The 57671-nt window shown below is 46.0% G+C and carries 47 protein-coding genes (1 of these 47 running past the window's edge); 18 read left to right on the forward strand and 29 right to left on the reverse strand.

What is annotated here, in order from left to right:
• The 4 genes from FTU54_RS00005 to FTU54_RS00020 all read right to left on the reverse strand — a co-directional run.
• Nucleotides 1-226, reverse strand: a 226-nt coding sequence (locus FTU54_RS00005) for a transposase domain-containing protein (RefSeq protein ID WP_171260918.1), incomplete at its 3' end; no start/stop codon positions are given.
• Nucleotides 227-339: 113 nt separating this feature from the next.
• Nucleotides 340-1377 carry a class II fructose-bisphosphate aldolase gene (fba, locus tag FTU54_RS00010; RefSeq protein ID WP_005178575.1) on the reverse strand — a complete coding sequence of 346 codons (1038 nt, stop codon included), beginning with the start codon at nt 1375-1377 and terminating at the stop codon, nt 340-342.
• A 137-nt stretch (nt 1378-1514) separates the two neighbouring features.
• Nucleotides 1515-1790 carry a hypothetical protein gene (locus FTU54_RS00015; RefSeq protein WP_005178577.1) on the reverse strand — a complete coding sequence of 92 codons (276 nt, stop codon included), beginning with the start codon at nt 1788-1790 and terminating at the stop codon, nt 1515-1517.
• Nucleotides 1791-1922: 132 nt separating this feature from the next.
• Entirely contained in the window at nt 1923-3110 is a 1188-nt protein-coding gene (locus FTU54_RS00020) for a phosphoglycerate kinase (RefSeq protein WP_005178578.1), read from the reverse strand.
• 143 nt (nt 3111-3253) lie between these two features.
• Between FTU54_RS00020 and FTU54_RS00025 the strand changes: the two genes are divergently transcribed.
• The 3 genes from FTU54_RS00025 to FTU54_RS00035 all read left to right on the forward strand — a co-directional run bounded on the left by FTU54_RS00025 (nt 3254) and on the right by FTU54_RS00035 (nt 5578).
• Entirely contained in the window at nt 3254-3637 is a 384-nt protein-coding gene (locus tag FTU54_RS00025) for a DUF2237 family protein (protein ID WP_034597805.1), read from the forward strand.
• Entirely contained in the window at nt 3637-4227 is a 591-nt protein-coding gene (locus tag FTU54_RS00030; RefSeq protein ID WP_168383483.1) for a nucleoside triphosphate pyrophosphatase, read from the forward strand. Before FTU54_RS00025 ends, FTU54_RS00030 begins: the two co-directional genes overlap by 1 nt.
• Before the next feature lie 169 nt (nt 4228-4396).
• Nucleotides 4397-5578 carry a cupin domain-containing protein gene (locus FTU54_RS00035; protein WP_180047177.1) on the forward strand — a complete coding sequence of 394 codons (1182 nt, stop codon included), beginning with the start codon at nt 4397-4399 and terminating at the stop codon, nt 5576-5578.
• A 4-nt stretch (nt 5579-5582) separates the two neighbouring features.
• On the opposite strand, the gene FTU54_RS00040 is transcribed toward FTU54_RS00035, so the two are convergent.
• Nucleotides 5583-7472 carry an ATP-binding protein gene (locus tag FTU54_RS00040; RefSeq protein ID WP_373685788.1) on the reverse strand — a complete coding sequence of 630 codons (1890 nt, stop codon included), beginning with the start codon at nt 7470-7472 and terminating at the stop codon, nt 5583-5585.
• Nucleotides 7469-8155 (reverse strand): response regulator, encoded by a 687-nt coding sequence (locus tag FTU54_RS00045; protein ID WP_168383481.1) that lies wholly within the window; start codon nt 8153-8155, stop codon nt 7469-7471. Before FTU54_RS00045 ends, FTU54_RS00040 begins: the two co-directional genes overlap by 4 nt.
• A gap of 262 nt (nt 8156-8417) precedes the next feature.
• On the opposite strand from FTU54_RS00045, the gene FTU54_RS00050 reads away from it, so the two are divergent.
• The gene (locus tag FTU54_RS00050; RefSeq protein ID WP_180074216.1) at nt 8418-10088 is read left to right on the forward strand and encodes an FMN-binding glutamate synthase family protein; all 1671 of its coding nucleotides are present in this window, start codon (nt 8418-8420) and stop codon (nt 10086-10088) included.
• A 41-nt stretch (nt 10089-10129) separates the two neighbouring features.
• On the opposite strand, the gene FTU54_RS00055 is transcribed toward FTU54_RS00050, so the two are convergent.
• From FTU54_RS00055 to FTU54_RS00070, 4 genes are read right to left on the reverse strand one after another with little or no spacing between them, the layout of a single operon-like run.
• Nucleotides 10130-11173, reverse strand: coding sequence for an alpha/beta hydrolase (locus FTU54_RS00055; protein ID WP_005178596.1), 1044 nt, complete (start codon nt 11171-11173; stop codon nt 10130-10132).
• Nucleotides 11173-12300, reverse strand: coding sequence for a YdcF family protein (locus FTU54_RS00060; RefSeq protein ID WP_045795453.1), 1128 nt, complete (start codon nt 12298-12300; stop codon nt 11173-11175). The genes FTU54_RS00055 and FTU54_RS00060 overlap by 1 nt, the downstream gene beginning before the upstream one ends.
• Nucleotides 12301-12315: 15 nt before the next feature.
• Nucleotides 12316-13353 (reverse strand): UDP-N-acetylmuramate dehydrogenase, encoded by a 1038-nt coding sequence (gene murB / locus FTU54_RS00065; protein WP_104505371.1) that lies wholly within the window; start codon nt 13351-13353, stop codon nt 12316-12318.
• Nucleotides 13354-13368: 15 nt separating this feature from the next.
• On the reverse strand, nt 13369-13875 hold the full coding sequence (locus FTU54_RS00070) for a low molecular weight protein-tyrosine-phosphatase (protein WP_104470454.1): 507 nt from the start codon (nt 13873-13875) through the stop codon (nt 13369-13371).
• Nucleotides 13876-13993: 118 nt separating this feature from the next.
• Between FTU54_RS00070 and FTU54_RS00075 the strand changes: the two genes are divergently transcribed.
• Both FTU54_RS00075 and FTU54_RS00080 read left to right on the forward strand, forming a co-directional pair.
• Nucleotides 13994-15154, forward strand: coding sequence for an iron-containing alcohol dehydrogenase (locus tag FTU54_RS00075; protein ID WP_075166842.1), 1161 nt, complete (start codon nt 13994-13996; stop codon nt 15152-15154).
• Between the two features lie 72 nt (nt 15155-15226).
• Complete coding sequence (locus FTU54_RS00080) at nt 15227-15664, forward strand: thioesterase family protein (RefSeq protein ID WP_075166843.1); 438 nt, start codon at nt 15227-15229, stop codon at nt 15662-15664.
• Nucleotides 15665-15688: 24 nt separating this feature from the next.
• Here the strand turns inward: FTU54_RS00080 and dnaX are convergent, their stop codons facing one another.
• From dnaX to FTU54_RS00105, 5 genes are all read right to left on the reverse strand, one after another.
• Complete coding sequence (dnaX, locus tag FTU54_RS00085; protein ID WP_104470453.1) at nt 15689-17800, reverse strand: DNA polymerase III subunit gamma/tau; 2112 nt, start codon at nt 17798-17800, stop codon at nt 15689-15691.
• 146 nt (nt 17801-17946) lie between these two features.
• Nucleotides 17947-18390: a copper resistance protein NlpE N-terminal domain-containing protein gene (locus FTU54_RS00090; protein WP_180074217.1), complete on the reverse strand. Its 444-nt coding sequence runs from the start codon at nt 18388-18390 to the stop codon at nt 17947-17949.
• Nucleotides 18391-18461: 71 nt separating this feature from the next.
• Entirely contained in the window at nt 18462-19727 is a 1266-nt protein-coding gene (locus FTU54_RS00095) for a serine hydrolase (RefSeq protein ID WP_104494651.1), read from the reverse strand.
• 68 nt (nt 19728-19795) lie between these two features.
• Nucleotides 19796-20650 (reverse strand): MaoC/PaaZ C-terminal domain-containing protein, encoded by an 855-nt coding sequence (locus tag FTU54_RS00100; protein WP_104484063.1) that lies wholly within the window; start codon nt 20648-20650, stop codon nt 19796-19798.
• A gap of 165 nt (nt 20651-20815) precedes the next feature.
• Nucleotides 20816-22207, reverse strand: a complete 1392-nt coding sequence (locus tag FTU54_RS00105; protein ID WP_016659064.1) for a 3-oxoacyl-ACP reductase — start codon at nt 22205-22207, stop codon at nt 20816-20818.
• A 242-nt stretch (nt 22208-22449) separates the two neighbouring features.
• Between FTU54_RS00105 and FTU54_RS00110 the strand changes: the two genes are divergently transcribed.
• The gene (locus FTU54_RS00110; protein WP_045795462.1) at nt 22450-23961 is read left to right on the forward strand and encodes an acetyl-CoA C-acetyltransferase; all 1512 of its coding nucleotides are present in this window, start codon (nt 22450-22452) and stop codon (nt 23959-23961) included.
• A 101-nt stretch (nt 23962-24062) separates the two neighbouring features.
• Here the strand turns inward: FTU54_RS00110 and aceI are convergent, their stop codons facing one another.
• Nucleotides 24063-24497, reverse strand: coding sequence for a chlorhexidine efflux PACE transporter AceI (gene aceI / locus FTU54_RS00115; protein WP_075166850.1), 435 nt, complete (start codon nt 24495-24497; stop codon nt 24063-24065).
• A gap of 98 nt (nt 24498-24595) precedes the next feature.
• Here aceI and FTU54_RS00120 point away from each other — a divergent pair, with 98 nt between their 5' ends.
• The 4 genes from FTU54_RS00120 (at nt 24596) to FTU54_RS00135 (ending at nt 28597) form a co-directional block, all read left to right on the forward strand.
• On the forward strand, nt 24596-25486 hold the full coding sequence (locus FTU54_RS00120) for a LysR family transcriptional regulator (RefSeq protein WP_005178622.1): 891 nt from the start codon (nt 24596-24598) through the stop codon (nt 25484-25486).
• A 95-nt stretch (nt 25487-25581) separates the two neighbouring features.
• Nucleotides 25582-26565: a transaldolase gene (tal, locus tag FTU54_RS00125; RefSeq protein ID WP_180074218.1), complete on the forward strand. Its 984-nt coding sequence runs from the start codon at nt 25582-25584 to the stop codon at nt 26563-26565.
• A gap of 91 nt (nt 26566-26656) precedes the next feature.
• Nucleotides 26657-27310: a leucine efflux protein LeuE gene (leuE, locus tag FTU54_RS00130; RefSeq protein WP_127798832.1), complete on the forward strand. Its 654-nt coding sequence runs from the start codon at nt 26657-26659 to the stop codon at nt 27308-27310.
• A gap of 108 nt (nt 27311-27418) precedes the next feature.
• The gene (locus FTU54_RS00135) at nt 27419-28597 is read left to right on the forward strand and encodes a benzoate/H(+) symporter BenE family transporter (RefSeq protein ID WP_075166854.1); all 1179 of its coding nucleotides are present in this window, start codon (nt 27419-27421) and stop codon (nt 28595-28597) included.
• Between the two features lie 25 nt (nt 28598-28622).
• On the opposite strand, the gene FTU54_RS00140 is transcribed toward FTU54_RS00135, so the two are convergent.
• Entirely contained in the window at nt 28623-29642 is a 1020-nt protein-coding gene (locus FTU54_RS00140) for an alpha/beta hydrolase (RefSeq protein ID WP_005178627.1), read from the reverse strand.
• A gap of 284 nt (nt 29643-29926) precedes the next feature.
• On the opposite strand from FTU54_RS00140, the gene FTU54_RS00145 reads away from it, so the two are divergent.
• Together FTU54_RS00145 and FTU54_RS00150 are read left to right on the forward strand one after the other, a co-directional pair.
• Nucleotides 29927-30370 carry a universal stress protein gene (locus FTU54_RS00145; protein WP_005178628.1) on the forward strand — a complete coding sequence of 148 codons (444 nt, stop codon included), beginning with the start codon at nt 29927-29929 and terminating at the stop codon, nt 30368-30370.
• Between the two features lie 106 nt (nt 30371-30476).
• Nucleotides 30477-30923: a universal stress protein gene (locus FTU54_RS00150; protein ID WP_005178630.1), complete on the forward strand. Its 447-nt coding sequence runs from the start codon at nt 30477-30479 to the stop codon at nt 30921-30923.
• Between the two features lie 70 nt (nt 30924-30993).
• Here the strand turns inward: FTU54_RS00150 and FTU54_RS00155 are convergent, their stop codons facing one another.
• Together FTU54_RS00155 and pepN are read right to left on the reverse strand one after the other, a co-directional pair.
• Nucleotides 30994-31209 carry a hypothetical protein gene (locus FTU54_RS00155; protein ID WP_005178631.1) on the reverse strand — a complete coding sequence of 72 codons (216 nt, stop codon included), beginning with the start codon at nt 31207-31209 and terminating at the stop codon, nt 30994-30996.
• A 240-nt stretch (nt 31210-31449) separates the two neighbouring features.
• Entirely contained in the window at nt 31450-34056 is a 2607-nt protein-coding gene (gene pepN, locus FTU54_RS00160; protein ID WP_104505379.1) for an aminopeptidase N, read from the reverse strand.
• A 664-nt stretch (nt 34057-34720) separates the two neighbouring features.
• Here pepN and FTU54_RS00165 point away from each other — a divergent pair.
• From FTU54_RS00165 to thiM, 3 genes are all read left to right on the forward strand, one after another.
• Nucleotides 34721-34978 carry a hypothetical protein gene (locus tag FTU54_RS00165; RefSeq protein WP_005178638.1) on the forward strand — a complete coding sequence of 86 codons (258 nt, stop codon included), beginning with the start codon at nt 34721-34723 and terminating at the stop codon, nt 34976-34978.
• Between the two features lie 195 nt (nt 34979-35173).
• On the forward strand, nt 35174-36340 hold the full coding sequence (locus tag FTU54_RS00170; RefSeq protein ID WP_180074219.1) for a hypothetical protein: 1167 nt from the start codon (nt 35174-35176) through the stop codon (nt 36338-36340).
• Between the two features lie 11 nt (nt 36341-36351).
• Nucleotides 36352-37215, forward strand: a complete 864-nt coding sequence (gene thiM / locus FTU54_RS00175; protein WP_180074220.1) for a hydroxyethylthiazole kinase — start codon at nt 36352-36354, stop codon at nt 37213-37215.
• Here the strand turns inward: thiM and FTU54_RS00180 are convergent.
• From FTU54_RS00180 to FTU54_RS00225, 10 genes are all read right to left on the reverse strand, one after another.
• Nucleotides 37212-37949 carry a hypothetical protein gene (locus FTU54_RS00180; RefSeq protein WP_180074221.1) on the reverse strand — a complete coding sequence of 246 codons (738 nt, stop codon included), beginning with the start codon at nt 37947-37949 and terminating at the stop codon, nt 37212-37214. The genes thiM and FTU54_RS00180 overlap by 4 nt on opposite strands.
• Nucleotides 37950-38344: 395 nt before the next feature.
• Nucleotides 38345-40567 (reverse strand): DUF6351 family protein, encoded by a 2223-nt coding sequence (locus tag FTU54_RS00185; RefSeq protein WP_104489194.1) that lies wholly within the window; start codon nt 40565-40567, stop codon nt 38345-38347.
• Nucleotides 40568-41154: 587 nt separating this feature from the next.
• On the reverse strand, nt 41155-42378 hold the full coding sequence (gene gltS / locus FTU54_RS00190) for a sodium/glutamate symporter (RefSeq protein WP_005178651.1): 1224 nt from the start codon (nt 42376-42378) through the stop codon (nt 41155-41157).
• 124 nt (nt 42379-42502) lie between these two features.
• The gene (locus tag FTU54_RS00195; RefSeq protein WP_104484059.1) at nt 42503-42724 is read right to left on the reverse strand and encodes a hypothetical protein; all 222 of its coding nucleotides are present in this window, start codon (nt 42722-42724) and stop codon (nt 42503-42505) included.
• A 136-nt stretch (nt 42725-42860) separates the two neighbouring features.
• Nucleotides 42861-44552 (reverse strand): ATP-dependent endonuclease, encoded by a 1692-nt coding sequence (locus FTU54_RS00200; protein ID WP_180074222.1) that lies wholly within the window; start codon nt 44550-44552, stop codon nt 42861-42863.
• A gap of 59 nt (nt 44553-44611) precedes the next feature.
• Nucleotides 44612-47251, reverse strand: coding sequence for a bifunctional aconitate hydratase 2/2-methylisocitrate dehydratase (locus FTU54_RS00205; RefSeq protein ID WP_104498267.1), 2640 nt, complete (start codon nt 47249-47251; stop codon nt 44612-44614).
• A gap of 295 nt (nt 47252-47546) precedes the next feature.
• Entirely contained in the window at nt 47547-47816 is a 270-nt protein-coding gene (locus FTU54_RS00210) for a hypothetical protein (RefSeq protein ID WP_180074223.1), read from the reverse strand.
• Between the two features lie 271 nt (nt 47817-48087).
• Nucleotides 48088-48447, reverse strand: a complete 360-nt coding sequence (locus FTU54_RS00215) for a hypothetical protein (protein WP_180074225.1) — start codon at nt 48445-48447, stop codon at nt 48088-48090.
• A 107-nt stretch (nt 48448-48554) separates the two neighbouring features.
• The gene (locus FTU54_RS00220) at nt 48555-53066 is read right to left on the reverse strand and encodes a translocation/assembly module TamB domain-containing protein (RefSeq protein ID WP_180074227.1); all 4512 of its coding nucleotides are present in this window, start codon (nt 53064-53066) and stop codon (nt 48555-48557) included.
• A 21-nt stretch (nt 53067-53087) separates the two neighbouring features.
• Nucleotides 53088-55838 (reverse strand): autotransporter assembly complex family protein, encoded by a 2751-nt coding sequence (locus FTU54_RS00225; RefSeq protein ID WP_180074229.1) that lies wholly within the window; start codon nt 55836-55838, stop codon nt 53088-53090.
• A gap of 177 nt (nt 55839-56015) precedes the next feature.
• Between FTU54_RS00225 and FTU54_RS00230 the strand changes: the two genes are divergently transcribed.
• Nucleotides 56016-57335 carry an MFS transporter gene (locus FTU54_RS00230; protein ID WP_016659084.1) on the forward strand — a complete coding sequence of 440 codons (1320 nt, stop codon included), beginning with the start codon at nt 56016-56018 and terminating at the stop codon, nt 57333-57335.
• A gap of 4 nt (nt 57336-57339) precedes the next feature.
• Nucleotides 57340-57671, forward strand: partial view of a 2-polyprenyl-3-methyl-6-methoxy-1,4-benzoquinone monooxygenase gene (gene coq7, locus FTU54_RS00235; RefSeq protein WP_005178679.1) — the 5' portion only. 304 nt of this gene lie beyond the right edge of the window; 332 of the gene's 636 nt are visible here — the first part of the coding sequence; the start codon lies at nt 57340-57342; the stop codon falls past the right edge of the window.

The following is a 57671-nucleotide window of genomic DNA, read 5'->3' on the forward strand; positions in this document are numbered from 1 at the left end:
GTTTTAATTGTTCTACCACATAGCTGATGGGTTGATTGCGAAACAAGGCAAGCCCAAGAACAAGCCAAACCACGTGCTCAGCAGGTAATTTTCTCCTTCTGATCGATGCCTTACCTGTTTGATGCAGAGATGTTTCAATCCAATTTAAGTCAATAAGTTCACAAAAATGGCTAAGTGATGGGAGAGCATGTTCAAGAGTGGATTCTAAATGTTCAGATAAAGACATAAAAAAATGAGCGTATTTACATACACTCATTTTTACTACATTTTACTAAAATTTGCTTAACTGACTGGCATTACACGCAATGTGGGCTTTTTTTATAAATACTTCACCAGGAATTATTTATAACGATCCACCATTTTCTCTAAAGAAATTGGACGGATTTTGTCGGCATTGCCCGCAGTACCAAACGCTTCATAACGTGCAACACAAATATCTTTCATTGCATCGACAGTTTTAGCGAAGAATTTACGTGGGTCAAACTCGCTTGGTTTTTCAGCCATGAAGCGACGCATTGCACCGGTAGAGGCCAGACGCAAGTCGGTGTCGATGTTAATTTTACGCACACCGTGCTTGATCGCTTCAACCAGCTGCTCAACAGGTACACCATAAGTTTCCTTGATGTCACCGCCATACTGGTTGATCACTGCCAGCCATTCTTGTGGCACAGAACTTGAACCGTGCATCACCAGATGCGTATTTGGCAGTGCCGCATGAATTTCTTTAATACGGTCAATCGCCAGAATATCGCCTGTAGGTGGACGGGTGAATTTGTACGCACCGTGTGAAGTACCCACTGCAATTGCCAGTGCGTCTACATTGGTGTCTGCTACGAAAGAACGTGCTTCTTCAACTGAAGTCAGCAATTGAGAGTGATCCAGTACACCTTCTGCACCGACACCATCTTCTTCGCCGGCCATACCTGTTTCAAGGCTGCCTAGACAACCGATTTCACCTTCAACAGAAACGCCACATGCGTGCGCCATTTGTACCACACGACGGGTCACATCTACGTTGTATTCATATGAGGTTGGGGTTTTACCATCTTCACCCAGTGAACCATCCATCATGACTGATGAGAAGCCCAGCTGGATAGAACGTTGACAGACGTCAGGGCTGGTACCGTGATCCTGGTGCATCACCACCGGAATGTGTGGCCATTCTTCAATTGCAGCCAAAATAAGATGACGTAAGAATGGTGCGCCTGCGTACTTACGGGCACCTGCAGATGCCTGTACGATTACAGGTGAATTCGTCGCATCTGCGGCCAACATGATTGCGCGCATTTGTTCTAAGTTGTTTACGTTAAACGCTGGTACGCCGTATCCGTGTTCACCGGCGTGATCCAATAGCTGGCGCATTGAAATAAGAGCCATAATATCCTCCCAGGTAATGCTGCATATTCTACATGGGGATTTGTTTCAATTCAGCAACAAAACGTCGTATTTAAAAAAAATCCCTGCCAATGCAGGGACTTTTATACAAATTACTACAATTTGTGGAGCTTTTAGGATTATTGCGCTTCAGATGCTGGCGCTGCTGCGCTGTCTGGGGTTGCGGCATCTGCTGGTGCATTGGCCACTTCTTCAGGCACATCGGTATTGTTTTCATCAAGTACTGGCTGATCAATTGCATCAATCGCCGCTTGCTGTTCTGCAGAAATTTGCTCTGACGCTACAGCTGCTGATGCATCTGCAGTGGTCGCTGTTGCATTGTCGTCTTTTTTAGCACATGCAGTGAAAGCTAAAGATGCAGCAAGTAACGCGGCAAGAGTTAATTTTTGGTTCATCAGAATATCCTACAACCCGGTGATTTTTGATCATAATATTTCAGAAACATGACAGTTTTATGACTAAAAAATGAAGTGCATAAAAAAGGCTGACCGAGGTCAACCTTTTGTCATCTTGCAAGCGTGTGCGAATTAAGCACGTTCTAGCAATACGGCAACTGCTGGTAAGGTCTTGCCTTCTACAAACTCAAGGAAAGCACCGCCACCTGTAGAGATATAACCAATTTTGTCTGCAACTTCATATTTGTCGATGGCAGCCAAGGTGTCACCACCACCTGCAATTGAGAAGCCTTCTGATTCAGCAATCGCTAAAGACAGGGCTTTAGTCCCTTCACCGAACTGATCCACTTCGAATACGCCAACTGGGCCATTCCAGAGAATGGTTTTAGAAGTTTTCAAGATCTCAGCAAATGCTTTGGCTGTTTCTGGACCAACATCCAGAATCATGTCGTTGTCAGCCACATCTTCTACTTTTTTCACGGTTGCTTTGGCAGCCGCCAGTGAACCCAAGAAGTCATCAAAGTTGATTTCAGATGCATCTGCAACTACCACATCCGTTGGAAGTGGTACAGATACTTTGGCAGCAATGGCTTTGGCTGTGTCGATCAAATCATTTTCACACAGTGATTTACCCACGTTGTAACCCGCAGCAGCCAGGAAAGTATTGGCAATACCACCACCCACAATCAACTGGTCGCAAATGTCAGACAGTGATGTCAATACATCCAGCTTGGTGGATACTTTAGAGCCGGCAACAATGGCCACCATTGGTTTTTCTGGTGTTTGCAGTGCACGGCCAAGTGCATCCAGTTCAGCAGCCAGTAAAGGACCTGCTGCTGCCACTTTAGCAAGACGCGCCACACCTTCGGTTGATGCTTCTGCACGGTGCGCAGTACCAAAGGCATCCATTACGAATACATCACACAGCGCTGCATATTTTGCTGCCAGCTCAGGATTGTTTTTCTTTTCACCCACGTTAAAGCGGCAGTTTTCAAGTAGCACCACTTGACCTGCTTCTACCTCTACACCATCCAGGTAGTCAGTCAATAATTTGACTTCCTGACCTAATGCTTCGGTCAGGTAAGCTGCGACAGGCGCAAGTGATTGTTCAGCTTTAGGTTCACCTTCAACAGGACGACCCAGGTGAGAATACACCATTACAGCTGCGCCTTTTTCCAAAGCCGCTTTAATTGTCGGTAAGGCAGCACGTAAACGCGCATCGCTGGTAATCACACCATTTTTCACCGGCACGTTTAAGTCTTCGCGGATCAGAACACGCTTTTGTGCCAGGTCGAGGTCAGTCATACGCTGAAAATTCATGTATAGCTCACTTTTTAGATATTAAAATCGCCAAGATTCTAAATGATTATGCAGAAAAAGGTTAGCTTCTTTTGCAGAAAAGCTAACGATTGCCAAAGTTTTGTTATGATAGGAAAAAAACAGACCTGATAATTTTTATGCCTATGTCTATACATCCAGATCCAACCCTGAACCGTTTAAATGTTTTAGGCGAGCCTTTGGCCAGCTGCTGTTTTGACCCGATTACCGGCTATTTTCGTAATGGCTTTTGCCATACGGCGCCCACGGATCTGGGCCAGCACACTGTTTGTGCACAAATGACCTCGGAATTTCTGAACTTTTCCCAGAAAATTGGCAATGACCTGATCACACCGTTGCCTGAAGTCGAATTTCCGGGCTTAAAACCGGGTGATTTCTGGTGTATTTGTGTGACCCGCTGGGTTGAAGCCTATCAGGCCGGTAAAGCACCACCCGTAAAAATTCAGGCCTGCCATCAGGCGGTACTGTCTTACGTTCCCTTAGATATTTTGATGGAATATGCTGTCTAATGAAGCGTCCGATTATTCTGGCGTCCAGCAGCCAGACACGTAAAGAACTGATGGACCGTTTAAAGCTCGACTATCAGTGTATGACACCCGACATTGATGAATCACCGCAAGGTGAAAGCCATGCCGATGATCTGGCCAAACGGCTGGCTTTTGAAAAAGCCCAGAGTATTGCCAAGCAATATCCTGAAGCCATTGTGATTGGCTCCGATCAGGTGGCGTGGCGTGAAGGTGCGCCCGATATTTTTATTGGCAAGCCCTTAAGCCCGGAAAAAGCCATTCGCCAGCTGCAGGCCAACTCGGACAAAATTGTCTACTTTAGTACTGCGCTGAGCGTACAGCAAAAATCCAGCGGTTTTGAACAGACCCTTGTCGAACACTACAAAGTCAAATTCCGTAAACTGAGTCTGGATGAAATCGAGCGCTATGTGGCACTGGAACAGCCGCTGCATTGTGCCGGCAGTTTTAAATGCGAAAGTCTGGGGATTAGCCTGTTTGAACAGATGATTGGCCAGGACCAGACCACCTTGATGGGTATGCCAATGATTCAGCTGTGCCAGATTCTCCGCCAGCTTAATCTGCAGATTCCCTAAACACGGTAATGCAATACCCAAAATGATCAGGCGCCTGTCCTGATCATTTTTTGCGCCACCTTTTCCCTTCTGCCACTTTTCTAAATTTCCTTAAGATGAAGTTCATCACTTGCACCACCGCACAACTCAAGGGACAATAACAGCTAAATTTATGTTGTAGTTATTTGACATGTCTCAACCTTTAGACGTTTTAGGCGGAATCACCGCTGAACAATTCCTTGCCGAATATTGGCAAAAAAAACCGCTGCTGGTGCGTAATGCCCTGCCTGAAATCGCCAATATTCTTGAGCCGAGTGATGTCATGGAGCTGGCACTGGACGAAAATATCAGCGCCCGCTTAATTAAACAGAAAGATCGTGATCCGAACCAGTGGTCCGTGAAATCTTCACCGCTATTAAAAGCCGATTTCCAGAAAATGCCAAAGCTGTGGACGCTGCTGGTCCAAGCGGTAGATCACTACTCTTTTGATCTGGCGGAACTGTGGAAAAAATTCCCGTTTATTCCGCAGTGGCGCCGTGATGACATTATGGTGTCGTACGCACCAAAAGGCGGTTCGGTCGGCAAACACTTCGACTTCTATGATGTATTTCTGGTGCAGGGCTATGGTCATCGCCGCTGGCAACTGGGCCAGATGTGTGATGCCGAAACCGAATTTGTTCCAGGCCAGCCGCTGAAATTACTGCCAGAGATGGATGTCAATTTTGACGAAGTGCTGGCACCAGGTGACCTGCTTTACGTACCACCAGGTTTATCGCACTATGGCGTGGCCGAAGATGACTGTCTGACCTTCTCTTTCGGTTTCCGTATGCCAAATATCAGCGACATGATGGATCGCGTCAGTGACAAGTTTTCTGACAACCAGTTGCTAAAAAATCCGTTGCAAGATCTGATCCGCGACCAGATCAGCCCGATTGGACAAATTGCCCAGCCGGAACTGGAATATTTAAAAGCCGAATTGCTGGCACAACTGCACAACTCGACCGTGTTGGAAGATGCCATCATGAGCCTGATGTCAGAGCCAAAATATCCAGACAATATTCCAGAAGCAGAAGAAATTGGTACTGGCGATCTGGAAGATGCGCTAGATCAGGGCTATCAACTGATTTTAGAACCGGCTTCACGCCTGCTCTATACTGAAGAAGATGGTGAGTTGCTGTTCTGGGCCAATGGTGAAGGTTTATATATTTCGGATGAGTTTGCGCCGCTACTCAAGCAGATTGCTGATGGTGAACTCGTCGAGCTGAATGAAGACCTGTACCATGAAGACATTCTGGAAGATGTGGCTCAGTTACTCAATGATTCTGTACTGATGCTGCTGCCTGCCGAAGATGCAGAAGATGAAGCCGAATAAAGACTTAATCCTGAGGTGATACCACTAAAATCGCCTTGATTAAGGTATAACCAGGTGTAGAGTTCACCTTTAACTCTGCACCTATCCGCGCCAGACGCAGCTTCATACTGCGTACGCCAATACTCATCCCATGATCGAGCACCCCATGGGTATCAAAGCCAATTCCATCATCCTGAATACTTAAACATAAAGTCTGTTCATCGGGAAAATCCAGTGTTACTTGCACATGCTTGGCCTGACTGTGCTTCACCACATTGGTCAGACTTTCTTCCAGCACCCGCATCAGGTTCAGACATTGCAGCGGTGTCGGTTGCACCACCCAATCACTGGCAATATTCCAGGTGGCGCGCATCTCAACTTCATCCATGAGCTGGCTAAAACGATGTCGCACCGGCGCAATCCATAATACCGGCGTTTCCGGCACTTTGGCGCCAATTGAGGAGCCACTGTCAATAATTTGCCGCAAATCATCACGCAGTAATTTCAAAATCGACAGAAACTGGCGGTTACTCATGGGCTGCTCGCTCTGGTCGACCATAATCATCGAACGCACCAGTGAAGCGCCCAGGCCATCATGCAAATCATGCGAAAGATGAATCCGCTCCTGCAAACGCACATTTTCCAGTTCCAGATAATGCTTTTCCGACATGCTTTGTTTTAAGTCTTCACGAACCTCAAACACACGGTATTCCAGTTGCTGGTTAAACTGCTCAATTTTCTGCATGCTTTTGGTGGTGCGAATCCCGAGAATTAAGGCAATAAACAGCGTCACCACCGGTGAGGTATACGGCGATAAGGGCTGTAAATCGGTATCAAACGGTGCGGCCAACAGTGCAATATCTAAAGCGGCAAAAATAATAATCAGGCTTAAACAGATCACCAGCAGGATATTTTCTACACGTGGTACGCGGAAGGTTAAACGCAGCAGGTACAGGAAAACCCCGAAAAATAGCAGGCTATAGCCTAAAAACACCAGCCCGAAAACGGTTTGTGCATAATCGAGCGGCGTCACGAAAATCCCCAAAATCACCGCCACCGAACAGATAAAGGCGGTTTCTTCCAGTATCGGAAATTTTTTATCAACAAAACGCAGTAAATAGACAATAAACGACAGAATATACAGCACAAAAAAGGCGATATTGGCCTGTGCCGCCATCAGCGTATTCGGGAAGGGATAGGTTTCTGTACTAATAATATTGGAGACGAATAACAGCCACAGCAAACAGCTTAAGGCAAACCAGCCATAACTGACTTCTTTACGCCGAAACAGCCAGATCACCAGACACAGTACGCCCAGGGTTGCCGATAAAATTGCATTAATCACAAATAAGGTACGGCGATCCCAGATCTGTTGCTGATATTCCGTATAACTGTTATAGACATTCTGGAAGGAAACATCACCGAGACCGGCAGATTGAAAGGCATAGCCCCGGACATAGACTAAAATTTCATTCTGGTCGGGACGCAAGCCACTAATCGGTAAAATCCAGTAGCGTGGCATATTCCAACTTTTGGAGAGTGGTTCTTCCAGATGCCGGTTTGACCAGATTAAATCGCGGTTTAAAAACACCGCACCCGCGCTATTTAAATAATTAATAGAAAATACAATTGACTGGTCCAGCACGGCCGGTTCCTGACAGGACCAGTTCCAGACAATTTTGTACCACACCCCACCGTTATAATCCGGCCAGCGTTCATTCCAGCGATCAGGCAAGGTCACAGGTTGCCATCCTGTATGTGGATGGCTATGAATATCCGGTGTCTGTACGGTGCTGACCGACTGAATATTAACCTGACAATACGGGTCTATGGCATAGCTTTGCTCTGCATACGCACTCGATAGACAAAGATAAAGACAACAGCCGCACCAAAACTGGAGCAATCTGTAGATCATAAAATGCCTAATGAGCGCGCTGTACTGACTGCCTTGGTGCGTTTACTTACCGAGAGCTTGCGATAAATATGCTTGATATGACTTTCCACGGTATAGCGCGACACAAACAGCTGCTCGGCAATTTCCCGGTTACTCAGGCCCTGCGCGACCAGATTTAGAATTTCATGTTCACGGTTGGTCAGTTGTTCAATATCTTCATCGGGCTGTTTAAACGGCTTGGCAATTTCCTGCGGCTTCTGTACTGAAATCTGTGACAGTATTTCCCGGGCAATAAAGGGATCAATCGGTGCGCCGCCTCTTAAAATACTGCGAATGGCCATGATCACTTCAGTATCATCGCGTTCTTTTAATACATAACCGGTGGCGCCCGCCTGAATAGCCGAAAACAGACTGTTTTGTGTACTCCAGGCCGAAATCACCAGAATCAGTACACTGCTGTCTTTGGCCCGAAGCTGTTCAATCAGTTCAACCCCATTGCCATCTGGCAACCCCAAATCGACCAGCGCCAAAGACACCGGCTGTTCTTCAATTTTCTGTAATGCTGCTTTTAAATGGCTAACAAAAATCAGCATGTCATTGCTGTAGCCCATTTCAAGGAGGATATGTCTGAGGCGTGACTGAATCATGGGTTCATCTTCCACAATCAGCACAGGGGCCGGTAATATTGATTCTGTAATGTCCACTGTCTTCCCCGATCTTTTAACTTTCAATATAGCGATATTATTAAACGGTTCTCTATCCCTAGAATTAAGGAATTTCAGAGTGTTAGCACTGTTATTTTTATGATTTCAGCATAGCAGCTATTTTTTAATTTTTATAGATTTTATTGCTCATTTTTAAGCTGTGCTAAAGCCCTTGCCAAATTTCACAAATCATTACTTGTATGCCCTATTCAGAATCTGCACAGTAATACAAGATTGAATTCGCAATGGAAAAATCATAACAATGCCAAGTCCAGCCCAAGCCATTCGCCATAAACTTTTAAATACGTTCTTCTCCCGTCACTCGGTCTGGTTTGCCTGTATTTTAATTGCGCTGGGGATTACATGGCTTAGGCTATTTTATGAGCCACATTATATTTATTATTTTCTGTCCGATGGCGTAATTAACTCGCTCTGGCTGATCACCACGCTGCTGAGTCTGGTCGGTCTGTATGATGTCATTCAGACCAAGCATTCCATTCTGAAAAACTACCCGATTATGGGTCATTTCCGGTTTATTTTTGAAGATTTCCGCCCCGAAATTCGCCAGTATTTTATTGAAGCCGATCAGGATGCCCAGCCTTTTTCCCGCATGCAGCGCAGTTTGGTCTATCAACGTGCCAAAAATGAAAATGCCGATAAACCCTTTGGCTCGATTTTGGATGTGTACGAAGCCGACTACCGTTTTATTGTGCATTCCTTGCGCCCCTGCCCACCGGCTGATCCAAAAACCTTCCGGATTCATATTGGCAATGAACAATGCAGCCAGCCTTATAATGCGTCGATTTTAAATATTTCTGCCATGAGTTTTGGCAGCCTGAGTGCCAATGCCATCCGTGCCTTAAATAAAGGCGCCAAACTCGGTAGCTTTTATCATGACACTGGTGAAGGCAGCCTTAGCCCGTATCATCTGGAATATGGCGGTGATATTGTCTGGCAAATTGCCAGTGGCTACTTTGGTTGCCGCACCGCAGAAGGTTTATTTGATCCGGAAAAGTTTGCCCGTCAGGCCGGTAATCCGAATATCAAGATGATTGAACTCAAACTCTCTCAAGGTGCCAAGCCGGGCCATGGCGGTATTTTGCCGAAACATAAAATTTCAGAAGAAATCTCGCAGATTCGTGGTGTGCCACGTGACCGCGATTGTGTATCGCCCTCGCGCCATCCTAGTTTTAGCACCCCAATTGAAATGCTGCAGTTTTTACAGCAGTTACGCGATTTATCGGGTGGTAAACCGGTGGGCTTTAAACTGTGTATTGGCCAGCCCTGGCAATTTATGAGTATCGTCAAAGCCATGCTGGTGACCAAAATTGTGCCTGACTTTATTGTGGTGGATGGCTCGGAAGGCGGTACCGGCGCCTCCCCGATTGAGTTTAGTGACTATATTGGTACGCCGCTGCGTGAAGGCTTACTATTTGTGCATAACACTTTGGTTGGCGCCGGCCTGCGCAGTAAAATCAAGCTCGGGGCCAGCGGTAAAATTATCAGTGCCTTTGATATTGCCAGTACCTTTGCCTTAGGCGCAGACTGGGTCAATTCAGCCCGTGGTTTTATGTTTGCCGTTGGCTGTATTCAGGCGCAAAGCTGTCATACCAACCAATGTCCGGTCGGTGTCGCCACACAAGATAAAGACCGTCAAAAAGCGCTACATGTACCCTCCAAAGCAGAACGGGTCTATAACTTCCATAAAAATACCATGCATGCCCTGTCGGAAATGATTGCGGCAGCCGGTTTAAAACACCCCGCCGACATTCGTGCCCATCATCTGGCGCAGCGGATTAACGACCGGGAAATTAAAAACTATGCCCAGCTGCATTTCTGGCTGAAAGAAGGTGAATTACTGAGCTGTGAAAATAAAGATGAAGAAAACTTTTATTTTCGTATGTGGAATTTGGCCAAAGCGGAAGAATTTTAAAAAAGAGGCACAGGCCTCTTTTTTATGAAATGGAGGAAAGCTTAATAATAAGTCTTGGAATTCGAAGCATGTAAAAAGGCTGGAATCAAACCGGTTAAGGCCGCACGAATATCCGGGCGCTCATTAATCAGTTGATGTGACCCTTCTTCCAGCATCAGCAAGGTTTGCAGGCGGAATTTACGCCGGATAAACTCGATGTTATAACGCCAGTCCACAGTCTGATCCTGCGCGCCTTGGGCCAGCCACACTGGAATCCGGCACGCTGGTCGCTGTTCCATTTCCAGCATCCATTTGGACATGGCCAGAATCCAGTCCATGCCCATCATCCGTGGTTGTAACGGATCTTTTAAGCGCACAAAACGCAAAAATTCCGGGTTATGGTTATTGCGTCTGAAATGGCGCGGTACTTCGCGTTTAATCCTGCGGATAATCCCGAGGCCCACCGAATTATGCCACCAGGCACTTTTGGCCGGACGGATTAAAGGAGATAGCAATAGCACCCGCTCGACAAACGGATTTTCCCTGCGCTCGGCAAATTCCAGTAAATGATGCATCCAGATCGCACCACCGGTACTTTGCCCTACCCCTAGCCAAGGCTTAGGCAATTGATCGGCATTGCGCACATATTGGTAAATGGCGTGTAGCACCTGCTGGTAATGATCAAAATTCTGGATACTGGCGGGCGAGCCATTACTTAAACCATGGCCGGGCAAATCATAAGTCAAGACACTAAAGCCCTGCTCCAGAATTTCTTTGACAATCGGCTGATAAATGCCGCTGTGCTCCAGATAGCCATGCAGTAAAAACACCGTACCTTTGCTTTTTTCCAGCTTGCCCGCTTCAAGTTTAGGCTGAAACACCTGCACATGCAGTTTAAACAGCGGCATTTGCACATAACCCTGCCAATGCTCGCACTCTAAGCTGTCAAAACCGTAAAGCTGACGATAGGCCTGAATATCTACCGTGGGCGCATAAGGCCGGTTCAGGTTTAAAGGCTCCAGCACCTGCGGCGTGGTATCGCGGCTAGGAACCGGTAAATCCAGCTGTTTCAACACACTCGGATTTAAAAACGGGATATTCGGCATTATGGCACCTCCCGGCAGTCGCTCGAACCAAACAGCATATCGCGGATGGTGGCCAGCATTTCATAATTGGCGCGGCGACTATGATCATAGTTCTGCTCACTAGGCTGCCATTGGGTTAACTCGGTTGGAATTGGCGCGACCACCGGCACGGTTTCAATGCCGTTTAAGGCAAACAAACGGCGTGTGCGCGGCATGTGATATTGATCGGTGATTAAAATCACCGTTGGTGCGCCGCCTTTTTTCTGTAGCAGCAAGGAACTAAAACGCGAGTTTTCACAGGTATTCATGCTGCGATCTTCCAGCAAGTTGGCTTCAACCCCGCGTTCTGCCAGCCATTTCTGCATATAAGGTGCTTCAACACCGCTCAGCACAATGGGTAATTTATACTGTTTTTCAATTTCTAAGGTTTTTTCTAAACGTAGTCGTGTGTAGTTATTCACAATAATATCTTTTTGATTTTCATGTAAGGTCAGACCGCCACCCAGAACCACAATTGCATACGGCTGGGAAGTTATTTGCGGCTTCTGGCTATTTTGTTGTTGAATCAGCGCAATATCCTGAAAAATTTCTTCATCAACCGGTACGGTTTCAACCGCTGCCACTTCATGGGTTCTTAAAAATTTCAGATATTGTTCCATCAGGGCCTGATTTTCAGAGCTGTCTAAATCCAGTAAATCCTGTAACTGCTGTGAAGGCTGCGCAAGTTGCGCCTCCGATGCAGAAACATCGGCCAGTAATGGAATTTGCGGTGTACTGTCCTGCTCTTGTTCCTGCTGACTGCGCTGCTCATCCTGAATTAAAGCCTGCAAGGCTTTATAGCGCGCCTGAATGGTGGTGAGATTCTGTGAATTTTTAGCCTGAATCTCTTCTTCCATGACTTTTAAATAAGCTTGCCGGGCAATCCACAAATTCGAGCCAGGTTCCAGATTTTCCTGATCGGTCAGTGCCCCCATCTGCTGGCTTTGTGCAGCCACTTCATTGACCTCCACCGGCACAATGGTATTCAGCACTTTTATCACAAACTTGGAATAAAACGGCGAATAGATAAAAACCACCAGACAGCCCATCAGCACAAATAGCACAGCCGCCATTTGTACGATACGCACCATCCAGTGAGTTCTATTCATAAATGCCTAACCTGATTAAAAGGTATTGTGGGGAATAATCAGCCCGGCGTCATTAAACAGCACCGGTTCTGGTTCTAAGTGTATCCCAAATTTTTGGTACACGTCCTGCTGTACAGCCTGATATGTTGCCTGAACATCGGCCAGGGTCGCATTGGCATAATTGACAAGCACCAGCGCCTGCTTGTGAAACATACCAACCATGCCCAGCTGTTTCCCTTTCCAGCCAGCCTGATCAATAAGCCAGCCAGCTGCAATTTTGACCTGGCCTTCGGGTTGCGGATAATGCGGCATGTTCGGGAACTGAATCGCCAGCTGTTCATAGACCGCGGCAGTCACCACCGGATTTTTAAAGAAGCTGCCGACATTTGGAAATTGCTGCGGATCTGGCAGTTTACTTTGACGGATCTGGATCACCTGGCGTTGCAGGTTTTCAGCGGTTTGCTCATCACCCACAGCGGTTTTTAAATCGCCATAATTCAGTTTCAAGTCCGGCTGTTTCCGTAGCTTGAACGTGACATGGGTGATGATATAGCGGTTCGGATTTTCTTTGAAAATACTGTGGCGATAGGCAAAATGACAGTCACTGGCCAGAATTGAATTAAACTGACCGTTATAGCGGTCATAAACCTGTACCGATTCAATAAATTCACCGACCTCAACCCCATAGGCACCAATATTCTGCACCGGCGATGCACCGACCAGACCGGGAATTAAGGCCAGATTTTGCAGGCCAAATAACTGCTGCTCAGTGGTCCAGAGCACAAAATCATGCCAGACCTGACCCGCACCAACGCGAATGGTGCTGAAGTCATTATCTTCATTCAGGAATTTAATGCCCTGAATATCCATATGTAACACCAGCGCCTGAATCTGCTCTGGCAGCAGCATATTACTGCCGCCCGATAAAATCAGCACATTCAGCTGCTGTAACTTGGCATAGTTTAAGGCTGCGATTAAATCATCGGTAGAATGCACCTTAATATAATGAGACGCATTTGCAGCCAGATTTAAGGTATTAAAAGGCTTAAGCTGGACCTGATGTTGAATGTTCATATTCTTAAACCTGATTTAAGCCAATTCTGTTTTTAAAATATTGATCCAGGCCTGTGCGCTGGACTCACACTGATCCAGCACGCGCTCAAAGCCATCGGCTTCGCCATAATAAGGATCAGGCACTTCATGACGCGGATATTGCGGATCATGTTCGCTCATCAGCGCCACGTTGGCACGTAGCAGCTCTGCACCATATTCTTCGGCCGCATGACACTTTAAATGCTGAATATTTTGCAGGTTTTCCTGATCCATCGCCAGAATCAGATCAAAATCCAGAAAATCGCGCGTAGTTAACTGACGGGCACGCAAGGCAGATAAATCATAGCCACGCTGCAAGGCATGTTGCTGGCTGCGCGCATCGGGCGCTTTGCCCGGATGATAATTACTGGTGCCGGCAGAATCGACCCAGATATTCAGTTGCAGTGCATCACAATAATGTCTGAACACCACTTCCGCGGTAGGTGAACGGCAGATATTGCCCAAACAGACACATAACACCTTGTATGGCGTTCTGGATGACATAACAACCTCAAAACTGCTTTCTTTTAAAGTGTCTTATGTTAAGTTATTTGCAGGATGAATCCTATATTGTCACTATAGATAAATGTTGATTTAAGTATAAAAATTAAGGATAAAGCGTATGAGCCCATTTCAATTCCAGACTGTGCCCAACATTATTGCCGGACTGGGCAGCATCCAACAGCTCAAAGCCCTCCTGACTGAACAGAACAATCAACGTGTGCTGCTGGTGACCGATCCGGGAATGGTGCAATTACAATTGCATGCACCTGTTTTGGAAACTCTCGAAGCTGCCGAATGTGATTACCGCATTTATGCCAGCGTACAGGCCGATCCACCGGAACATATTGTGCTGGAAGCCGCCGAATTCGCCCGGCAAAACCAGATAGATACAGTCATTGGTTTTGGGGGTGGCAGCTCGCTGGATGTGGCCAAAATTATTGCCCTGCTGGCCCATCCTGAACAAAAACAGCAACTGCATGACATGTATGGCGTCAATCAGGCGCAAAAACCGCGTTTGCCTCTTATTCTGATTCCAACCACGGCCGGCACCGGCTCGGAAGTCACGCCCATTTCCATTGTCACCACCGGCGAAACCACCAAAACCGGCATTGTATCTGCTGCCCTATATGCCGATGTCACCATTTTAGATGCCAACTTTACCCAAAACCTGCCGGCGCACATTACGGCCGCCACCGGTATTGATGCAATGGTACATGCCATTGAAGCCTATACCTCCAAACACAAAAAGAACTTTTATGCCGATATGCTGGCGATTCAGGCACTTAAACTGCTGAACCAGAATCTGCATCTGGTGCTAAAAGATGGTAACAACATGGAAGCCCGTCAGAATATGCTGGTCGGTTCGATGCTGGCCGGACAGGCCTTTGCCAATGCACCGGTGGCAGCAGTCCATGCACTGGCCTATCCGCTGGGTGGACATTTTCATCTGTCGCATGGACACAGCAATGCGCTGGTCTTAACCGAAGTGCTGAAATTTAATGCACCAGCCGCCAAGCAGCAGTATGCCGAACTGATGACCCTGCTCGACCCATCCAGCAAAGGCTGTGTAGATGGCTTGTGTGATCTGTTTATTGACCACATGCAAAACTATCTGGACCGCAGTGGCCTGACCTTGAAACTGAATGCCCTGAATGTGCCTGACAACATGCTGGAACAGCTGGCCGAGGATGCCATGTTACAAACCCGCCTGCTGCAAAATAATCCACGCGACATGGAAAAACAGGATGCGCTGGCCATCTATCAGGCGATTTATCAATAAGGCTGAAGCTATTTAAAGTTGTGGTAAATCAAAAATATAAATTTTCGATCTATTCAGGGATGACGTCTTTTTATGAAACCGGTAGCCAAAACCCGCGATCAATATACCTTCTTTTTACCGATTCAAACCCGCTGGTCAGACAACGACATGTATGGTCATGTCAATAATGTCATGTATTACAGCTACTTCGATACCGCTGCCAATGCGCTGCTGATTGAGAAAGCCGGACTGAATATTCATCAGGCCGAGATTATGGGGCTGGTGGTAGACTCTGGCTGCAGCTTTTTAGCCGAGCTGAGTTATCCAGAAGTGATTGAGGTCGGTGTGGCGATTGCAGCGCTGGGCAACAGCTCGCTGAAATATGATCTGGCAATTTTCAAGCAGCATCAACAGCAGGCTTCAGCTCAAGGACATATGGTGCATGTTTTTGTCGATGCGCAGCAACGTAAAAGCACCCCGATTCCAAGCGAAATGCGGAATGCCCTGTTGCCTTATCTGCGTTCTCAATAAACGGTTGAAATGGTCTGACGGTGGTTATTTCAACTGGATATTCTGCAATTCGCCATCAAAACTTTCGAGCAGCGATTTAACCTGCGGCTCCTGATGCAGCAGCTCACTGGCGCGTTGATAAGCACGTACTTTACGTTCCTGCTGCAAGCTATACGGTGTCACCTCTGTGACCTGTCCATACTGCACTTTCAGGAAGCTGTTCGGCCACTGCTGTTTCAGCGCTGCTTCTAAATGCTGTAACTGCGAATTTAACAATTGCTGATACTGCTCCGGAATATGGAAAACCGACTCAGCTTCAATCTGGCCGGTCATCAGGCCGTGTTGGGCTAGTTCCTGAACCGCCGGTGATAAATCACTATTACGGAACCAGTATTCCCATTTTTCCACACTCCATTCGCCCTCTAAGGACTGCACCGGCAGTTGCAGAATATCTTGCGGCATCAGGCGCTGATCAGCACGTGGAATAGCGGTATTGTCTACAGCAGCAACGACAGGCTGATTGGTGGATGGCATCGGCGCTGGCTCCGCAAATAAACTGTCTTGCGGACTGGAGTCCTGCGGATGCGTCAGCTCAGGCTGTGCGACAGACGAAACCGGTGCTGCAAGTTCAGCAGGCTGTTGAGTTGGCTGCGCAACGGCCGTTTCCGGTAAAGGTGCAATTTCATCAAACAGGAAATCATCACTGCTGGCCTCCTCCTGCGTTGCCGGCTGATCAGCGCGATCATCTTCATCTAAATCAAACAGCACTTCATCTGCCGCCGGATCAAAAATCATCTGCGCAGATGCCGCTTCTGCCGGTGTAGTCACCGGATGGTCTGGTTCGGATGGAGATGCAACTTCAGCAACCTCTAACGCTTCATCCTGCAGAAAATCATCTGATGATGGTTCAGCAACGGGTGGGTTTATAGCAGCAGTTTCAGCTTCTAATTCATCCTCAACCGAAACAACGGGATGCACCGGTTCAGGCTGCGCGCTAGCTGACTCAACTGCCGGTGCTACAGCAACTGCGTTGCTTTGTGCGCTGACCTGCGTCAAGGGCACTTCATTTGGCTGTAAGGGACGGAAAGCCAGCAGACGCAGCACGCACATCTCAAAGCCCTGCTCCTGGGTAACCGCCAGCTGTAAATCTGCGCGGCCTTTGCTGGCAATCTGATAATATAGCTGTAAATCCTGAGCCGAAATGCGCTGCGACAGCTGGGTAATTTTCTGGTTAATTTCGGCGCTATATTTCAGGCTTAAATCCGGCAGATATTGCAATAAGGCCAGTTCATGCAAGGTCGAAATCAGCTGATCCAGCACCAGTGATACATCCAGCGCCTGCTGACGGAACTGCATTAACAGTGCGCTCACGCGCGCAGTCTGGTTCTGATGGATCGCCAGAATCAGGTCATAAATAATGGTGCGGTCAATCAGCCCCAGCATGTCTTTGACATCCTGATGATGAATTTCACCCTGACCATAGGCAATAGCCTGATCGGTTAAGGACAAGGCATCCCGTAATGAACCTTGCGCCGATTCAGCAATTTGCCAGATTGCATCCTGCTCGGCCTGAATCTGCTCTTTGCTGAGAATTGAAGATAAGTGCTCGGTAATTTCATCTACTGCCAAAGGACGCAAGGTAAATTGCAGGCAGCGTGAAATGACCGTAATCGGAAGCTTTTGCGGATCGGTGGTGGCAAACAGGAATTTAACATGCTCTGGCGGTTCTTCCAGCGTTTTGAGCAAGGCATTGAAAGAGTGCGTCGAGAGCATGTGCACTTCGTCAATCAGGTAGACTTTAAAGCGGCCTTGTGTCGGTGCATACGGTACGTTATCGAGCAGTTCGCGGGTATCTTCCACTTTTGTACGTGATGCCGCATCAATCTCGATTAAATCAATAAAACGGCCTTCATTCACCGCTTTACAGGTCGGACAAACTTCACACGGTGTGGAGGTCACCCCTGTTTCACAGTTCAGGCATTTGGCCAAAATACGCGCAATGGTGGTTTTCCCTACCCCACGAGTCCCGGTAAACAGATAGGCATGGTGTAAACGGCCACGCTCTAAGGCACTGGTCAGTGCACGAGAAACATGATTTTGCCCCACCAGCTCATTAAAATTACGTGGACGATATTTACGCGCAAGTACCTGATACATGTATGCTCCTTTTTACAGGTCTAAGCATACTGTTTTTTTAGTAAATAGTGAAATAAATGACGGGCGCTTCCAAAGAAAAATCCCTTGTTCGCGCCAGCAAAAAAGGGATTAAAAATCAGTATATTTAGCAAATGATTAGCCAGTATTTAAACAGACTTGGCCAGAATAAAATCACTTTGCATTTGATAGCGTTTGCCTGTTTGATCTACACAAATCTCGAGCAATTGTTTCTCAAGATCGACATATAACAAATTTCGGGTGTTGACTTGCAGCAGTTCAAGCTGCTGACGCGATGCATCTGCGAAGCGAATCCGCCCTTGAATCACTTCCGGTGTATTGTGCCGGCTCATACTTTCACGCACCAAGGTATAAGTTTCATCCTGATGAAGTTCTAAAGATACTGCCATTCCCGGACAATCATCACAGCGCGACAAACAGCCCATACAAGGCGTAGTGCCTTTGAACTCACCGACCCACGCAGGAATTGCGCTCTTAGATTCCACCACCGTCTGTGACTGGCTTGAGTTTTGATCCTGACATCCGAGTACAACTGAACTGGCGACCAGCGGAATCAAAATGACTTTTTTCATCTTTGCACAACATCAAATTGACTAGTGCCAGAACATAGCACAAGCTACAGCTAAAAATCATCTCAAACTGTTTAAAACCAGCCCTTTCGGCCTTTTAACACACCATCGGCACAGCGTAAGGTTTCCTGGGTTAATCCCCACAAGCGATAATCGCCGGTGATGGAACCGGTCGGAAAATTATGGGTATAAGCAAAACTTAAATTCCGCTCTGGATCACACCAGGCACCTGAGCCATTAAAACCAATATGACCAAAGCCCGACGATGCCGACTTGCCCAGGCTCAAAATGCGGTGATAGCCCAAACGCCAATGCATCGGCAGCGGCATCACCCGGTCACGGGCGGTATATTGCACCTGACTTAGGGCCTGAAACACCTGTGGTGAAATCAGTCGTTGCCCCTGCCATTGGCCACCCTGCGCCAGCATGGCATAGATTTTGGCCAGACTTTGTGCGGTAAATACCCCGGAGGCTGCCGGCACAATCGCCTGTAAACCGGCATCACTAAAGAATGAAAATTTCTTCATGCCTTTGGGAATCATGGCATCCTGAAAATCTTGCGGATGTTGTCCACTGAAGGCCAGCAGCTTTTCTAAAGGCGATGCGGTACGTGCAGGTTTAGCAGCAGCCTGTTTTTTGGGAGGCTGGGCAGATTGGGCGGGCTGAGATGTGGCAAACGGTCGCGCCACCCGCGCTAATTCCTCTACCGGCACGCCAAAATAAGCTCCGTTTAATTCCAATGGCTCGCTTAAATGACGCTGCATCAGCACAGCCAGGCTTTCATTACAGGCTTTTTCCAAGACACCTCCGACCTGCCAGCCAAAGGTCAGGGGCTGATAGGCTGCGTCACTGTTCGGAAGAAAACGTGGTTTGGCCGCGGCAATGACCTCCAGCATATGCGACCAGTCGGCCATTTCCGAGGCATCGGCAATCAGATTACGGATATCGTATAAACCACTGCGATGGCACAGCATCTCTCTTAAAGTCAGCTGCTGTTTGCCCTGCGCTGCAAATTCTGGCCAATATTCAGCCACCGGCACATCATAATCCAGCCGCCCCTGACTCACCAGAATATGCGCCAGCGTGGCCAGCACGCCTTTTCCGGTGGAATAACAGACCGACAGACTATCCGGCTGCCAGGCTTCATTGGCAGATTTTTGACCAGTATAAATATCAACGACTTTATGTCCCTGAAAATAAACCACCAGCGCGGCGCCGCCTTGCGTTGAGCGGGCATCCTGAAAACGGCTAAACAGATGGGCCAAATCTTTAAACGGTTCTTCCACTGAACCACGATAATTCTGAATATCTGCACGCAGATAATCTTTTATGCTGTTCATGCATCCTTTCCAGCAACAAGGTGAACAATTAAAAAGCCCAAATCCGGTTTGGACCTAGGCTCGATGACTTAAAGCGCGCGAATGCTACCGCTGACATGCGGTTTCTGGTTCTTCTTGCTACGAATCAGGAAGTCAGTATTTTGCGCCTGCTGCGCCGTCAAGAATTCCACCTGAGATGGCAGATACATTGGCAATTTAAACCAGACATCAGCTTCATACGCATCTGGCAACTGGATATTGGCCAGCGCTTTGGCTTTACTCCACATGCCGTGTGCAATGGCCTGTTTAAAACCAAAGGCTTTGGCGGTTAACGCATGAATATGGATCAGGTTAAAATCTCCCGATGTCAGCGCATAACGACGACCGGTATTTTCCGACACATCCCACTGTCCTGCCGGTACATAATCCGGTACGGCACTTTCTGCTGCTTTAGCCGCAGGCTTGCTGCCGCTTTTCTGACGCGACAAATAGGTGGTTAAACCTTCCATCACCACTTCATTACCAACTTTAGCAGTGGTGATAAAATCAAACTGTACGCCTTTGTCATGTGGCTGCAATTCACCAAACTTGCAGGATAAAGTCAGCTGCTCATTCACGCCAACTTTACGGTATTGCTTGAGCTGATTGCGGATATGCACCAGACCTAAAATCGGAAATGGGAAAGCTTCCGCAGTCATCATGTGCATTTGCAGGCTTTGCGATAACACCGCCAGATAAATGGCCGGAATATAGCCGTTATTTTTAAAACCACAGACTTCGTTATAGGCTTTCAGATGTTTCTGGTCGACCTTGAATGAATCCACCACATATTCAACTTGCGGCAGAACTTTTTCACCCTTCGGCTTTTTAAAAATTAAGCCCTGAATCACTTTTGGATAGGCTAAATACGGCTTGGGAAGTTGACTAAAATGGCGAGTATTCATACTGAACCTTTGGAATATTTATCTTTTAAATCACCCTTTCTTTAATAAGAATTGGGTTTTCTATTTTAATTCCCTCAAATCCCTCCCGACCTCCCTTCAAAAAGGGAGAAGAAGTCCCCCTTTATTAAAGAGGGATTTTAGGGGGGATTCCGAGTGAGGGATATATTAAGCCCCTAACAGACTCTGACCACAAACACGCACCACGTTACCATTTAAACCGGTAGATGCAGTTGAGGCAAAGAAGGCAATGGTTTCTGCGACATCAACCGGTAAACCGCCCTGACTCATCGAGTTCATACGGCGGCCCGCTTCACGAATGGCAAACGGAATGGCCGCAGTCATTTGGGTTTCAATAAAGCCCGGAGCCACAGCGTTAATAGTCACACCATTTTTCAGCACCGGTGCCGTATATTTCACCACTCCAATCACGCCTGCTTTTGATGCTGCATAGTTGGTTTGGCCCAGGTTACCGGCAATCCCTGAAATCGAGGATACGCAGATGATACGGCCATTGGCATTCAGACCGTCATTTTCCAGCAGATAGTCGTTCACGCGTTCAATAGCAGCCAGGTTAATGTTAATCACCAGATCCCACAGTTCAGGCTTCATATTGGCCAGTGTCTTGTCACGGGTAATACCGGCATTGTGCACGATAATATCCAGACCGCCCTGTGCAGCAGCTGCCGCTTTAATCTGCTCGCCCGCATCAGCGGCGGTAATATCAATTGCCAAGGTTGAGCCACCAATTTCAGAGGCAACACGGTCCAAGTCGGCCTGTTGCTGTGGTACATCCAGACAAATCACATGCGCACCATCACGTGCCAATACATGCGCAATCGCTTCACCAATACCACGGCTGGCACCAGTCACAACCGCGGTTTTACCTGCCAGTGGTTTAGCCCAATCCACATCGACTGTGTCTGCTTTAGAAACACGAATCACCTGACCCGATACATAAGCCGAACGCGGTGACAAGGCAAAACGTAAGCTCGATTCCAGGTTCGCTTCAGCGCCGTCATCAACATAAATCAGATTGGCGGCAATGCCTTTTTTAAACTCTTTCCCGACCGATTTAACAAAGCCTTCCAGCGCACGCTGTGCAATTGCATGTTTTACCGTTTTGGCGGTTTCTGGCGTGGTGCCAATGACCACTACACGGCCAGAGGCCTGAATCTGGCGCGCCACCGGATTAAAAAAGTTATAGAGCGCATTTAACTGCTCAGAATTCTGAATGCCTGAGGCATCAAAGACCACCGCTTTAAATTTAGATTCTTTATCGCCCGCGTTAAAAGCACACAGGTTTAAACCGGCTTGTGCGGCGGCCTGCTGTAATTCTGCATTATTGCCGGCATAGCTATTGGCATGGATATTGGCCAGAACCTGGGCAATTGCACCCGATAATGTGCTTTCCGGCGCTGCGCCCAGCAATACTGCACCCTTGACCACAGGCGTCGCGCTGTCAAAACGCTCAAGGAAAGTTGGGGATGGCAGGCCTAAATTTTTAATGACAAATTTACCAATTGGAGATTTTGCAAAAGCTTGGTATTGGTCAGTCATGATTATTATCTCTCAGACAAAATGAATTTGTGATTAATCTAAAGTTATCCTTTAGCTTCAATATGATGTCAGATACTTTGTATTTCAATAGATCGATCAGTTTGTTATGAATAATACTTGAGATCATATACAGATGACTTGACCTGAAAGCATTCTGCAATGTCATTGTAGTCAATTCAGGCTATTCTAGATTATGCTAATGTAACCCCTAAGAAGATCATCAACATGCTTGGAAAAGCCTTATGAGCAAAACAACTCAAGAAAATCCGGCGGTCGAAAATTCTGCTACAGAAACTGTGTCAAATACATCAAAAAGTACAACGCGTACAACCAAAAGTTCTGGCACGGCAAATTCGTCAGCAAACCCTGCGGCTAAACCTGCACGCACCCGTGCGGCATCTACCCGTAAAAAAAGTACAACCCCTCCTCCTTCTGAAACTACAACTGAAACATCTGGTCAACAGGATAATACCATGAGCCAAAACACTGTCCGTCGCGTTGCGATTATCGGTGGTAACCGCATTCCATTTGCACGTTCAAATGGCGCTTACTTCACTGCCTCAAACATCGATATGTTCACCGCCGCTTTAAATGGTCTGGTAGAACGTTATCGTTTAGAAGGCCAACGCCTCGGTGAAGTCGTTGCCGGTGCCGTACTCAAACACAGCCGTGATTTTAACATGACTCGTGAGTGTGTACTGAACACTGAATTGGCTCCTGAAACACCTGCTTACGATATTCAGCAAGCGTGTGGAACCGGTTTGCAGGCAGCTTTTTTAGTGGCCAATAAAATTGCTCTGGGCCAAATTGAAGTCGGTATTGCTGGTGGTGTCGATACCACTTCCGATGCCCCGATTGCTTTTGGTGACGGTTTACGTAAAGCCCTGCTGGAGCTGAATATTGCCAAAACCGGTAAAGACCGCTTAAAAGCGCTGACCAAAATCAATATCAAAGACCTGATGGATGCACCGAAAAATGGTGAACCACGTACCGGTCTGTCAATGGGTGACCATCAGGCGATTACTGCGCTGGAATGGGGCATCTCGCGTGAAGCGCAGGATGAACTTGCTGCATCTTCACACCAGAAAATGGCAGCCGCCTATGAAGCAGGTTTCTTTGATGACCTGATCACACCATTCTTAGGTTTAGAGCGTGACAACAACTTGCGCCCGGATTCTTCAGTAGAGAAACTGGCTAAACTGAAACCAGCCTTTGGTAAAGGTGATGCGCGTACCATGACCGCAGGCAACTCAACCCCACTGACCGATGGTGCATCTTGTGTTCTGCTTGCTTCTGAAGAATGGGCCAAAGCCAATGGTCATGACGTACTGGCTTACTTAACCTTCCAGGAAACGGCTGCAGTTGATTTTGTCGAGAAGAAAGAAGGCCTGCTTATGGCGCCAGCCTATGCCGTACCACGGATGCTGGAACGTGCCGGTCTGACTCTACAAGACTTTGACTACTATGAAATTCACGAAGCTTTTGCTTCACAAGTGCTGTCGACCTTAAAAGCCTGGGAAGATCCAAAGTTCTGTAAAGATCGCTTAGGTCTAGAAGCACCATTGGGTTCAATTGATCGTAACAAGCTGAACGTAAAAGGTTCTTCTCTGGCTGCTGGTCACCCATTTGCTGCAACCGGCGGACGTATTCTGGCGACTGCTGCCAAACTGCTGAATGAAAAAGGTTCAGGTCGTGTGCTGATTTCAATCTGTGCTGCAGGCGGTCAAGGTGTAACAGCGATTGTCGAGAAGTAATTTCCTCTGCCTTCACTGAAAAAGCCACTGCCTGGTGCAGTGGCTTTTTTTATGGCTGTTTTATTACCTTTTATTGTCCGCTCTTGAATTCATCAGACATTTTAAACAGACTCACGATAGGCCGGTGCATAGCCCAAACGTGCCTCAATCGCGTCATAACCCCACTGGAAGATAAAGGTATAGACCAGAATACATAAGGTCAGGCTTAAATCCAGCAAAAAGGCCTCGGGCAGACTCATCTGCATGGCATAGGCCACCATTGGAATGGTGGCTAACATTAAGCCTCCTTCGAAACCAATGGCATGTAAAATCCGTACTTTCACCGTACGCTTGAGCTGTCTGCGTGCTTCAAATTTTTCAAAAAAATGATTAAACAGCATATTCCACAAGACCGAGGTTACTGCCATGGCCACACCCAGGCTACCGGTCACTTCCAGCGGCATCTTGAAAATCAGGCTTAAAGCTAGGGCAATAATCACTAGTAAAATCAGTTCATAACTCAAGGCATGAATTAATCTTCTTTTCGACAGTAACATGTTAAACCGTATCTATTTCATCAATTGCTGCCATCTTATTTTTAAATTATCGACAAATCGAGTTAGAATCTTTCAATATTATTGACAGGTTGCTGCCCATGAATGTGAACCAGGAACAGCTGATCATCTTTAAAACCGTGATTGAATGCGGTTCTTTTTCCGCAGCGGCGCGGCAACTGGGAAAAGTGCCATCTGCAGTAAGTATGTCAATTGCCAATCTGGAAATTGACCTGAACCTGAATCTGTTTCAACGCATCGGGCGTGAACCGGTGCCGACCGCACAGGCATTAACCCTGTATGAAAAGACCGAGCAACTGCTGGTTGAAATGAACCAGTGGAAACAGCATGCCGCAGCGTTAAGTGAAGGGCTGGAATCAGAACTGAATATTGTGGTGGTTTCCGAGCTGATTCATAGCGACTGGACCCAGTACATTGCCCTGCTGCAGCAGGAATTTCCAACGCTACAGATCAATATATTTTCAGCGCCACAGGAAGATGCCATGCACATGCTGGTCGAACAGTCGGCGCAACTGGCAGTGATGTTTGAACGTGAACAGCTCGACAGTGGCGAGCAGTTTGTAGAACTGAAACGCGAAGCCTTGGTGCCGGTGGCGGCCCGAGATTTTGCCTTGGCTCAACAGGCACCGGTCAGCTTTGAAGCTATTTTGCACAGCCGGCAAATTGTGGTGGCCAGCCGTGACCGTCGTATTCAGCCGGAACTGTTATTTTCCAAACAGTACTGGCGCACTGATAATCATCATACTGCCTGCTCGTTAATTTTACAGGGTCTGGGCTGGGGTGTGTTGCCGCTGCAAATGCTGAATGAAAACCCGAACTTAAAGCAGCAACTACAGGTTTTGGACTTTCTGGATTTCTCGCCCAAGTTTGAATATTTTGTCGATCTGGTCTGGAGCCGTGAAAGCAAACTGGGGCTGGCTGCTCGTTTTTTGATTAATCACTTGCGCAATCAACGAAAAAGCACAAATTAGACACTGATCTGTAACGCTTTTCACTTGGGTTAAATCCAGTTTGTGTTATAAATAATTGCATAAGCAATAACCGAACAACTAGAGAAGCGGATTCAATGACACAGAACGCCTTAAACCAATTAAAACGCTTAACAACTATTGTGGCCGACAGCAGTGACTTAACTGCCATTGAAAAGTTTCGTCCTTTAGATGCAACAACCAACCCGTCTTTAATTACCACGGCGGCTGAACAGGCCGACAGTAAACCGCTTTTAACCGAAGCCTTTGATCAGGCCAAAGCAGAAGGTTATCAGCAAGACGAACTGATTGAACGCACCATTGATATTTTAACCGTCAAGTTCGGGGTAGAAATTCTTAAACTGATTGATGGCCGTGTATCGACTGAGGTAGATGCCTCGCTATCTTATGATACAGATGCCACTATTGCCAAAGCCAAAGAACTGCTGGCGCTATATAAAGAATATGGTATTGATCAGAAACGCATCCTGATTAAAATTGCTTCAACTTGGGAAGGCATTCAGGCCGCAAAACAGCTGGAAGTAGAAGGCATTCATACCAATTTAACCTTGCTATTCGGTCTGCATCAGGCACATGCCTGCGCTGATGCCAACGTCACGCTGATTTCCCCTTTTGTCGGGCGTATTCTGGACTGGTACAAAAAAGCCGAAAATGTCATGTACTACCCAATTGAAAAAGATCCGGGCGTGCTGTCAGTCAAAAAGATTTACCAGTTCTACAAACAGCATGCGGTGAAGACTGAAATCATGGGTGCCAGCTTCCGCAGTATTGATCAGGTCTTGGCGCTGGCCGGTTGTGACCTGTTAACCGTTTCACCCAACCTGCTGGCCGAACTGGAACAGGATGAGCGTGAAGTCACAGCACAACTCTCAAGTGACACGATTGAAGCTCAAGGCGAGCTGGAGCCGATCACAAAAGAGAAATTTAAACAGCAGCTGGAACTTGACTTAATGGCCTTCCAGTTACTGCAAAGCGGTATTGATGGCTTTATTAAAGCGCGTGAACAGTTAAGCCAGTTATTGCGCCAAGGCTTTGGTATTGATGCCGAAATTAAAGCTTAATTTTTCTGTTTAGCCGCGCCGCTGTGCGCGTATTCCAGGCCGATGTTGCTATATAATGCTGCATCGGCCTTTTTATTTCTCTGGATTTCCTGTGTTTGGTATCACTGACGTAATGACGTTCATTATTGGAACCATTTTAATTGTGATCCTGCCCGGCCCCAACTCTTTATATGTGATGTCAATTGCCTCACGCTTTGGCATTAAAGCCGGCTATCTGGGCGCTTTAGGCGTTTATACCGGTGACCTGATTTTAATCCTGTGTACCGCCTTTGGCGCAGCCTCCGTGCTACACAGTTTTCCATGGCTGTTTATAGCGCTGAAAATGATTGGTGCGCTGTATTTAAGTTATTTGGGCATACGTCTGATGATTGCCGCCTATCGCACCTGGCAGCCCCAGAAAAACCGCTCGGCTCAAACCAAGAATAGCAGCAGTACACCAGAACAGGTTCATCCTTTTCGCACTGCATTAACCATTAGTATTTTAAACCCGAAAGCGATTCTGTTTTATCTGTCTTTTTTTGTGCAATTTGTTGATCCGGCCTATCCTTATCCGGCGCTGACCTTTACCCTGCTGGCCATTATTCTGCAAATCATCAGCATGAGTTATCTGTCAATTCTGATTTTTTCCGGAATGAAACTGGCAACCTATTTCAACCGGAATTACCGCCTTACCGCGACCGGTGTGGCCGCAGTTGGCCTGCTGTTTTGTGGTTTTGGCTTAAAACTGGCCAGCTCGACCCTATAAAAATCAAGCAAAATTTTTAACTTCTGATAAAGATTTGAGCTTTTAGATGGCCATTGAAAGGCGTATGATTTATCGGCTTTCTCTCCCATTTTTATTGTGCAACGGATTATGCAAAAGCTTATACATGATTTTTCTATTCCGGCTGTTTTTGCTGGATTTATCACTTTTTTAATTGGTATTAGTGTTTCTGCCGTACTGGTGATTCAGGCGGCGCAAACTTTAGGGGCCACAGCCGAACAGATTACCTCCTGGTTCTGGGCTTTGGGTCTGGGCATTGGCCTGTCGGGCTTGCTGCTCTCATGGAAATTCAAATATCCAGTGTCGACGTCCTGGTCAACCGCCGGGCTGGCCCTGATTATTGCCACGGGCAGTGGTTATAGTCTGAATCAGGCTATTGGGGCTTTTCTGGTGTGTGGCGTGCTGACTGCACTGTTGGGCTTTTTCGGTATTTTTGAACGTCTGTTTCGTTATATTCCACAAAGCCTGACCAGCGCCATGCTGGCCGGCGTGCTGCTGAAATTTGGTATTGCCTTGTTCGCCAGTATTCAACATGAATGGGCATTTATCCTGTCTTTACTAGCAGCCTATGTACTGTCAAAACGCTTCTGGCCACGCTATAGCATTGTGCTGACCGTAATTGCCGCGATGCTGCTGTGCCCGCTGGTACTGGATTTCCATTTTCCTGTGGTGAGCTGGTCATTGGCGCAACCGGTGTGGATCAGTCCGGAATTTAGCCTGCCCGCTATTTTAGGTCTGGCTTTACCTTTGCTGGTGATTAATCTGGCCTCGCAATATTTACCCGGCATCGCCATTATTAAAAGCTATGGCTATCAGCCGCATGTTAATCAGTTGCTCGGCTGGACCGGTACCGCGCAGGCCGTGTTATCGCCTTTTGGCTGTTATAGCGTGAATATTGCAGCGATTAGTGCCGCCGTTAGTCTGGATCATCAGGTGCATCCGGACCCATCAAAACGCTATATTGCCGGCATGAGCTGTGGCCTGTTTTATATCCTGATGGGCTTGTTTGCCGCCACCTTAACCAGCCTGCTGATGTCTTTTCCGGCAGTGCTGATTACTGCATTGGCCGGTATCGCCCTGTTTGGCACCATTGGCCATAACGCCTTTATTGCCTTTAAAGAGGCCGATGACCGGGAAGCCGCATTAATGACCTTTTTACTAAGCGCTTCAGGCATCCAGTTCTGGGGCATTGGCTCGGCCTTCTGGGGACTGGTTTGCGGTGTGGTGGTGTTACTGGTGATGAAATTTCCCTGGAAAGCCAAATCCTAAAGACTAACATGATGACCAGCAGATTTTAGGGCGCGGATCTATCTGTCTGATCCGCTTTACTATAATCGGCCAGAAATGACAGGGTCTGCTCAAAAGTCTGCTGGCTTTCGGGCAGATGCATTAAGAACTGATATTCATGAATCAGCCAGCGTTTAGAGTCGGGATAAAATACTGCTTTTACTGGCACCTGCTGCTGCTTTAACACCTCTAACAGCGGTAAAGATTGAGTATCAGTCAGAAAATCCTTATTGCCGCCACTTAAAAATACCGGTGGAAACGCGGGAGTAATATGCTGAATCGGTGAAATCTGCTGTAGAAATTCCGCATCCTGTTTGCGGTCGCCGGTATAGGCCTGCACCATGTTATAAATGCCCCACTCGACAATTTTGATTTCATCCGGCGCGGTTTTAATAAAATACGGTAAATCATAAATCCCGCAGTGCAAAATCACCCCTTTCAGCTGTGTTAAGGCCAGAACCGGCACAAATTCCGAATGCGCGGCAAATTCCGGATTACTCAACAAGGCTGCATAATGGCTGGCCAGATTGGCACCGGCAGAATCTCCAGCCAGAAATAGTTGCTCGGCATCAACACCAAACAGCGCGCCATGTTCCTGAATATAGGCCAGTGCCTGATTAATCTGGTGTAACTGGGTGGGATAAGTCGCCGCTGGCGCCAGTTGATATTGCAGTGAAAACACCGGATAACCGGCATCTGCCAGCCGTTTAAAATAACCGCGCGCATGGGCTTTGGAACCGGAAATCCAGCCACCGCCATGAATCCAGACCACGGCCGGGCGTAATCCGGTATCATCAGGTGTCTGTGCTGGCAAATAGACATCCAGGCTTAAATCCGGATCTTGCTGATACTGGATATTTTCCAGCACCCGCACCTGCTGCGGTGCATCCCGATCCATCAGTTTCTGTTGCAATTGGGTGGTCAGATTAAATGCGCCGGCAATAATACGGCTATTACCGGCTGTGCTTTGGCAGCCACTCAGCACCAGCAGCAAGCTCATGCACAGACTTAACATCAGATACTTCATTTCACCCATCTTCCTGTTTATACAGCTGTTTTATTTTTCTTCACTATAAAGCAGCCGCCGCGCAGATGGAACCCGGTTTTTCACGACAATGCGATCTGACAATGTAGAGTATTCCAGTCAGAATTATTTGTTAAATCAAAGACCTACTTAAGTGGTATTGTGATTGAAAATCTGTATCTTTTTTGCAGACAGAACACCGGAATAAATTGAATGCCCCCCGGTGATGTGCTATCTATAGAGTATAGCTAAACATTAAGTTCATTATATCAATAAGGAGTTTCTCCATGGCGTATCAGCATATTCTCGTTCCGGTCGATGGTTCTCAAATTTCCTATTCTGCGGTGCAACATGCAGCTGAAATTGCCCGTGCCTTTAACAGTCAGCTGAGTCTGGTGAGTCTGGTGGCGGAAGACCCGTTCACTGATGCCGATTTCTATTATTCATCTGCCATCATGAAAGAATACTTTGTGCAGGCACACGGTAATGCACAAAAAGCCCTGAAAGAAGGCCAGCAAATTGCCGAAGCTGCAGGCGTTACTGTAAGTACTAAAATTGTGGAAGGTGAAGTATCGGCCAAGCATGTGGTTGAAGCTGCACAAGAAATGGGCGTTGACCTGATTGTGATGGGTTCACACGGTCGTAAAGGCTTCCAGAAATTCCTGCTCGGCAGTTTTGCTCAGGATGTACTGCGCAGTTCTGAATTGCCGGTGCTGGTCATTAAGGCCTAATTGCCCTACTACAGTTCAGAATCCTGAATGCTTTTGATGTACTTTCATTCACTGTCAGTTTCAATAAAGCCCACGATATTCATATGTAAAAATAAGGAAAACTGTCATGACCAGCTATAAACATATTCTTGTTCCAGTGGATGAATCCCCGATTTCTTATGCTGCTGTAGAACAGGCTTTAAGTCTGGCCAAAGATTTAGGCTGCCAGGTCACGGTAATGAGCGTGATTGCGGTTGACCCATTTGTCGGCGTCGATTTTTATAAAGTTGCTCCGGCCATTACCGACTATTTCATGCAGGCCGAAAAAAATGCCAAACTGCGCTTGCAGGAAATTCTTGATTCTTTCCAGCGTGAAGGCGTGCAGGTCGATCAGAAACTGGCGCACGGCGTTTCACCCTCAGATGGCATTATGCAGATTGCCGATGAAGTCGGTGCCGATCTGATTATTATGGGCTCACATGGCCGGACCGGTTTCAAAAAGATGATGCTGGGTAGCGTAGCGCAAAACGTGCTGACCCAATCGCCTATTCCGGTGCTAATTGTGAAAGTCTAAAGTAAATCTAAAGCTGCCATAAAAAAACTCCTCAACGTGAGGAGTTTTTTTTAAATCTGCTGAACAGCGGTCAGGGTTTGGAAATTTCCTGATGCAATGCCTGTAAAAACAGTTCTGCTTCAATTTTATTCGGAAAGATGCGCTGATACAGCCCCTTGTCCTGCATCGAGTGTGGTGTATATTCAATAGACACCATAAAACGCTCTTCATTCAATATTCTGTTCACTCTTAACGCAATAATATGTCGTGAATTCAAGTAAAAACCATCTTCAATTTTAACCAGCATCACTCAACCTCTTGTTCACGCCAGAACCCGGCTTTTTCACCTGAACCTTTCCAGGCTAAAAATAAAAAAGCCCATCACAATGATGAGCTTTTTTATTTAAATTATCTAAACACGTTTCAGCCTTAATTTAGCATACTCCCCGCGAATATGCGGGAAAGTTCACATAAAGTTACAGCTAAATACCGAGAAAATAAAATAAATCTTCATTATTCTATTTTTTCGAGCGAAAGCTGCACCGGTTTAGACATTCAGCATACTGTTTAAAGTTTCAACCACGTTTTTCGATTTCACCAAGGGCTTCAAGGTTTCCAGGGCCACCTGTACCTGACTGCGCTGTGGTTCATCCAGCGTATACCAGCGTGACAGCACCTGCAGCAAACGTGAACCTAAAATCGGGTTCTTTTCATCGAGGTATTTGGCCAGATGGATATAATGCTGCACCCCAAAACTCCAGGTATTTACCGGATTCATATTCAGACCACCACTGACCGAACGAATGCGGTTTGGCGTACCCAGATCATAGTCCGGATGCTGGGTTAAGGTATGAATGGTTTCAGCCGTTGCATTTGGATGGGAGGCCTGTACAGTAAACCACTGGTCTAAAGACAGCGCTTCATCTTTAAAGCGGTCATAGAAATCCTGCAGGCAGGATTCGGCTTGCGGTGCATCATTCCAGACCAGTACACGTAGCGCGCCTAAACGTTCTGACATATTGCCAGTATTCTGATACTGCTGATGCGCCAGATCAAAGGCTTCGGTATCGCCCTGACGTGCCATCAGACTGAGCATAATATTCTTCAGCGCACGCACGCCCATGGCCTGTGAAAACTCTTTTTGCAGGTCCGGGTCCAGACTTAAGTAAGTTTCCTTACAGAAAGCACCCAATTCACGCGCCAGCGTATTTAACAAGGCTTCACGTTTTTCCTGAATGTCCACCGGACTATAGTGCTGATCAATCCGGCTGCCCAAATAACCTTCACTTGGTACATCAAAAATTCGTGAGGCCAGTAACGGGTCCTGATTGACCAGTGCCGGCACCGTGTTTTTCATGGCCTGAAGATAACTTTCTACCGCATGACCATTTAGCAAAATGCGCTCCAGCAAGGTCTGCGTCGCCTGCCACTGGTTAAAGCCGTTGGTTTCATACTGCATCAGGAAGGCCAACTCGGCATCACTGGCATCAAATTCCAGATTTACCGGCGCCGAGAAATTACGTAACAGCGACACCACCGGTTTGGCATTAATGCCGCTAAATTCGATGGTTGCCTCATCCTGATCAAACAGATACACGCCATCTTTTACGCCATTTTCAAACAGGGCCTCAGATTGCAGCGCATATTGCTCGCCGGTTTCAGCATTAAACAGCGCCAAAGCCACCGGAATTGGCACGGCTTTCAGGTCTGGATATTTCGGATGCGCTTTCAGGCTCTGTTTAAAGCTTAAACGATAGGTTTGAGTCGAAGCATCATACTCGCCATGTGCCTGCAGTTTTGGAGTACCCGGCTGGTTATACCAAGTTAAAAATGCCGATAAATCAACGCCTGAACCGGCAGTCAGTGCCGCAACCCAGTCTTCGACCGTCACCGCCTGACCATCATGACGGCGGAAATACTCATCGGTACCCGCGCGGAATTTTTCCTTGCCGAGCAAGGTCGACATCATGCGGTTAATTTCCGCCCCTTTTTCATACACCGTGGCGGTATAAAAGTTATTAATTTCAACAAAATGATCTGGACGTGGCGGATGCGACAATGGGCCAGAATCTTCCGGGAACTGATGCGCTTTTAATACAGCGACATCATCAATCCGTTGTACTGCGGCCGATTGTAAATCTTCTGAAAACGACTGGTCACGGAAAACGGTCAAGCCTTCTTTTAGACACAGCTGGAACCAGTCACGACAGGTAATCCGGTTACCGGTCCAGTTATGGAAATATTCGTGTGCGATGACCGACTGAACCCGCATAATTGCCGCATCGGTGGTGTATTCTTCATCGGCCAGCACGCAAGAGGTGTTAAAGATGTTCAGGCCCTTGTTTTCCATCGCGCCCATATTGAATTGGCTAACCGCCACAATCATATAGTTGTCGAGGTCATACGGCAGACCATAATGTTCTTCATCCCAGCGCATGGAATGTTTTAACGCTTCCATGGCGATGTGACATTTAGGAATATCTTTTTCTACCGCATAAATTTCCAGTGCCACATTACGGCCTTCAGAAGTCACATAGCTGTCTTTCAACACCGCTAAATCGCCGACCACACAGGCAAACAGATAACTTGGCTTTTTGGTCGGATCCTGCCAGATCGCATAATGACGCTGGGCATCGACCTCGCCTTTTTCAATCAGGTTACCATTGGCCAGCAGCACCGGATATTTTTTATCGGCTTCCACCCGGGTAGTAAATACCGACAGCACATCCGGACGGTCCGGATAGAAGGTAATTTTACGGAAACCTTCCGGCTCATTCTGGGTCACAAACAGATCACCAGCCTGATACAGACCTTCCAGCATGGTGTTGCTTTCCGGATGAATCACCACCTGGGTTTCAATACGTGCACGATCTGGCGCATTCTGAATTACCAGCTGTTCAGCATCAAGCTGATAGTCATTTTCGGTCAGTTGCTGACTGTTCAGATGAATAGATTTCAGCTCAAGGTCACGGCCCAGCAGCACCAGATCACCTTCGGTCTGGCGCTGCATCTCCAAAATAGCATTGACGATGGTGTGGTCTGCATACACCTGAATATCCAGATTAATTGAATCCACCAGAAATGCAGGTTTTTGATAATCTTTTAAATAAATAGTTTGGTCTGCTTCAACCACTGGATTTGCTGCGATATTCATATCATGTCCTAATTGTTTATACGCCGGGGCATTATGCGGATGATGTCTTGATCATACGCCAACTTTTTCAGTCTGTCTGCTGAATGCGCTTCTGTTCTAATATGGGCATCCGGCCACAACTTTTCAATTCATCATTCAACTAAATCTGTTTAAAAATACAGAGATGCTGAATTATACAGCGAATCCAACAGCTTAATCTGCCCGCTAAAATCTTCTCGCGCTGGTGTTGCGCCATGCTGGTGCTGTTCTGCCCATCTGACCTGAAATTCTGCGCTATTGAGATACAAGTTCCTACATAAAGCTGCCACTTGACTACATTCTGTAATCAAAGACCTGTGATCTGTGCAGCTAAAAATATACTGCGAGATAAAACCGGATAATTTCCCAAGTCTAAATAGAGGCTTATTTAGACTTCGTCAAGATAAACCCGGTGACAATTCGCCAGCATTTGCGAAGGGAGATTTATTCAAATTTAGCTTTTCAATTTCGCTTCTAGAGTCAAACAGTTATCGGCTAAATGACGCTTTCAGTTGGATGGATCGCCATTTCAGCGTAGGTCATTACATTATTTTCAAATCGGCTACATTTTGTGCACGCTTCTTACTTGTATTTAAAGGCGCCGAGCGCATGATAACAATGATGAAAAAACGAGAAGAGGTGTGAGATGTATTTAAAAGAGCATATCGTCCGTGTAGAAAATATTAAAACCCTGCAAACCCTCGATCAGGCCAACATCGACCATAAAGTGATTGCCCTCTTTATGAGCTGTGAAGGCATTCCCATGCAGACCAATGAAGTTACCTCTATTTTGAATACCTATGATGCCCTGGGCAGCAAGAAAATCCCAAGCAAAAAAGTACAGGCGCTAATTCAGGCCAAGCAACTTGGTGAGGAGGATGATTCGCTACCGTGTCCGGTATAATCTTCTCTCCTCTAACTTCCATTTAAAATACGGCTTCCTGCCGTATTTTTTATGAAAAAGAGCTGTTCAAGTCAGGGCGTTTAAATTCAGCATAGTGTCCAAGTTTTCTGCTTTATGTTTTTTTGAGCAAACCAATGCGGCCCAGCCATGTATAATCCAGACATCCTATTTCTAAAATGATGACTGCACCTGAATATGCTCCAGATTCTGCAAAAACAGTTAGATGAAAGCACCTCGTGTCCGCTGTGCCGCGCTGCCATGTATTGGGTGGAAGCCGAACAGTACGATCAGGAGCTGAGCTATCACGAGTGCAGTTACTGCGAACATAAAGTGTATCCGGGCAATTTGCACAGTTGTCATTGCCCGGCCTGTGAAAAAAAACGCAAACAGCTGATTAAAGAAGCGCTGGTACAGGAAAACCGCAAGCTCAAAAATAAAGGCAAAGATAAAGACATGATTGAGCACAAGCTGAATCAGTTAAGCTTTATCCAGAAACTGTTTTTATTGTCGATGCTGGACGATCAGGTACATGAATATACCCAGCATGATGAATATATTTACTGGGAGCGAATTAAATTCCAGCCTTTTTCACCCAACTATTTATATCAGAAACAGCTGATCAAACAGCTGCTTGACCAGCAGATTCTGGTGGCCAAGGAATTTGCCGATGAAGCCGGCCAGTATTATGTGAATGTGCGGCTGGATGGTTATTCAGAGCCGAGCCTGTTCAGTATTACCCATCAGCTTCGACAATGGTTTTACCAGAATTTGAGTCAGGGCGTGCCCTTTCACAGTTCAGATGAAGTCAAAGATGCCATCTATGAACTGATGTATGAAAAAGTGGTGCAGTTCATGCAGTTTTATTGCCGCATCTGGCAGGTGCAAATTTCTGGCAATAACAGTTTTAAAAGCCTGTGTTTTCGCCTGCTGGACAGCCTGGCAGCGGGTCAGATTTTTTATCTGGTACAAACCGCGCTGGATTATCTGCATGGCCAGAAATTATTACAGCCGCGCAATGAAAAATTCATTAATACCAATCTGCTGAAAAAAACCGTAGAACAGTACCGTGAACGTGGCCTGCAAGAAAAATGGATGACCACCACGCTGCCACATCCACCGCAACTGCCCATGAGCAAAATGGTGGAAATTCTATTTTTCCGTTTTCTCAATTATGATGAAATGATCTTTGTACAACCGATCTGGAAAATCTGGGAAAAGATTGAACCGCGCTTAAAATTTTATGCCTTAAAACGCTGTATGCACTGCGGCTCGGATGAACTGGATGTCGATTATGATGCCCAGCATTATGTGTCCTTGTTCTGCCGTCGCTGTAAACAGCAAGACCACTACTTTACCCAATAAAGGGGTAACTGATGAATTATCCAGAACAGCTTTCCACTCTTGACAGCAGCCTGCCCGATGAAACCGCGGCAATGATTGAAAAAATTATTGAAGCCTGGAGCCTGCTCAAAACCCGGCAACCACTGGTGCAATGTATCACCAACAGTGTTGCGACCAATTATACCGCCAATATTCTGCTGGCTGCCGGTGCATCGCCGGCCATGATTGATAATCCTTTTGAAGCGGAAAGCTTTAGCAGTATTTGCAGCGCCTTAAGTATTAATTTGGGCACACCGACCAGCGAACAGATGCAGGCCATGCAGATTTCGGCAGAAACGGCCCAGCATCTAGCCAAACCGTGGGTGCTGGACCCGGTCGGTTATGGGCCCGTCTTAAAATGGCGCTCAGATATGGTTGATGCGCTATTGGCCTTTCAACCGAGTGTGATTCGCGGCAATGCGTCGGAAATTGGCGGCTTGGCCGGCGCACAGGTAGAATCCAAAGGTGTTGATTCGACCCTGGACAGCACCGCGGTATATGCACAGGCCAAAAGCCTCTTGGCGCATGCCGAATGTATTGCCATTTCCGGTGAATCCGATTTTATTCTGTCCAGACAGCTGGAACAGGTGGTGCAGGTGAATGGTGGCTCGGAATTACAGCCCAAAGTCACCGCAACCGGCTGTGCCCTAGGCGCTTTAATTGCGGCGTATGCCGCGGTCAGTCCGGTGACCATTGCCACCATTGCCGCGCATGTCCATTTTGCCATTGCCGGAAAACTGGCCCACGCGCAAAGTTCACAGGTTGGCAGTTTTAATGTGGCGTTTATAGATGCAATTTTCAGTCTGGATGCGGACACCATCCGTGAACATGCCGATTTAAAATTTCTGGCGCCTTAAGACACCTTCCGGTCCAAAGCAAAGTTGAGTGCCGTTTCGGTCAGGGTTTTACTGTCTAAACGGCAAATACACATCAGGCCGATGCCATCAAAATAGTCCGGTGCGTGTTGCAGAAAAAAATCGCAATGCAGATTGGCATGCACTCTTAACTGTTGCAGCTCCTCTTCACTGCGCAGCGGCACACAGGTCTGATGCACATAAATATCTTCATCACGCTTCTGGATGTCGTGTTGCCGGCTGGCCATCACCTGCAACACGCTTAAATAATCCTCCGGCATCCGGATATCACTGCGTGGATAAAAGCCCCGAACACGTGATACAAAATGTGCATAAAGCTTCGGCTGGTTGATGGTGGCAATAAACCACATGGGCGTTAAAGGATATTTAAAGCGCTGGTTCAGCATGGCTTTGAGCGCACTGTTGATGATTTTATGGTTGTATTGATGGCGATAGCTTTTTAAAAAACTGGCGCGTGAGTTGACCACCAGAATTGGCTGATGTAACAGGGTTAAGGCCAACAGTGGAATAATGGTCTGCCCGACCAGTTTGCCACGATGATGATATTGAATAATAGTGACCGAAATTGCCTGCGGGTCATACAGATATTTCTTTAGCTCCTTTTCACAGGTTAACGTAAACACCTGCTGATCAAACTCGGCAATTTTTTCAAAAAAATAATCTTGTTGTGGTGTGGATAAGGCTTTGAAGTCAAACACCGTCTCAGTGATATCCATAATCCTTCACCCTATGATTGTTTTAATTTTTCAGACCCATTTTAGTGTCACAACCCGGAATCAGCTATCACTATTTTCCGGGATTTGTCCATTTTGTGATAAATCATTGTAATTATATGAAATAATTCATATTAATTAAAATAATTGTGAGTAAATTTAATCTAATGATTTTACAACGCTTATCTGGGCTTTCTCGCTAAAAAACCTGATAATTCAGCAAATTAATGAGATCTGGTTAACATTTTAATTCGACCAAAGGTTATCTGCCTGCCATCTACACAACGGTGAAATAACCGCCGTTATATTACATGAATTTTCAACTAAAAATCAAAATGAATCATAAAAAAACCAGTGAAAAATCACTGGTTTTTGTGAAACAAAAAATGTGTGAAGAATTAAAACAACTGGAAAGCTTTAGATGCCCAGCCGCGTGCAGCCGATGAACTGACCGCAGGCAAAGGTTGTCCTCCATAAACTACGCTGCCCTGCCGATCCTGATAACTCATCCAGCCAATGGTGTCAGCAAAGCCAACTGGGGCTTGGCTATAGTCACACACGCCTTGCGGGAAAACCCGATGCAATCGCTGGAGCTGTTCATTGCTAAAGCGGACCGTATTGCCATAATCCGACACATTTAAAGGTTTCAGCTGACACTTGTTGGCATAGGTGGTCAGGCTGTCCCCGGCCACCATACGCGGTGTGCCATATACCGGTAATCTGAGCGTGCTGCACAGATTCTCGCGGTTAATGATGCCGGCAGTAATACAGGCATCTTTTACATCTGCCGGTTTGTTTTGGGTCAGTTTGGTGGCAATAGGCAAATCACTTAAGTCTTTTTCGACATTGCTTAACCAGCGGTCCATATCATTAAAGCTGATTTCCAGACATTTGGCATCGGCAATCATGACCAGATCACCGCCATAAATCACATGGTTATTATAATTGCCATGCGCTTTTTCCAGTCGTGCCCGAATGGCAAAGGCACGATAGGAATCATGGAACAGCGCCGGGTCCGGACCTCGACAGTCAATAATCGCCACTTTATTCAGGTTGTTTCCGACATTAATTAAGCCACTGCGATAGGCATTATTCAGCGCCGTATAATTGGCTTCTAGACGTTCAGGCACCGCCTGAATATCAATATCCACGCCACCTATTTTTTCGTTTAACTGTACAAACTGTTCTGGGGTAATGATGTTTTTCATCAAGCTGTCCAGCCCATATTGTACCCCGACATTATCCATCGGCAGGCCAGCAAAACCGCGACCAATGCGTTTCTCAGTTTCGGTCCACAGCTCCGTTGGGCGTGGGGCTAGCAAATTAATTGCCGCATCCTGAATCGAACAGCGAATGCCTTGAGGATTATTGGTGGCATGATATAACTGCGCCGATGAAATTCCCTTGCAGATGGTATTTGGCCGCGCCACATCAAACTGGGCCAGCTCACTGACATAGCCATTAATTTCAGAAATATGTCCCTGAACATGCGCAATCTGATGCGGCAAGAAGCTTAAACGGCCTTCTGGAGTCTGGAAATAATTAATCATCAGGTGATAATCGGCGAACTGTGAAGCGGTACTCCAGGCATCAGGGAATGAGCAAGTGGGTAAAATCCCCTGATAAATTCCCGGATAGGCATTGGCCACCCATTGTGCTGCCAGCGCACCACCTGAACAGCCCTGCCCGATGGTATAGCGCAAGGTGCCATACTGCTCAATAAAACGCTCTTTGGCCATAATCAGCGATTCTGCCTGAATCGCCAGATTACAGTTATGACCGCTATGAGACAGTGCAGTCGACATCACCCCAAAGCCGCGGCCTAAAGCCAAAATGGTGACATCAGGCAAAATGGAACTTGAAGTGGCAATGACCGTTGGCGCAGAGGCAGACTGGTAATCATTACCACAGCTTTGGCCATGCGTGACCACCAGTTTATGGTTAAATTGCGCTTGTGGCTTTAAGGCGGTCCACGGCTGGTTCGGATCATACAACACCGCAAAACGGTATTCATCGCGGTTCTGATAGCCCACTTCCTCACGCACAATAAATGGCACCGTTAGTCCTTCATCGGTAGTGGTGGTGGCAATATTCTGACTGGCCGGCGGTTGTGCCGGGTCATAACTTTTAATGAGTCCCAAACGATCTTTATAGTAATAGTTATATTGCACAGCCTTTTGACAGAACTGATCGGTCGATGCATTGGTACAGGTCCAGGGCTTTAACTGCGGGCCAGACAGTAATGGTCCACTCGAAGGATGATTGATCAGGCTTAAATTCTGATAATAACGCCCTGCTTCAACCTTGAGTTGATTATCGCCCAGTTTAAGTCCTTCAACTAAGGCTTGGCGCTGCTCATTGGCAAATGCATCACTAATATTTTGTCCATTCAGGGACACTTTCAATGCCGTAGTTTGAATATCATCGGGCAGATCCAGTTTCAGCAATACATCCGAGTCTGTGATTAAATCTGGTCGGGTGGATAACACCTCCACCATTTCCCGTTCTACTTTTGAAGATGTTCCTGAACCGGAAGAATCTCCACCTCCGCCACCACAGCCATACAATATGACACTACACACCGCAATATTGAGGCTATTGAATACCAGTTTTCCTTTCATACGCTCATCCATAAATTATTATTTTTCTGAAGTTTTTATCTGTATAACTTCATTCATGAGCATAAAGATAATTTGACAACAACTATTGTCATTATTGTTATTTATTGTTTTATGGGCTGTTTTAAAAAATCACCAAAATCAGGGATAAGAACCAAATTCTGCTTATGAATATCTGATTTAATTTCAAGCTATTTTGCATGACTAAAAAGATGAATAGTTATATAACTTTTACTTTAATTAACTTGGTAAATGATTAAATTCTTTTATTCTTGTGTAATATTTTCCGTTTTATTGGAAAACTTTTGTAACCATTTAACGATGAAATGAGAAATTTAAAACATCCAAATTTCAGATAAAAAATGCTTAATTTTGAGCAATAAAACTTTCTCCTCCCCCACTTTTGACTATGACCTTCCATTTATAACCAGCAGATCAGAAAAACTTTCGTAGGTTGAAGTAAAAGAGTGTGCTTTAATACGCTCAGTATGAGATGAGCCTCTTACAGTATGTGCCTCAGATGTGCATACGACTAGCCCCTAACCATGGGGCTTTTTAATGTCTATATGATTTTGAAGTCGTATTAAAATTTAACCGAAAAATGCAATGATACTCTGAATCACCACAGCATTCACAATATCAATAAAAAATGCACCACACAGCGGTACGATTAAAAAGGCTTTATGTGATGGACCATAGCTATTGGTGACCGCCTGAATATTGGCAATCGCAGTCGGGGTTGCTCCCATACCAAAACCACAATGCCCTGCTACCAATACGGCTGCATCGTAATTTTTTCCCATGATTCTAAAGGTCACAATTGCGGTAAATAAAATCAGTACCGCTGTCTGCGCAAACAAAATGGTAATGAGCGGGCCTGCCAAATCGGCCAGCAACCAGAGTTGCAGTGACAGTAAAGCCATAGATAAATACAGGGACAATGACGCGTTGCCAAATACATCAATGGCACGGTCGAAAATATCGACTTTCAGTACATGCTCCAGAAAGTTACGTACAATTACTCCTGTACCTAAAGCCCAGACAAAGGTCGGCAGTTCAAACCATCTTCCCTGACTGATCTCTGTCATTTCATTCGCAACAAAAATACATAGCGCAAACATCCCCAAAGTCGACACTGCATTACTGGCTGTAATCAACCGGGTTTTCTTTGGATATTCGAAGGGTGCGGTGTTGATGCTAGTATCGAGTTGTTGTTCATTGGTCTCTTGCGCTACTGTCTCTGCCAACTGATTTCGTTTAATCAAAAATTTGGCAACCGGACCACCCACAAGCCCACCAATAATCAAACCAAAAGTAGCACTTGCCATTCCGAGGACAATTGCCCCCTGTATTCCATATTGAGTTTCAAGCACTTCACCCCAAGCACCGGCAGTACCATGTCCACCCGTTAAGGTAACAGAACCGACAATCAGACCAATCAATGGATCAAGCCCAAGTGCTGTGGCTAAACTCATGCCAACCGCATTTTGTACAACTACAAATAGAATGACACAGACCAGAAAGATCAGCAGTGATTTCCCACCTTCTTTGAGCTTGGTAAAGTCTGCACTTAAACCAACAGAGGTAAAGAACATCAGCATCAGAATGGTTTGAGTTTCTGAGTCAAATGTGGCACTGATATTAAAAAATTTATAGAGAATAAAAGCTGTAATCGCTGCGATTAGACCGCCGATTACAGGTTCAGGTAAGTTATAGTTTCTAAAGAAGCCAATTTTACTAACAAGATACCGCCCAATAAAAAGAAAAAATACTGCAATCACCAAGGTGCCAAAGGCATCGATTTCATAATTCATAACATTCCCTATTAGCTTTATTTTCATACAGTTTTAGGAAAACAGTATGAAAAATCAATTTTAGAAATGTTATGCAAGTTATTGTTTCTAGTAATTGTTTAATTTATGTCCTAAATAGATTCAATTAATACGATGGAATATCATAAACCCAATTGTGTGCTTGCTGGTCTGTCGTACTTTCACAAACATAATAATCATGATCCCAAGCATCTTGATGGAAGATTTCCTTTTTATGGTAATTCACCTGTTTACCATTTTCGACGCAGACAAAGCTGTCGCCTTGGTCTTTGACTTGTGTTCCATTAAGGAAACCACCAATACAGAGGAATCGGGATTGTTTGGGCATGTACTTAGTCAACTATTTAAATCACTACAACTTGCGTGATTAAACGATGTATTGTTACAACTGTAAAGCTTAGCCAATGGCATACTCATGATTTGGCTTTAAAAATCATATATGAAAACAAATCCTATTAAAAATTTTAATTTTTAATGAAATAATTTTCAATTTGAAAGATTAAATTATCCACGAAATCGATATTATGTAGAGCCAGATTATCGTAGACTCCATCTTTGACAGCTTTTTTTGAAATCGCTTTTTTTAGGTTCGTAATATCATCTGCAATAATACTCTTCCCACTACTTTTTAAAGCATTTTCTATTGAATTACTCCATTTAGATTTATCTTTAGAAAATTTTGTTTTTGATAACTCAACTGAAAATTGATCAAAAATAATGTCCTCATAGAACTCTATTTTAAATAAATTTTCAATTTCAGATTCATTTTTTCCTGCGACAACTATATGCATATATGATTTTTGATCAAGTTCTTTCGCATTTAATAATTTTAATATACTTTCTTTAGCAGAACTATCATTATCAACTAGCACATAGCAAGAACATAACTGATCTTGATACCACCTTAAATTATAAGGTAATTTTGAGGCGCTATTTGTAGAGACAATATTAAAATCACCATCTTTAATAAGTTTTGCGATTTTTAAACTTCGTTCCTGAAATAATTTAGTTAGTATAATTTGATCCGTTTCTCCTTCCACCAATAATACTTTACTAGCATGAATCAGATTATCAGAAGTTCTAATTCCTAAGCATATTCTTATATCGTTTATTTTTTTAACAGCTTTAACTTTATTATTCGAAACTAATAAATTATTTGCTAAAGTCTCTCTATCAACAAAAATTGGGTTATGGGTCGAAACTACAACTTGACTATCTTCAGCTAATTTTTGAATAGCTTGTTTCAATTCATGCATTGCAGAAGGATGTAAATGTGATTCAGGCTCTTCAATCGCAATAATTGATGCACCATTAATAATTTTGTTTCGATCCTTTAATAGTCCAATTGCTGTTAGGCTTTTTACACCATCACCTTTGAATTTAATATCTGTTAAATCCCCATCATCAATTTCAATTAGATAATCTTTTCTTAAATTAGCTTTACGATTATTTCCTAAAATACTTAATTCTACATTATTGATATTTGGCAAAAATTTATGCAAAGATTCTTGAATAGTAGTTGCAACCTTATCTAACACAGGTTTTTGCAACTCTTCAATAACATCTAAAGCCTCTTTAAATTTGCTTTCACTTTCTAACTTACTCAACTCCTCTTCAATCATTTCATTAATTACCCCGATTGCTTCATGTTCAGTTCTAATCGCAGGTATATATGTGAATTGAATTTTATTAGCTATATATTTTGCTATTTGATTTGATTTTTTCGATAGTGCTGCACTTCCTCTTTTAGGTACTAGTACAGTAGAAATATTATTTTCATCAAAACTTATTTCGATACATAAACTTCCATTAATCTTACTACCAACTTCTTTTCTAAATTCAATCTTTTCAATTTCAGAGAGCTCAAAATCTATTTTAAAAGTTGTAACTTTTTTAATTCTCGGCTTTTCTTGAAGAGAAATAGGAAAATCTCTATCCCACTCATATGCATTCTTTAATTTAAATATTGTTCTTTTAGTGTTGGGAAGTTGATAAGCATGCAACTTTAAAGTATCCATTGCCAATCTCAGAGCCATCAATACTGTAGTTTTACCTTCATTGTTTTTCCCAACTAAAACAGAATAATTTCCAAAATGAATTTCACTTCCATCAGTAATACTTCTAAAATTTTTAATTGTAAATTTAGTTAATTTCATAAAAAAAGCCCCACCTAAGTGGAGCTTTTATAAACTACTTTAGTTTAATTATCAATTAATTAAGCTAATTGAGCAGCAGCAATTTTTTTCGTATCTACATTTTTAGCAGCATCTGTATATTCAGACATTTGATCGAAGTTCAAGTACTTGTAAATGTCAGCAGACATGCTGTCGATTTGAGAAGCATACTGTTGGTATTCTTCAGGAGTTGGTAATTTACCAAGAACCGCAGCAACAGAAGCAAGCTCTGCAGAAGCTAAGTATACGTTCGCACCTTGACCTAAACGGTTCGGGAAGTTACGAGTAGACGTAGAAACTACAGTAGTGTTCGGAGCAACACGTGCTTGGTTACCCATACATAATGAACAACCTGGCATTTCAGTACGCGCGCCAGCTTTACCATAAATGTTGAAGAAACCTTCTTCCATTAACTGGTGTTCGTCCATACGCGTTGGAGGAGCCAACCATAGACGAGTAGATAAAGAACCACCAGGAACTTTGTCTAGAAGTTTACCAGCTGCACGGAAGTGACCGATGTTCGTCATACAAGAACCGATGAATACTTCATCAATCTTGTCGCCTTGAACGTCAGAAAGCAGTTTCGCATCATCTGGATCGTTCGGGCAGCACAGGATAGGTTCGTTGATGTCAGCAAGGTCAATTTCATACACTTTAGTGTATTCAGCATCAGCATCAGCTTTCAGCAGTGATGGGTTCGCTAACCATTTTTCCATGTTCTCAACACGGCGCGCCATAGTACGAGCATCGCCATAACCTTGTGAAATCATCCACTTCAGCATGGTGATGTTAGAACGTAGGTATTCAGCAACTTTCTCTTCAGAAAGCGTGATCGCACAGCCTGCAGCAGAACGTTCAGCAGAAGCATCAGACAATTCGAATGCTTGCTCAACAGTTAAGTCTGTTTCCATTTCTGTTAAGTCGATCTCTAAGATACGACCAGAGAAGATGTTTTTCTTACCTTTCTTCTCTACAGTCAGGTCACCTTCTTTAATTGCGTAGTAAGGAATCGCGTGTACCAGGTCACGTAGAGTGATACCAGGCTGCATTTTACCTTTGAACTTCACAAGTACAGATTCAGGCATATCCAGTGGCATAACACCAGTCGCAGCAGCGAACGCTACCAGACCAGAACCCGCCGGGAATGAAATACCAATTGGGAAACGAGTATGCGAGTCACCACCAGTACCAACTGTATCTGGAAGAAGCATACGGTTTAACCAAGAGTGGATAATACCGTCGCCTGGACGTAAAGATACACCACCACGGTTCATGATGAAGTCAGGTAGTGTGTGTTGCATTTGCACGTCAACTGGTTTTGGATACGCAGCTGTGTGACAGAAAGATTGCATTACCAGGTCAGCAGAGAAGCCCAAGCACGCCAGGTCTTTTAACTCGTCACGAGTCATAGGACCAGTTGTATCTTGAGAACCAACAGTTGTCATCTTCGGTTCGCAGTAAGTACCAGGGCGAACGCCTTGACCTTCTGGAAGACCACATGCACGACCAACCATCTTCTGCGCTAAAGTGAAGCCTTTGCCAGAGTCAGCAGGTTGTACTGGAGTACGGAATAAAGAAGATGGCTCAAGACCTAAAGCTTCACGTGCTTTACCAGTTAAACCACGACCAATGATCAGGTTAATACGGCCACCGGCACGTACTTCGTCTAGAAGCACTGGAGTTTTCAGTTCAGATTCAGCAATTTGTTCGCCGTTTTTGAACGCAGTTACTTTTGCAGCAGCGTGATCGATTTTCAGAGTGATTTCATCACCCATATTCATGTTAGAAACATCGATCTCAACTGGTAATGCACCCGCATCTTCCATGGTATTGAAGAAAATCGGAGCAATCTTACCGCCTAAGCAGTAACCGCCATCTTTTTTGTTTGGAATGTGTGGAAGTTCGTCACCGAAGAACCAAAGCACAGAGTTCGTTGCAGATTTACGAGAAGAACCTGTACCAACAACGTCACCAACGTAAGCAACCTGGTTGCCTTTCGCAATCAGTTCTTTAATTTGGTTTAATGGACCAACTTCACCAGGAACTTCTGGGTTGATACCATCACGAACGTTTTTCAGCATTGCATTTGCGTGCAATGGAATGTCTGGACGGCTCCACGCGTCTTGTGCAGGTGACAAGTCGTCAGTATTCGTTTCGCCTGTTACTTTGAAAACAGTCAGTTTGATTTCTTCTGGAACGTCTGGACGGCTAGTGAACCATTCAGCTTCAGCCCATGATTGAAGTACTGCTTTCGCATTGTCATTGCCCGCTTTTGCTTTTTCAGCAACGTCATGGAATGCATCAAATACAAGCAGGGTTTTCTTCAGAGCGTCAGCCGCTAAACCACCAAGTTCAGCATTTTCCAGAAGTTCAACTAAAGGCGCTACGTTATAACCACCAAGCATAGTACCTAGTAAGTAAACCGCACGTTCTTTAGAAACTAATGGAGAAGTCGCTTCGCCTTTTGCAACAGCAGACAGGAAAGCAGCTTTTACATAAGCAGCTTGGTCTACACCCGCTGGAACACGGTTTTCAAGCAAATCAACCAAGAAAGCTTCTTCACCAGCTGGCGGGTTTTTTAATAATTCAACTAATGCAGCGGTTTGAGCATCATCAAGTGGCTTCGGTGGGACTCCGAGTGCGGCACGTTCTTCAACGTGTTGGCGGTAAGCTTCTAGCACGGTGTTATTCCTCTTTTTTAAAAAATTACCTGTGAATTCCAGCTTGTTCAAAGCTTCACAAGTAATATGGACTGCAAAATTTTACTAAAATTCCAGTTAAAAGTTAATGCAAGGAAGGTGTTTCTTTGTGATGCTCATTATTTTATAACTAAATGATGTTCATATTGTTTATACAATAATCAAGCGGAGCACGTTTAGACCCGTCATTGCTGCTTTTAATCCACTTTAACCGAATTCTAAATAGAAAAAAGGCAACACTATGCTGCCTTTTCCGGGTTCCAATTACTATTCAACCTTAGTGTACCGTTGTACTGTTTAAATATTGCTGCAGATGTTCGCGGCTACCCTCAAATTTGACCTGAATTTGATCTTCATGCAGGGTACTATGCCCGGCACTGGCAAAGGAGATATTGACCTGATAACGCTTGCTGTCAGCATCAATAAGTTGTTGAAAATAGACTTTATCTCCAATACTGAGCACATAGTTGCTATTGCCAATAATGGTCACGCCCTGTTCATTTTCCAAGAGCAAATCTGCATGATGCAGATACCCAACCACGTCCATGATGTGCTCCTTTCTTCTGGCTATTGTTAAATCCATTATTCATTAAAAAGATAAGCTTTTCTATATTGATGCTAAAGAAAAGTGTCACAATATATATTTATATTGCTTAGGCTATTTAGAAGTAAGTAGAGGAAGAAATAGCAGACTCAATATCTGCTTAAAATATAAATCAACGCAGCGAATTTTGATTATTGTTATCTATATGCAGAAATAGTGAGCACAAAAAAATGCCAGATCACAAATATGTCATCTGGCATTTTGGGTTCATGACTTAAAAACGTCGATAATCCGGCATTTCGTCATACGGCGTAGCCAGACATTTTTCTGTATATTGCGCTTTAATTTTCTCACGCGCGGCATCTACATCACCCTTCACTTCCTGCTCAGGCATGGCATAGACCGTTTCAATAATCTCAAAAATAAATTTGCGTGTGGTTTCATCTTCTACTTTGTCCGCATGAGCCAGTGCCTGATCTTTTTCAATGGCATTTTGACGATCCAGCATGATGGTTCGTGCTGCATTACCAACACTGGTACAGTAACCTTTCCATTGCTCTTCCGGGGTTAAGGGCTTTTTCTCTGCACAGCCGGCCAATGCAATTAAGGCAGCCAAAGCGAATAGTTTGTTCATGCATACTCTCCTATTTCCGCTATGATAATCAAAGTTATCCTGAATGAGAAATCGGCCAGAAATAATGCGCCCGTGTTGAGCGCATTTTATAGTCCAGATTAGACGGCTTAGAAACGCCAGTTATAGAAAATATCCACGGCACGTTCCAGCGACTGACTGGCTTCCAGATACAAACGTTTGTTCATCTGATAACGCAAAGTCAGCTTGTTCACCGGGGTAAACACGCCCACGCCATAACGGATAAACAGATCCGGAGTGATATAACCGGTCAGGCTGACCTGGGTATCATCACCCGTACCTTGAGCATCTAAGGCCAGACCGCTTAAACCAAAGGTACGCCCAATCTGGTTGGTCAGGGCTCGCGTGCCGCCTAAACCAAGACTGATACCTGCCGCCGCAATGGTATTGTTGACATCGGAACGGAAACTGTCGGTCTGGCTTAAACCGCTGGCACCTTCGTTAATCCGGCCGGTAATCAGGGCATTTAGTGCTTCCTGCTCGGACAAGCCGGCATCGTTATAGACCTGAATATTCGGACCAGAAGCCGTTCCGGTCACCCGCACCCCGACTACGCTGCCCTGTACGCTCTTGTTGGCATCAATATCTAGACTCGGGTTGGCTAATGGTCCATTAAAACGGGCGATGGCACGGTTTAAATCCAGACTTTGGCCATAGGCTTCAATCTTGACGCGCTGGCTAACCCCAATTGCACCATTGGCGCGCATGGCGGTTTCCAGACCACGCTGACTCAGATACAGACGGCCCACCAGTGGAATACGGCTGTCAAAGCCCTGGAAGATGACCTGATCGCCCAGATTCAGTTCCAGATCGGCACGAATATCCCAAGGACGCGCAGAGCGTAATACCGCCAGCTGGTCTTGCCCTTCATGCACCACACGCACATCCGAAGACAGATTCACCACCGGATCGGAAGCCTCAGGCATGGAAATTAACGCACGCGGCACATCGACCTTGCCATTTAAGCTTAAACGTTTCTGAGTCGGGAAAACCTCCATGGATAAATCCGGCGTCACAATGGCAGTAATTAGCGGCGCCTGACGCACCAGCAGATTATCCCCTTTTAAGTTCAGCTGAATTTTCGGTACGCCTTTCCAGTCAACATGACCGGTTAAATGTCCCACGCCCTGACCACTGTTAAATGCGCCATTAATTGTGGCCGAATCCTGTCGAATCGAGGAATACAGCTGCACATTGGTCAGGTTCACCGGCAAGGAAATCATGCTGATGGCACCATCTTTCAGACGCATTTCACCGGTCAGTAATGGCTGGGTTAACGTACCGCCGACCTTACCGGCAAAGGACAATACCCCAGCCATAGAACGCACATCGGCAATAAACGGCTTAAAGACTTTTAACTGCACTTCATTAAAGGCAATTTCACCGCGCATCGGCTTACGCTCGGTATATGGATCAATAATAACATTGGCATAACCGGCACCAATTTCCGGGGTTTTCAAATCCAGTCGAATTTGCAGACCTTCAGCAATACTTTTAGCCACCACAGCGACCTGATCATAGCTTAAGGTCGAGCCCAGCTCTTGCGGGTCATCACCTGCCAGCCCAATGACCCCATTACGGGTTACCAGACGTGCATCAATTTTTGGACGCTGACCTTGTGCCCAGGAGGCTTTGGCATGTCCATTGACTTTACCGGTAATCGCCAGACCTTCCGGCATAAAGGCGGCAAAATCGTTCAGGTCGACATTGCGGGTTACAAAGGACAGATTACCTCGGTTTTTATTGACCCGAATAGGCTGGTCAAAACACAACTGGCTTTGCTGGCTCATCCAGCAATGCGCACCCACAAACAGATCGCTGGTTTTGGTCTGGAAGATGACCGAGGCATTCTGACGCTGCACCAGACGGGTTCTTAAGGAGTCAAAATCACCTTTCTGGATTTGACCCAGCCAGTTATTTTCAGCATTAAAGCCGCCGGCCAGCTGCACATAGAAGCTACTTAAACGGTTTTCCGCTTTCACTTTCAGCAGATGCGCCTGGCGGGTACCGGCCAGTGAAATCTCGCCTTTTTGAATTTCACGGTTGCCGCTACGTAAATTTTCCAGACTGGCTGTGAGCAAGGTTGGGGTATTTTCCGAGGTCGGCAATTCACCGCGTAAACGCATTTTGCGCACGCTAAACAGGTTATTTAAACCAAAATCATCGACCACCAGATTGGCGGTGGCCTGCAAACGTGGTTGCGACTGCACATTTAAATAGCCATAAGCACGGCCACGCAAACCGGCATACAGTTCATACAGTGCTGGTGCATTCAGTTTGATTCTCAGGTTTTGTGCATTACCAGTAGCCTGAATCTGGTTCTTGGCATAGGCCAGATATAAATTATTGGCCTCAAACTGCTGCGGCAGGAAACCTTGCTGATTGGCATCCATCAACAGGGCCAGATTACCGGTACCACGTACCGGTTTATTGTTGATCATGCCGGCCAGATTGAGCTTTTCAATATTGATGCGTTTAAGCTGATCTGACCAAACCCCTTGGGTACGTACATTGCCCGACAGCTCGCCGCGCACACTCGAGACAAAATAATGCGGTTTAAAGCGGATTAAAGAGGCGTTTAGGTTCCAGCCAATGCCATTTTTCAGGTTCAGCATACCATTGGCCAGAATCTGCCCGGCCACACCGTCATGACGCAGGTCTGAAATCTTGATCAGCTCCGGTGTACCGGACAGTTTCAGCTTTAAACTGCCCTGACTGGCTTGCAGCAGACTGCTGTTGAGTGCGCCATCATAATTGACCGCAAAGCTCTTGAAGCCGCCACCCGCACGCTCATCATGAAACAGCAAGGCCACGGTACTGTTCCCGGTCAGATGCACCGTTTCATCCTGCTCGGCCAGACGACCGCGTAAATCAATATTGTTTAAATGAATAATCTGCTGGTTTGGACGGGCAAAACCATTGGCCTGCAAACGGCCATTCAGCAGATTGACCGGAGCAGCATCAGCAATGATTTTCGGATTAAAATTATCCGCGTTTAAGGTAGCATTCCATTTGAGCTGGCGTTTGTCGGTTGGCAGTTCAATCAGCGCACGGCCCGTCAAGGTGCTGGCGCCGGCGTTATAACTAAAGCTAGGTACATCCAGATTATTGTTCTTCAGATTCAGCTCGGCCTTGTACATGCCCGCTGGTAAAGCACCCTGCTCATGCTGCGCCACCTGGGTTGCGACAAAAATCTTTTGCTGGCCTTCGACCAGAGCCATCTGCACATCACCCGATTCACTGGATAACCAGCCAATATAAGGCATCGCGCGGTCAATATTGTTCCAGCGTACATCCAGCACCATGGGGTTTGGCTGGCGGTTTTTCGGCGCATTCTGATCCAGTTTCAGGTTCCAGGTTTCATAGCGGTCAAAATCGACCTGCGCCGTCAGATGGGTTCCATTTTCTAAATGGCCTTTAGAGGCAATTTGAGCATCCAGACTTGGCGGCAGAAAATCCTGCACCACCTGCGGAATGAGTGGGTCTTTCGGATTAATCTTGTCCAGGCGACCGGTAATATCCCAGCTGACGCGCTCGTTCCAGCCGACCACACCAGCCACATTCACGGCGCCCTGCATCAGCTGGCCATTTAAGTTGCTGATGTTCAGCTGATTGACCAGATCGGTATGCATGAGCGCGGTATATTGTCCTGTTGGAATATCTTTACCCATCAGATCGGTAGCGACATCTAAATCCAGACGCTTGATATCACCCTTAAACTTGGCTGTGCCGTCTTCTGTATACAGCTCCCAGTCTTGTAACAGCGGCCAATGGTATTGATTAAACTGCAGCTCACCAAACATCGGCACATTTTCACGCATTGGATGCAGCACCACCCAACCGGTGAGCAAATCGGGCGTATAGGTCGCCACCCCGGCCTGAACGGTATCTAAAGACCCTTTGGCGACGACTTTAATATCATGAATATTCAGGCTGTTGTTTAACGAAGGTAAATTCACATCGCCAATGGCATTCAGCGGATATTTGCCATAAAAATCCATATCGCCGCTGGCATTTTTGACCGACAGATAATCCATACGCATACTGGAATCTTCAAATTCCAGTTTGGTGCCCGACCACAGCGCATTGTTCAGGATTACATCATAAAAATTGACTTTGCTGCCAGCTGAAGTCTGAATCAGCAAACGGTCCAGATCGGCATGATCAAGCCGGAGTACAAAAGGCAGACGGATTTCATTAAACTTGAATGGTCCATCACTTGGCGGTCCTTTGGTGGTAATTTGCAGATTACGCACATCGGCATGGGTAAAATGGATTTCCTTATTCAGCACGGCGCGCCAGCCCAGCATGACATCAGCGCGGTCAATTTTGACATCCACCGATTTCAGTGTGACCAGAATATTGCGCAGGATAATACCGCGCAATAAGTTCCCGCCTTCATATTCATACTGAATGATCTGCTGACGTTCCAGCACCCGGTCAAGCAGGAATTTACTGCCACGGTCGGTCGAGAACATGATTGCCAAAGCCGATACCAGCAACACCACCATAAACAGCAGTGACAACAAGGCACTTCTGACTATTCTGCGCTTTTTGGGTACAGGCGCGGGTGTATTTGGTTGCTGTTCAACTTCAGCCATAGTTCTCTCTAAATCTTAATTTTATAATTGCGAGCCAATAAAGAAATGCAGACGAATTGGATGATTCTCATCCGAAATGCCCGAAGCGACATCAACCCGAATCGGGCCAATTGGGGATGCCCAGCGTACCCCTAAACCGACACTGTATTCGGTCGGATTGCTAAAATCGGCATCATAAGCATTACCAAAATCGCTAAAAATTGCTGCGCGCCAGCCTTCCCTGAACTGATAGTTATATTCCAGTGAGCCCACCCCAAGTGCTTGTCCACCAATTTTAAAGCCATCAATTTGCGGAGACAGGCTCTTAAAGTCAAAACCGCGAATGGTCTGATCCCCACCGGCAAAGTAACGTAGATTATAAGGCACTTTGCTAAAATCTTCGGTCACGATATAACCCAGATCGGCACGACCAACAAACTGATGATCGTTATTTTCACCCAGAGAATAAATAAAACGCCAGCCGGCATTTAAAATTGCCATATCGGCATCGGACAACAGGCTTTCACTGCCGAGTTCAACTTTATAAATCTGCTTGAAACCACGGGTCGGATTGACACGCGGGCTGCTGTCGGTACGTGACAGTTCATAACCAAACAGTAAAGATTGCTGCTCGGTGGAACCATTGCCAATAAAGGCGTCAGGAATCTTGTCAATATCGACCACACCGTTCTGGGTTAAACGGTCCAGACGGTAACGCAGACCATAAGCATGTTGCCAGCTGCCACGCGGATTTTTAATAATCCGGTCGGCGCCGGCCACTGCCGATTCAATTAACAGGTCATTACCGGCAGAAACATCGCTACGCTCTTCACGTTCATAACCGGCCACCAAGGTAATATAGTCATTCAGTGGATGATTATAAGGAATGCTATAGCGGCCATCTAAAGACTGGCGGATTTCAGACAGTTCCAGGTTGGCGTCGAAGGAATGACCACGACGGTTAACAATGGCCCGGCGATACTGGCCACGTACACGCATTCCGGTATCTGTGCCATAACCGGCACCAACTTCTGCACTGTTCAGTTTGTCGGCGTTCAAAGTCACAATCACCGGAATTTTCTTTTCCAGACGTGCCTGTTCTTTTAGCCGCTCTTCTTCTGATTGCTGGGTTTGCTGTTCGACCCGTAGCTGACGGATGTTTTCATTCTGCTCCGCTTCCTGAGTACCAGCAAACTGGTCTTCATCCACCACTGACTGGGTCACTTCTTCAGTCGAGCTTAAATCTTTCTGGTCCTGAACCGGCTGGAAATCTTCAGCAGAAAGTTTGCGCTGATCAACCAGGGCCTGAATATCCGGTGGCAATTCTGGGGGGCGTTCCAGCGGATCGGGACGCATGGTATCGACCAGCGTATAGTTAAAATAACGTGAGTTGGTCAGGTTATTGGCCAGACCGTTGACCCGCCAGAAGGTGTAATCGGCGCCATCTTCCCACGGCACCATGCTTTCTAGAATATCCATATCCAGAGGAAATTCCTTGCTCGGATCACTCATCCGGAACTGAGCTGGTCCAAGCGTATAACGCTCGCCGGTTTCATAGCGCAGGTTAATATCGGCAGTATTTTGCGGCTGCGCCACTTTCACGTCATGCAGGCGCCAATAGCCATCAAAGAAACCGTTGTTGGAGGCAGCATCATTAATCCGGGTTTTGGTCTCTTCATACAGACCGTGGTGAAACACATCGCCCACATCCTGATCGGGCAGGACGCGAATTACCTGGAACTGTGCCAGATTCTCACCTGGGCCGCTAAATTCAATATTCTGCTCCTGCACACGCACCGGTGTATTTGGTGTGACCAGAACCCGCACCCGGCTGTCATTCAGCTTTTCAAACTTGAATTCGGCATGATAAAAGCCGACGGCCTGTGCCGCCTGATTGGATAAAGAACGCAACTGCGGTAAAGCCGAGGGAAAATCGGCAAAAGATTCCTGGGTAAAACTGGACAGTTTGCCGCGCACATTGACACGCAGATTTTCCAGTGCCGTGGCATAGGCCTCTGCGGAAACTTCACCACTATTCTCGGCGCCGGTAATCACCACATCGGCACTAATCCGGGGCACCCGTGCAGTATTTAACTCACGCGGTGGACGTACCTTATACAGCAAGCGCCGGAAAAAGCCCGGTTTATCGGCATCGGCCACTTCTGTATTCAGGCCCAACTCCGTCAGGGTTCGGCCGGAGGTATTAGCTTCCACCACAATCTGGCTGTCGGCGCGGATACTGTCCATCAGCTGGTCGACATTGACCGGAGACTGGTTAATTTCAGCCAGTTCCTGCTGGGTGGCATCATTAATCAGTACTTCGGTATTCTGCTCGGCGCGATACTGGCGTGCTTCCTGTTTGGCCTGTTCAGCGATCTGGAAAATTTCTGCAGCCATATTGGCATCGACCGGCATTACCGGCAAATCATCCAGATTTTCCAGTTCAATTGGCTGAAAAGCGGCTATCGGTTCATTGCTATTTTTCTGCTGTTGCAACATCTCCAGGCTGTCCGGCTCAGTGCTGGGCGCCTGAAAATTTTCAATTTTTTCTAATTCTTCAGGGGTATCTTTACCTTGGCTGAGCGCCAGATCGCGAATTTCCTGTTTCATGTCGGCCGATGCGACCGGATCGCTCGCCGGTTCCGCCACTGCGGGAGGATTTTGACTAAAGCCCTGCTGTGCGACTAAACTTAAAAAGATGCTCAGACAAAGTTGTCTGGAATGCCTCCACTGAATTATGGCATGCATACTGTTAGACAGCGCAGACTTTTTAAAAGTTCGGTTCACAAGCATAGAAAACTCTAAATTTAATCTTTTTAATGGAAAAATCCGCAATGAAATGTTCGCTAACAGACTCTAATTTATTGGATTTTTTCAACAGTGAAAACACTGCAAAATATCATACATGATTTTCGGGCAATTATATCAATTGGTCACATTTCTTAATAAAACTAATGAAGTCCACTTCTTATGGAAAAAAATGAAAATTTGCTAGCCACACGACGCTTCTTGCCCATGTTCTGTACCCAGTTTCTGGGCGCGCTGAATGACAACGTGTTTAAGCAGGCTTTGCTGCTGGTGATTACCTATGGCTGGATCAGTCAGCAATCTGGCAGTATCAGCACCCTGAATAATCTGGCAGCACTGCTGTTCATTTTGCCCTATTTTATTTTCTCGGCCACAGCCGGACAAATTGCCGATAAATATGAACGCTCGCAGCTGGTGCGTTATTTAAAACTGCTGGAAATTGCGGTGATGTTACTGGCCACGGTCGGCTTCCTGATTGGCAACTTATGGTTGCTGATGTTTGCCCTGTTTTTAATGGGTACCCAATCGACCTTTTTTGGTCCCATCAAATATGCGATTTTGCCAGAAATCCTGAAACCGAATGAGTTGATGTCGGGAAATGCGCTGTTCCAGTCCGGCACCTCAATTGCCATTCTGGTCGGGATGATTCTAGGCGGCGCAGTGATTTCCCTCTCCGCTGGTAATTTACTCTGGATCAGCCTGACCGTGCTGGCTATTGCCGTGGTCGGTTATCTTGCCAGCCGTTTTATTTTAAAACAGCCGATTGCTGCACCGCAGTTACAGGTGGACTGGAACTTTTTCCGTACCAGTATTCAAACCTTAAAATATGCCAAAAACCTGCCGCTGATTTTTCTGATTTTACTCGGTAATTCCTGGTACTGGTTTTACGGCGCGACGTATCTGACCCAAATTCCGCAGCTGACCCAGCAAAATCTGCATGCTTCTGAAAATGTGGTCAGCTTATTGCTAACTTTCTTCTCGGTCGGGATTGGTGTCGGCTCATTACTCTGTCGTAAAATTGGCGGTACCGAGGTAAATATCAAGATGGTGCCGATTGGTGCAGTCGGTTTAACCGTATTTGCATTTTATCTGGCCGCCGCCCTGGCCTTTGTACCACCACAAACTGGCGAACTGCTGGGCTTAAGTGAAGTCTTTCAGCAAGGCTGGAGTTATTATCATGTGATGCTAGCCGTGACCTTGCTCGGTATTAGCGGTGGTTTTTATATTGTGCCCCTATATGCCATGATGCAGGCCTATTCACCGCGCTCGCATCGTGCCCGGGTGGTGGCAGCCAATAACATTTTAAATGCGATTTTTATGGTTTCTTCAGCCATCTTCTCGATTATTATTTTAAGCGTGCTGCAAATTGACCTTAAAATTCTGTTTTGCATTACTGCTGTTTTAAGCGCCATATTCACCATCTGGCTCTTGTTTAAACTCAAGTCTATGCTTGATACTGCAGCAGACCCTCTGGAGGATTAAATTCATGCGTCATTACACCGGTCTCGACAAGTTTATTCATTCATTTGATCAGGCCTTACGCAGCCTGGTTCCGGGCGTCACCTCGGCTCAGCGCGATAATCCTGGGCAAAATACTCCAACTCAATTAGCAGTGAGTGAAGCGCGTCATGTGGCGGGATTAATGCGGGTCAATCATAGTGGTGAAGTTTGTGCGCAGGCGCTGTATCATGGTCAGGCACTGACAGCGAAGCTCCCGAATGTACGCCGCGAAATGGAACAGGCCGCCATTGAAGAACAGGATCATTTGGCCTGGTGTGAAGACCGTTTAAAAGAACTGGATAGCCATACCAGCCTGCT

Origin of the sequence: Acinetobacter sp. YH12116, from assembly GCF_013418895.1 — a bacterium.
GTDB classification, from domain to species: Bacteria; Pseudomonadota; Gammaproteobacteria; order Pseudomonadales; family Moraxellaceae; genus Acinetobacter; species Acinetobacter indicus.

Coding starts and splice junctions, on each gene's coding strand:
- fba (WP_005178575.1), bottom strand. CDS start 1,377: ATGGCTCTTATTTCAATGCGCCAGCTATTGGATCACGCCGGTGAACAC.
- FTU54_RS00015 (WP_005178577.1), bottom strand. CDS start 1,790: ATGAACCAAAAATTAACTCTTGCCGCGTTACTTGCTGCATCTTTAGCT.
- FTU54_RS00020 (WP_005178578.1), bottom strand. CDS start 3,110: ATGAATTTTCAGCGTATGACTGACCTCGACCTGGCACAAAAGCGTGTT.
- FTU54_RS00025 (WP_034597805.1), top strand. CDS start 3,254: ATGTCTATACATCCAGATCCAACCCTGAACCGTTTAAATGTTTTAGGC.
- FTU54_RS00030 (WP_168383483.1), top strand. CDS start 3,637: ATGAAGCGTCCGATTATTCTGGCGTCCAGCAGCCAGACACGTAAAGAA.
- FTU54_RS00035 (WP_180047177.1), top strand. CDS start 4,397: ATGTCTCAACCTTTAGACGTTTTAGGCGGAATCACCGCTGAACAATTC.
- FTU54_RS00040 (WP_373685788.1), bottom strand. CDS start 7,472: ATGATCTACAGATTGCTCCAGTTTTGGTGCGGCTGTTGTCTTTATCTT.
- FTU54_RS00050 (WP_180074216.1), top strand. CDS start 8,418: ATGCCAAGTCCAGCCCAAGCCATTCGCCATAAACTTTTAAATACGTTC.
- FTU54_RS00055 (WP_005178596.1), bottom strand. CDS start 11,173: ATGCCGAATATCCCGTTTTTAAATCCGAGTGTGTTGAAACAGCTGGAT.
- FTU54_RS00060 (WP_045795453.1), bottom strand. CDS start 12,300: ATGAATAGAACTCACTGGATGGTGCGTATCGTACAAATGGCGGCTGTG.
- murB (WP_104505371.1), bottom strand. CDS start 13,353: ATGAACATTCAACATCAGGTCCAGCTTAAGCCTTTTAATACCTTAAAT.
- FTU54_RS00070 (WP_104470454.1), bottom strand. CDS start 13,875: ATGTCATCCAGAACGCCATACAAGGTGTTATGTGTCTGTTTGGGCAAT.
- FTU54_RS00075 (WP_075166842.1), top strand. CDS start 13,994: ATGAGCCCATTTCAATTCCAGACTGTGCCCAACATTATTGCCGGACTG.
- FTU54_RS00080 (WP_075166843.1), top strand. CDS start 15,227: ATGAAACCGGTAGCCAAAACCCGCGATCAATATACCTTCTTTTTACCG.
- dnaX (WP_104470453.1), bottom strand. CDS start 17,800: ATGTATCAGGTACTTGCGCGTAAATATCGTCCACGTAATTTTAATGAG.
- FTU54_RS00090 (WP_180074217.1), bottom strand. CDS start 18,390: ATGAAAAAAGTCATTTTGATTCCGCTGGTCGCCAGTTCAGTTGTACTC.
- FTU54_RS00095 (WP_104494651.1), bottom strand. CDS start 19,727: ATGAACAGCATAAAAGATTATCTGCGTGCAGATATTCAGAATTATCGT.
- FTU54_RS00100 (WP_104484063.1), bottom strand. CDS start 20,650: ATGAATACTCGCCATTTTAGTCAACTTCCCAAGCCGTATTTAGCCTAT.
- FTU54_RS00105 (WP_016659064.1), bottom strand. CDS start 22,207: ATGACTGACCAATACCAAGCTTTTGCAAAATCTCCAATTGGTAAATTT.
- FTU54_RS00110 (WP_045795462.1), top strand. CDS start 22,450: ATGAGCAAAACAACTCAAGAAAATCCGGCGGTCGAAAATTCTGCTACA.
- aceI (WP_075166850.1), bottom strand. CDS start 24,497: ATGTTACTGTCGAAAAGAAGATTAATTCATGCCTTGAGTTATGAACTG.
- FTU54_RS00120 (WP_005178622.1), top strand. CDS start 24,596: ATGAATGTGAACCAGGAACAGCTGATCATCTTTAAAACCGTGATTGAA.
- tal (WP_180074218.1), top strand. CDS start 25,582: ATGACACAGAACGCCTTAAACCAATTAAAACGCTTAACAACTATTGTG.
- FTU54_RS00135 (WP_075166854.1), top strand. CDS start 27,419: ATGCAAAAGCTTATACATGATTTTTCTATTCCGGCTGTTTTTGCTGGA.
- FTU54_RS00140 (WP_005178627.1), bottom strand. CDS start 29,642: ATGAAGTATCTGATGTTAAGTCTGTGCATGAGCTTGCTGCTGGTGCTG.
- FTU54_RS00145 (WP_005178628.1), top strand. CDS start 29,927: ATGGCGTATCAGCATATTCTCGTTCCGGTCGATGGTTCTCAAATTTCC.
- FTU54_RS00150 (WP_005178630.1), top strand. CDS start 30,477: ATGACCAGCTATAAACATATTCTTGTTCCAGTGGATGAATCCCCGATT.
- FTU54_RS00155 (WP_005178631.1), bottom strand. CDS start 31,209: ATGCTGGTTAAAATTGAAGATGGTTTTTACTTGAATTCACGACATATT.
- pepN (WP_104505379.1), bottom strand. CDS start 34,056: ATGAATATCGCAGCAAATCCAGTGGTTGAAGCAGACCAAACTATTTAT.
- FTU54_RS00165 (WP_005178638.1), top strand. CDS start 34,721: ATGTATTTAAAAGAGCATATCGTCCGTGTAGAAAATATTAAAACCCTG.
- FTU54_RS00170 (WP_180074219.1), top strand. CDS start 35,174: ATGCTCCAGATTCTGCAAAAACAGTTAGATGAAAGCACCTCGTGTCCG.
- thiM (WP_180074220.1), top strand. CDS start 36,352: ATGAATTATCCAGAACAGCTTTCCACTCTTGACAGCAGCCTGCCCGAT.
- FTU54_RS00180 (WP_180074221.1), bottom strand. CDS start 37,949: ATGGATATCACTGAGACGGTGTTTGACTTCAAAGCCTTATCCACACCA.
- FTU54_RS00185 (WP_104489194.1), bottom strand. CDS start 40,567: ATGAAAGGAAAACTGGTATTCAATAGCCTCAATATTGCGGTGTGTAGT.
- gltS (WP_005178651.1), bottom strand. CDS start 42,378: ATGAATTATGAAATCGATGCCTTTGGCACCTTGGTGATTGCAGTATTT.
- FTU54_RS00195 (WP_104484059.1), bottom strand. CDS start 42,724: ATGCCCAAACAATCCCGATTCCTCTGTATTGGTGGTTTCCTTAATGGA.
- FTU54_RS00200 (WP_180074222.1), bottom strand. CDS start 44,552: ATGAAATTAACTAAATTTACAATTAAAAATTTTAGAAGTATTACTGAT.
- FTU54_RS00210 (WP_180074223.1), bottom strand. CDS start 47,816: ATGGACGTGGTTGGGTATCTGCATCATGCAGATTTGCTCTTGGAAAAT.
- FTU54_RS00215 (WP_180074225.1), bottom strand. CDS start 48,447: ATGAACAAACTATTCGCTTTGGCTGCCTTAATTGCATTGGCCGGCTGT.
- FTU54_RS00220 (WP_180074227.1), bottom strand. CDS start 53,066: ATGGCTGAAGTTGAACAGCAACCAAATACACCCGCGCCTGTACCCAAA.
- FTU54_RS00225 (WP_180074229.1), bottom strand. CDS start 55,838: ATGCTTGTGAACCGAACTTTTAAAAAGTCTGCGCTGTCTAACAGTATG.
- FTU54_RS00230 (WP_016659084.1), top strand. CDS start 56,016: ATGGAAAAAAATGAAAATTTGCTAGCCACACGACGCTTCTTGCCCATG.